A 49,006-nucleotide genomic window follows, 5' to 3' on the forward strand; every position below is an offset into this window, starting at 1 on the left:
CCCCCCCCCCCCCCCCTTCCATATTTGCGGTGCCTACTGGGGTAGGGATTAAAGCAATCTTCGTTACGGCTGGATTTGCGCAGGAGCGCGAATCTATACCCTTCTCATTTTCTGGGGTGATAATTCTTAAAGCTCCGGCTGCTTAAGGAAATTAAAGTCCAGCTACTGCAGTTGTTTTCTGTGACAATCAGCAGTGTTTTTTAAAATACCCTTTGAAACGGCAGATACACGCTTGTATTATAAAAGTGTTAGGAAAGTGTCTGTTCCTTTTTTCTTCTTGCAGGCAGGTTTTCTCCCGAAAGCTCGTGTAGAGGAAAGGCACTAGTAGCAAGGTTTTGATGAGGAATATAAGAAAATGCATTTTAAGAGGATCCCCCAGTGGGTGCGCTCTGTTTTAGCAACTTTGGCAGGATTCGCAGTTGCTATCACTGGGTTGTCTTACGGGGTAAGTGCTTGGGCTGACGATGGTAATAATCCGGCAGGGGGGGGCACTAAAGCTCCAGGCGGTATTGCCACCCGCGAGGCGATTGAGTCTCCAGGTTCGGCCAAGAAAGGTGACTCCATAGTGGGGCTCACCGGTGTTCCCTATGGGGACAACATCGTCGGTATCAGTAAATATAAGCCGCTAAAAGGTATCCGCGTCTATGCGCAATGGTACGAAAAGAACGGCAAAGCCTATGTTGCCTCCCCGGTGTACACCACTACCTCTGGTGATGACGGCAAGTGGGGCATATCCATGCAGCCATTCCTCATGCCTAATGGCAAAGTAGCCAAGTTTGATGCTGACCCGAATCTTCCAGAAGGTGAAAAGTGGCGGGTTTGGTCCGATAACTGTCCCCAGAAAACTGATTTCTTCGGAGACGGTCGCGACAACGCTTGTTACCCAGATTTAGCGGTCGCCTATACTTACGGGAACGCTTCAATTTACCCGCAGTCGGTCACCTATGAAATTCAAGCGGGAACTAATATCGGAATCGGTCCTAACGTAGTAGAAACCGCTAAAATCTGGTATCAGGAAAAACCAAAGAACGATTTCATGCACCTTCAGGAGGGACAGGAAGGCTATAGCTCTTCTGAGGGAGTAAAAATAAAATCCCCCACCCCCAGCGGAACTGTAGATGGGCGGGTAATCTGGAATAACTTCCGAGATACCGGTACTAACTGGGAGGCTCCCGCCGTTGGGGCGTGGCTGGGGTACGATCCAAAGAAGGGCGATAATCCGGCTCCTAATATGGTGGTGAAAGCCACCTACCTATCCGATTATGCGGTTGCCAAGATTCACAGCGATGCTCCGAAGAGCGAAAAAATGAAGGACGCTGGAATGGAAGCCGATGGTAGCGGAAAAGTCCGCGGAGCCGGCTGGGACTGGAAGAAAGAAGCGGCTCTACAAGAATGGATTAAAGAGCAGATACAGGCTGAGGGCGCAGAAAAATGGTATGCCGAGACTGCTTGGGCTAAAACCAATAGCGATGGCGAATATGCGATTCAGTTCCGGGGAACCTGGGGTGAATCTTGGGACAAATGCGGATACGATTCAAAAGTAACTCCTGACAACACCTGTTTTCAGGGTGAAGGGGAAGTAAACCACGATAAAGCCAGCGAATATGGTTGGCATACTCTGGCTCCCACCTATGAAAAAGGCTCCTGGGTTAATACCCATGTCCTTCATATTGGTGACAAGAAGAACCCGAAGCATATTAACCGCGACTGGCTGTATGTCTCTGTACAGGATGTACCCGAGGGCGCGATAGCGGTCGGTCCCTATATGTACAACAACTTCACCGGTTGGGGTCAAGTTGATATGGCTAACCAAGGCGGTGGCTGGGTTCCCAATAGCTCTGGTGGCTGGGATACCCATGGCACTACGCTTTATAGCAACCAGTCGAATACCAATTTTGGTATCAGTGCGAACATGATTACTTTCGACGTTACGCCCTATGACGCTACTTCTAACTGGGCGAAACCTGGGGATACTGCGCACACCAATACCGGCGGACTGCCATACGAGGGGGCTTTAGCTACTTCCGGTAAATATAAGATTGTGTGGACTACGGATTACAATGCCGGTTCGAACTCGGTAGGAACAGTTCTTAAGGAGTGTGAACTTTCGGCAGCCGATGTCAATGGTCAAATCCCGGATTGTCCTTTCACCGTGCCTAGTGATTTAAAGGAAACCACTACCTATATCGCGGTAATGACTAAAGTTAATCCCGATGGAGTCGCGGTTTCGCAACCAATCGGCGTTGACGGGTTTACTGCCTACGTAACCGAACAGCCGACTTTCCCGTGGGGACAGGTTGGAAAACCGTATCCGGATGGTACTGATGTAACCGTTATCGAGGGCGAAAAAGCTACCGGTTCTCTGCCGGTTTTTGATCCAAAGAAGGTCGATGTCCAGTGGAATTTCACCACTGCGGATGGTAAACCGCTACCGGAAGGCTGGAAGGTTGAGAACACCACCAATAAAGATGGAGTGGTTGACGGCTGGAAACTGGTGGGTACTCCCACCAAGGCCGGTAATTATGATGTACGCATTTTAGCTACTGCCACCGGCACGATTAAAGCCGATAACAAGGATGCAAAAGATCAACAGTTCCAGCCATTGACAATCCCATTCGAGGACACTTTGTCGATCCTGGATTTGTCTCTTGCAAAAGATAAGTTCGCGGTGGATGCTAACAGCGATGATCAAACTACCTCTTTGAGCGTGGCCGGAATGCCCGACGGAGCTAAAGCCAAAGACTTTACGCTTAAGCAAGCGGTAGAGGGGATAACTCTCGCGCAAGACGGGACGGTAACTGTCACCAAACAGGCTGCAATTGGTAAACATACTCTGGAAGTTCAATACCAGGTTGAAGAGCAAGTTGACGGTAAAGCGGTTATTCGCATCGTGACCGACACTGTTGAGCTGGAGGTAACCCAGAAAGTCGATACCGATGCCGATGGTGATGGTGTCCCGGATGCTGCTGATAAGTGTGCTGGTACTCCTAAAGGCGCAAAGGTAGACAACGATGGCTGCTCGGCTGCGCCTTCTGTGGGTAAGGTTCCGGATATTACTGGTCAGGTTAATAAGGAAATCACTCCGGTGAATGTTCCGGTTGATAATCCTGGTAAAGCTAAGCTGACTGCTTGTAGCGCTGAGGGTTTGCCGGCTGGTTTGGCTATTGCTTTGAATGAGCAAAAAGACGGTTGCGTGATTACTGGTACCCCTAGTGAGGAAGCCAAGGATAAAGCGGTCACTGTTAAAGTCAGTTATGAGCCTGTTGATAAGACTGAGCAGCATGCGGGTGGAGATGTTACTGGCACTGCTGAAGCAACTATTAGCGCTGAAGCCGATGGCGATAATGATAATGTTCCTGATTCGAAGGATAAGTGTGCTGGTACTCCTAAAGGCGCAATAGTAGACAACGATGGCTGCTCGGCTGCGCCTTCTGTGGGTAAGGTTCCGGATATTACTGGTCAGGTTGGTAAGGAGATTTCTCCGGTGAATGTTCCGGTTGATAATCCTGGTAAAGCTAAGCTGACTGCTTGTAAGGCTGATGGTTTGCCGGCGGGTTTGGCTATTGCTTTGAATGAGCAAAAAGATGGTTGCGTGATTTCTGGTACTCCTAGTGAGGAGGCCAAGGATAAAGTGGTGACTGTTAAAGTCAGTTTCGAGCCGGTTGATAAGACTGACCAGCATGACGGCGGAGATGTTACTGGCACTGCTAAAGCAACTATTAGCGCTGAAGCCGATGGCGATAATGATGGGGTTGCTGATTCTAAGGATAAGTGTGTTGGTACTCCTGCGGGCGCTAAGGTTGATGCTAATGGTTGTGCGGTGAAGCCGACGGTTGGTACTCCGGTTGCTATTAGTGGGCAGAAGGGTAAGGAGATTAGTGAGGTAGTGGTGGTTCCGGTTGATAATCCGGGTATGGCTGCTGTTACTTGTAGTTCTGATTCTTTGCCTGCTGGTTTGAGTGTTAAGTACTCTGCGGAGAAGAAGGCTTGTGTTGTTAGTGGTACTCCTAGTGAGGAAGTTAAGGACAAAGCGGTTACTATTAATGTGAATTATGATCCGAAAGACGGTGATGACACTAGCAATCCTGCTGGTAGTATCCCGGTGAATACGACTGCTACTATTACTGATCCTGCTAAGGATTCTGATGGTGATGGGGTTCCGGATGCTGCTGATAAGTGTGCTGTTACTCCTGCGGGCGTTAAGGTTGATGCTAATGGTTGTGCGGTAGTTCCTGTTGTTGGTGATTTCAAGGTTAAGGGAATGGTTGGTAAGGCTATTTTTCCTGTGAGTGTGAAGGTTACTAATGATGGTAAAGCTACTGATTTGTCTTGTTCTGCTGATGAGCTGACGGCTGTTGGTCTGACCGTTAAGTTCGATGCGGCCTCTTCTGCTTGTGTTATTAGTGGTACTCCCACGAAGAGTATTGATAAGCAGGTGGATTTGACTGTTGGCTTTAAGCGTCCTGATGGGGCTAAAGAAGCTGGCACGGCCCGTAAGAGTGGCAGTGTCTATGTAGCTAAGGATGATGATGGTGACGGGGTTGCTGATCCGAAGGATCCGGCTAACCCGGTTGCTGGCGAGGACAAGTGTCCGGGAACTCCTAAAGGCGCAAAGGTAGACAACGATGGCTGCTCGGTACCGCCTACAGTAGGCAAGATTGATCCGATTGTAGGTGAAAAGGACACCCCGATTACCTCGGTTACTGTCCCGGTAGATAACCCCGGAAAGAGCAAACTTACTGCTTGCAAAGCCGAAGGACTGCCAGCAGGGCTAAGCATTGCCCTTAACAAAGAGGGGACAGCTTGCGTAATCAGTGGCACCCCCACCGAGATAGTTGATCCTGGTAAGGACGTGAACGTCACGGTCAGCTTTGAACCGGTAGATAAATCTGCCGACCACCCTGGTGGCGATATTCAAGGTAAGACCAGCGTAACTATCAAAGACAACCTGTCTGATGCTGATCGCTACAACCCGGCATACCCGGCAGTAACTGGGAAACCAGGCGAAAGCGTTAAAGCCTCGCAAACGGGAGATAAGAACATTCCCGATACCGCGCGGTACGTCCTCGGAGATGATGCTCCTGAAGGGGCAAGCATTGACGCTGAAACTGGGCAGGTTACGTTGAACATTCCTGATACCGCTAAGAACGGTGAGGAAATTACCGTGCCGGTGAAGGTGAACTATGCGGATAAATCGGTAGATAACGCTACCGTGACCGTTAAGGTTCGTACCGATAAAGATGGTGACGGTAAGCCGGATCCGGTTGATCCGGAGAACCCGCAGGCTGGGGATGATTCGTGTCCAGGAACTCCGGCTGCCGATAAAGATAAGGTAGACGAGTTCGGTTGTACTCTGGCTGACCGTTGGAATCCGTCCTATGCTGATGTCAATGGTCAGGTAGGTAAACCGGCGGTTTCTGCGGCTCCGGTCTTTGATGAGGTAACTACCAAAGATAAGGACGAGAAAGCTACGGCTCCCGAGGGAACCGTGTTTGCTTTGGGTAAGGACGCACCGGCGGGAGTCTCCATTGATGCTAAGACCGGGGTTATTACCTGGGATAAACCAGCTCAAGGAAACACCGAGATCCCGGTGGAAGTGACCTATAAGGATGGCACTACCGATAAGGTGACTGCTAAGTTCATGATTGCCCTACCAGGTGATGATGATGGTGACGGTGTTGCCGACGATAAAGACAAATGCGCCGGAACCCCGCAAGATGCCAAGGTAGACGAGAATGGATGCTCAGTGGCTCCCAGCTTGCCGGACGCTCCTAAGATTACCGGGGAAAAAGGTAAAGCCATCGACCCGGTTGATGTGCCGGTAAAGAATCCCGGTAAAACCAAGGTCACCGCTTGCCAAGCAACCGGATTACCTGCCGGTCTAACTATCGAATGGAACGAAGGTAAACAAGCCTGCGTAATCAGTGGTACCCCCACTGAAGAGGTAACCGACGGGAAAGTTACGATTACTGTCGATTACACTCCGCAAGATAAGACCGATCAGCATCCTGGCGGGAAAGCAAGTGGCGAAACCACTGTTACTATTACCGATCCTGCAAAAGACGGTGACGGTGACGGAGTAGCTGACAAACAGGACAAATGCGCTAACACCCCGAAAGGTGCCGCAGTCGATAAGAACGGTTGCGCTCTAGCGCCCAGCGTCCCGGTTATTCCCAACATTGAGGGGCAGAAAGACAAACCGCTAACCCCGGTGATTGTCCCGGTAGATAATCCTGGTAAAGCCACAATTACTAGCTGCAAAGCCGAGGGGCTACCTAAAGGCTTAAGCATTAAGTGGGACGAAAAACGCTCCGCTTGCGTGATTAGTGGTACGCCTACCGAGATAGTAACTGGACAAAAGGTAGCTATTTCGATTGACTACACTGCACCAGATGGAGCCAAGAAGCCCGGTAGCACCAAAGTTAAAACCAAGGTGACTATCCGGTCGGCTGCTCGTGAGCCGCAAGATGTGGTGCCCGGTTCGGGTCTACCAAAGACTGGTGCTCCCATCCTGGGATTGTCCCTGCTGGCATTGGCATTAACCATCGCCGGTATGGGCACTTTGACTGCCAGGCGCCGGCAAAGCTAAAGCGATACCAAACAGTTCTTTTCGGAGCTGTCATGGCAGCTAACAGCTGCGAGCACTGAAAAGAACTAGCGGTTCGCTAAAACTTCAAGGTGGGGTCGGAGATTTTTCTCCGACCCCACCTTTTTACTTACTGCTCTGTCTTTGCCAGCCTCCAGTAGCGGTTTATATCACGGCGCTAATACCGGGCTAATACCCCATCCCGTTCCCAGGAAGTAATTCTTTGAACTTGCGATTAAGCGTTGCAAATGTTGGGCAGTAGCCTACAAATGCAACATGCAAACTTTGCTACTTCGGTGGGAGAAGAAAGCTAGTTAGCCCCGCCCTCGGGCTGGGGAGGAGTAAAACGGTACTTGCCTTTTCCTTTGCCTTTTACTTTGCTGATTAGGGAGGCGGTCAGGAGTTTTCGCAAAAGTTCAGAGGCCGGGGAGGGGGTTATCCCCAATATCGCCGTTACCTGCGAACGCGAGAAAACGCCCTCATTCCCAAAGAAATCGTAGAGTTTTTGAGCGTGCCGAGCCGATACTGGACTAAGTCCTTTCCAGGTAATATCCTGATTTTCTAGTCCAATGTCCTGGTTTTCAGCCCCAATGTCCTGTTTTTAGGTAAAGTCACGTTGTCAGTGGAAGTAATGACCGGATGCTATTCAAACAGAGTTATTACAGCTAGACGCGATATCGTTAGGTCGCAAATCCAGGGTGTGGCTAAAATGGAGACTATGAGTGAACCGCTGATCCTGGGAATCGAGTCTACCTGTGACGAAACCGGTGTGGCGCTGGTGCGCGGGGGAAAACTATTAGCAGATTGTACTGCCACCTCGATGGATGAACATGCTCGTTACGGGGGAATCATTCCCGAAATTGCGTCCCGGGCGCACCTGGAATCTTTCCTGCCCACTTTGCAGGCTGCCTGTGAACAAGCAGGGGTAGCGTTAAGCGAGGTAGACGCGATTGCTTGTGCGGCTGGCCCGGGACTAGTGGGGTCGCTGACCGTAGGTATTTCGGCGGCTAAAGCCTTGGCGCTCGCCTTAGATAAACCGCTGTACGGCGTAAACCACGTAATCGGACACCTGGCGGTAGATGCCCTGGTAGGGGGGGAGTTCCATCCTCCTTTTATCGGGCTGATCTGCTCGGGTGGACACTCGAACCTGGTGCTGGTGCGCGACCTCGCCAGCGATATTACGGAACTAGGGGGCACGCTTGATGATGCCGCCGGGGAAGCTTTCGATAAAGTAGGGCGTCTACTGAATACACCCTATCCAGGAGGTCCGCACGTAGACCGCTTGGCGCAGGCGGGGGACAAGAAAGCTATCCGTTTCCCGCGGGGACTAGCAGCTGGTAAAGACAAAGAGCGTCACCGCTACGACTTCTCTTTCTCAGGTCTAAAAACCGCGGTTGCCCGCTATATCGAGGGGCTAGAGGCTGCCGGGGAAACTATTAAGCGGGAAAACATTTGTGCCGGATTCTCCGAAGCAGTAAATGATTCCCTGACCAAGAAAGCGGTACAAGCGGCTCAAGATTTTGATTGCCGGGAGATTGTAGTAGGAGGCGGTTTTTCCGCTAACTCGCGCCTGCGCGAACTCCTTGCCCAGCGCGCCGAATCGGCGGGGATTACCGTACGGATTCCTCCGATTCGGTTCTGTACCGACAATGGCGCTCAGATCGCTGCCCTAGGTGAGGCGCTAGTGAAAGCGGGAATGGCGCCCTCGCCGACAGATTTTGGCCCTGACTCTCAGATGGCGCTCACCCAGATTTACATGGCTCCGAGCCCCAGCGATGCGGAAAAACCAGCGACTAAAACCAGTATTGCCCAAGAAAAGCAGGTAGAAACGGAAAGCATCTATCGAAAGGTGAAAGAAAACATGGCGAAATCATTTGACCAGATGCGCCCGGAATTTGAAAAAGCTGCTGAAAAAGCCGCCGACCGGATTAAACCTTTAGTAGAACAGGGACGCGAATACGCGGAAGAAACCCTAGAGAAAGCGCGTCCCTACGTAGAGCAAGCGGTAGAAAAGTCTCGCCCCTACGTAGAGCAAGCGGCAGAAAAAAGCCGCGAGTATGCGGAAGAAACCCTAGAGAAAGCGCGTCCCTATATGGAACAGGCGGCGGAAAAAGGGCGTGAATACGCCGAGCAGGCAGTAGAAAAGGGACGCGAATACGCCAAGCAAGCACAGCAACGTCTACACGAGCGTTCGCAGGCGAAAAAGTCAGATCCGGATGAACCGTCCGTGACGGTCGAGCCGCCCGATGATGTGGAACCCCGCCGATAACCCTATAGGGGTTGAGCGGGCAGTCGGCAGAACGAGCCGGGCTATCGTCCTAAGGTTATCCCCGCTTCCTCTAACACTAGGCACCGGTGTGCTCCGCCTACCCGGGTTAGCGCTACGGTTATGGTGAGCGGAGTCCAGTCCCGCTGCTTTTTGGGCATTACTTTTTTGCGCCAGGTAGCAATATCGAGGGCGACTCCCCGCTTCAGGACATCCAAGCGGGTAGCCTGGCGGGAGCGTAAGTACGAGCTAACCATCTTGGTTTTTAAAGGCAGGTTTTCCACTATTTCGTAGCAGCGCAGTGCCGGGGTGTCTTTGCTGGTAGGAAGAGTTGTTCCGGTCAGGTAAGCGATTCCGCTAGATACTGGCGCAGCCTCTAAACGTTCGCAAATGTCAGGCAAGATTCCGGCGCGAATAATGGCAGGATCGGGATCGAAAAGATAGTTTCCCAAGTTTGCTGCCGCTTGAACCTGTACATGACTTTCTCCCGGATTGCGGGCACTAGCGCAGCGGTATTGTGTTACCCGGCCGCGGGAAATGATTAGTGCCGAGCGTCCGGCTCCTTCCGGAGCAAGGCCGGGCGAATAGAGGGCGCACTCCACCAGGTCGCCCGCTACGCTCACCCATTGGGCGTGGTAGCCAGCTGGCAGGTTAGCGAGATCAATACCTGGCGCTATTTTTACTGCTAGATAGGGTGCGCGTTTTCCCCATTCCAACACTGTCCCTAAGGGCGGGGACCAGGCGGCAGGGGAGAGGACGCGTCCGGTAGCGGTGCGGCGTGCCGGATCTACAAACAGGGCGGGCAGATTTTTCTGCGTGACAACCTGTTCGGCATTTGCACATAGAACTTGGGCTGCTGGCTGGTAAGCGAGGTTAATCGCCGCACAGGTGGCAGCCGCCGGGCTCTGGTCGACTGCGCGAAAATCTGGGCAGATGCGTGCCAGTTCCCGCGAGTCGGCACCAATCCCGCACCCCAGATCCATCAGGGTGGTGACGCCAGCGGCGGCAAAACGTTTAGCTCGCTGCATGGCCACATTTTTTCGGGTAGCCTGTTCGAGCCCGTCGCGGGTAAACAGACAGTTCCTGGCCTCCGCGCTCCCCATTTTTTCCTGGGCTTTGTCTCGTAGTTTCCATTGGGTTTGCAGGGAGGACACTAGATTCGCCGGGTGGCGCTTACGCAGGTGCTTTGCGATAGCAGCTGCTTCGGAGGGGTTTGGTGCGGGGTTTTCTTTTAAAAGCTGCCAACCGGTTTGGGTGGTAAGTGCTGCCACCATCGGATCCTCTACTGGTGGAAAATGCGCGATTAGCTGCCGCAGCTGCGGGTAACTTAGTAGCGGCTTGGCAGTAACCATAGTTTTCTCCCCTCTGACATTTTTAGTCTAACCGAGCTTGTATCCTGGTGGTTTCGCAATGTTAAAGGGGGCAAGAATCGGATTCGCCCAGGGCGTAAGCTAATTCTGGCACTCAGCTTGATTGAGTGCCAGAATACACTTAAGCTAAATAGTGCATTTGGAGTTACCAGACTCCAGACTGGCACCGGAAATCTGGCAACCCGCGACGTCAAAGTTCCGGTACTAAAACCGAAAAGTTTTTGGAAAAAGAAAGGGAGGTCTGCAGTGTCAGTCTCCATTAAGCCGTTAGAAGATCGCGTCGTGATTCAGCAGGCAGAAGCGGAACAAAAGACCGCTTCGGGTCTGGTTATCCCCGACGCTGCTAAAGAAAAGCCGCAGGAAGGTAAAGTAATCGCGGTGGGACCAGGTCGCGTTGATGACCAGGGTAACCGGGTTCCGATGGATGTTGCCGAGGGCGACAGCGTGATTTACTCCAAGTATGGCGGTACCGAGGTCAAGTACGGCGGGGAAGAATACTTGATTCTTTCCGCGCGCGACATTTTGGCAAAGGTTGAGCGTTAAGGATTAACGTGGCTGCGTGCTTTTCACGCAATTGAGCCATAAAGCAATTGGTGGGGTCGGAGAATTCCGACCCCACCTTTTGTCTACCCTTGTCGCTGTGTAAGGCAGTGTTGCGGTGGTAAAACGGCCGGGAACGAGAAAACTCGTCCCCGGCCGTTAAGGCTATTTAGCCCTTATTTGACGACGCTGAACTACTTTTCTTTCGGCGCCGGCAAAATCACGTCGCGTACCAGTTCCTGCAGGTCAGTATTGGACTTGAGGAACCCGCGTAGGGTACGCACCGTGGGTCCGAAGGTGTCGAACTCTTCGACGCCCATGCCATCTACTTCGTAGGCGCGGCGGAAATCTTCCACCTTCATCAAGGTTTCCATGATTTCGTCTGCTACCGGTTCTTCGAAGCGGGGCTCGTACTGGTAGTCGGACTCTTGGATCCGCTTGGACCAAGCAAAAGGCGGGGAAATCACGATGTCGCCACCGACTAGCTCGGTGTACTGCATGGTGTTACGGAAGGCCGCAACTAGCATGCGGGAACGCAAGCCCCGTTTTTCGAACTCGGCAGCAGCCTTCTTGACGGCAGCGATTCCGCCCCATTCGAGGTGTCCGGGGTTTAGCACCAGTTTGTCGCGGTTGGCGCAAATCTTCAGCCAGTCATCGAGACGGCCAACCATCAAGGTTACGACTGGACCCATCGTGGAGATGTCTTTGCCTTCAGCTTCGCGCCGTTTTAGACCGCGCTCAATGGCTTCCCCGGAGGCAACTGCCTGGGGAACGGAGAAGGATACGGTTACGTTCATGGATACGCCACGGTAGGTGGCGTCTTCGATAGCTTCAATCCCAGTCTTGGTGGCAGGTACTTTTACCACAATGTTGGGAGCCATTTCGGAGAACTCGACTGCCTGGTCGGCTAGCGCCTTGGCGTTGCGGTAGTTCGCCGGATCAGTCTGCACCGAGAGGCGACCGTTACGGCCATTGGAGGCTTCAAAGGCTGGTTCTAGCAGCTTAGCGGCCTCAATAGACATATCTTTAACAGCCTGCCAACCGATTTCGGATTCGGTGGCGGTGGGCATGCTCTCGGCAATCTTTTTGATGCGGGGAGCCCAGATGTCTAGGTGCTTAGAAATAGTCGTGTAAGCAATGGTTGGGTTGCAGGTCGCACCTACTCCGCCCCAAGAGATTGACTGGCGTAGTTCTTCCAGATCGGAAGAATCGTTCCACAATGCGGTCTTCGAATTCTTGGCTGCATCTAGCAGGGGACCGGGGGTCATCTTAATCTCGGTCATTGAGTCTCCTTAGTTCTTCAATGGACACCGCCTTCGGTGCCGGTTCCCTTCCAGGTTAAGGGGAAAAACCTAGAGCGTCAAGACTTTGACAGGACAATAGAGCAAAGAGGAAGTGAGCTTCGTCACTAAAGGCTGACGGTGAAGTGATATCGAGAGGCGCGATAAACGTGGTCTCCGATTTCAATGGGAACCCCGGACTGGTTGTAAGAGACGCGTCGCATACTCAAAATTGCAGCTCCGCGCGATTCTTGCAGGGTTTCCGCTTCCTCGCTGCTGGCTTTGCGGGCGGAAATGGTTTGCGAGGCGCTAACCACTTCGTGACCATGGCTACGCATTGCGTCATAAAGGCCACCTGAACGTAGTTCTTTTTCAGTGGGGGCTACTTCCGAGGGAAGATAGTTAGTCATAATCGCTAGCGGCTCACCGTTGGCCAGACGCAAGCGGACAACTTTGATAACTGTTTGCCCTTCTTCAAGGCGCAGCTCCTCTGCTATCTCTTTGCTAGGCTCGACCTCCTCATAAGAAATAACTTTGGTGGTGGGCTTTTGTCCCGAGTCTTTTAAATCGTCGTAGAGGGAAGAGAGTTTAACCTGACGGTGTATTTCTTTAGGGGCAACGATAGTGCCTACAGCGCGTTTGCGTACCACCAAGCGTAAATCAACTAGCGATTGCAGGGCGCGGCGGGCAGTAGGGCGCGATACTCCCAGGCGCGAGGCCATCGATAACTCATCTTCAAGTTTTGCTCCCGGCGGGATAGTGCCGTCTAGGATTAACTCCTTGATGGGTTCAGAAATCTGGTGGTACAGGGGAACGGGAGAGGAATGGTCGAGCTCAATATCAGTTACGTAGGTTTTGAGCGTTGCCATGGGGGAACTCCTTCCTAGGTGCGTTGAGGCTACAATAGCGCTTATTGTTATATGGCTATTACATTAATGTAGAATACACCCAAAATTAACGTTTGAGATCCCCTTTGTTAACGGTATGTAATTGATTTTTGTCACCCGCACTGTGATTCTAAGTCTCGAAATTTGAATTTCAGGCTTCCCCTCACTTCAGAACTTTGGTAGAATGTCATTACAAAGTGTTGCAAGTTTGCGATAGCCAGGCAAGCGGCGCTGACGAGGTAGTCGACAACGATGTAAAAAAGGGGATCGCTGGTATGAACAGTTTCAAGATGCCGGCCGTAGACGTGCTCACCATCGGGCGCTCAGGGATAGACATTTATCCGTTGCAGACCGGAGTAGGGCTAGAAAAAGTTGAACAATTTGGAAAATTCTTGGGTGGCAGTCCCATGAACGTCGCGGTAGCAGCCGCAAAGCTGCGCCATTCTTCCGCGATTATCACCGGAGTGGGCAAAGATCCTTTCGGTGAATTTGTGCGTTCCGAGATGCGGTCTTTGGGGGTGTATGACACCTATGTGGTGGATAATCCCAACTTTGCCACTCCGGTAACGTTTTGCGAGATTTTCCCGCCCGACGATTTCCCTCTCTATTTCTACCGGGAGCCCTCGACCCCTGACCTGGAGCTAACGGAAGCAGATATTCCTGAGGATGCCGTGAAAAATGCCAGAATATTTTGGATTTCCGTTACCGGTCTATCCGAAGAACCCTCGCGCAGTGCCCACCATCACGCCCTCGATCTGCGGGATTTGTCAGAGGCAGGCAAATGGACTATCGCCGACCTGGATTACCGGTCTACTTTCTGGAGCGATGAAGAAACCGCTCACCGCGAAGTGGAACGAATGTTAGAGAAAGTTTCGGTAGCGGTTGGCAATAAAGAAGAATGCCGTATCGCAGTCGGAGAAACCGAGCCGGATCGCGCCGCCGACGCCCTCCTGGAGCGGGGAGTAGAGATCGCAGTCGTTAAGCAAGGACCCCTGGGAACCCTATGTAAGACCCGGGAAGAGCGGATTGAAGTCCCCGTAACCCCGGTGAAAGTCACTAACGGCCTGGGCGCGGGTGATTCATTTGGAGGATCGCTCTGTCACGGATTGCTCTCGGGCTGGGAGCTACCACAGATTATTTCGGCGGCCTCCACCGCCGGGGCAATTGTAAGCTCCCGACTAGAATGCTCCACGGCGATGCCTTCGGAACCGGAAATCTTAGACATGATCGCCAAGAACCCGCAGTCCGCTCCGATTGTTACTAAGAGGTAGGACGATGGGACAGCTAATCTCAAAACTGGCAGAAATCCGTACCTTTGAACCGGAACGGATAGCGAAAACTCTGCAAAACCGTCCTCGTCCCAGCCTGAAAGAAGCGTTGCAAGGAAAAGACGGTAAACCGGAAAAACTGATGGTTATCGCCTGCGATCACCCGGCACGCGGGGCGCTGGCAGCCGGAGATGATCCCTCCGCGATGGCCGACCGGGAAGAATTGCTGGCGCGCTGCGTTGAAGCGCTTTCGCGACCGGGAGTAAACGGTTTCTTGGGAACCGCCGATATGATCGAGGACTTGGCGCTGCTGGGCGCCCTCGATAATAAAGTCGTCTTCGGATCCATGAACCGCGCCGGACTAGCGGGGGCTACTTTTGGAATGGATGACCGTTTCAACTGCTATGATGCCCAGGGCGTGAAAGACGCCGGGTTGGCCGGGGGAAAAATGCTGACCCGGATCAACTATGCAGATTCCGGCACCGTCTCTACCTTGCAGGCGAGCGCCCGCGCCATCGATGAACTGGCAGAGCGCAAACTCATGGCGATGGTTGAGCCGTTTATTTCGGAAGGCCCGGCTGAAAAGGTTAGCAACGTCCTCACCCCGGAAGCTGTTATCAAGTCAATGGCGATTGCAGCCGGGCTGGGGCGTACCAGTGCCTATACCTGGCTGAAACTTCCGTGCGTTGCCGAGATGGAACGCGTCATGGAAGCTACTACACTTCCCTCTTTGATCCTAGGGGGAGAAGTATCTAAGGATCCCGATGCCGCTAGGGAGTCATGGGGTAAAGCTTTGCGGCTGCCCAATGTCTTAGGGCTGGTTATCGGTCGTTCACTATTATTCCCGGCCGGCGGCGACGTGGCGCAGGCCGTAGACGAGACGGTAGGTTTGCTATGAGTGATAACGAAAACTATTTATTCCGCGACGGTCAGTTAAAAAATGGCCAGTTCGAATTGGATTTAACCCCGGAAAAAGCCGGTTGGGAGTTCTCGGGACTGAAAGTCTTGAATCTGCCGGCGGGAGCCAGCCAAGAGGTCACCTCCGGTAACTCCGAACTGCTGGTTTTACCGCTCGAGGGCGGCTGCACGGTTGAGGTTGGCAGTGAAACTTTCGAAATCAAAGGCCGCAAAGATATCTGGAGTGAAATCACCGATTACCTGTACGTACCGATTAACACCACCTTTACGGTGAGCAGCGAAAAAGGCGGACGGTTCGCGCTACCCAGCTCGGTAGCCAAGAACGAAAAACCGCTGCGCTACTGTCCCCAGGATGAAGTCATCTCCATGATTCGCGGTAAGGGCGACTGCACCCGGGAAGTCCACAACTACACGATGGGTAATCCGGTAGACGTCGACCACGTGCTAGTCACCGAAGTGATTACCCCCGGTGGCAACTGGTCTTCCTATCCTCCTCATAAACATGATGAACATTCCGAAACTGAACGGATTTTGGAAGAAATCTACTACTACCAGGTAAAACCAGCCGCAAACGGAACTACTGGGATGGCGCTGCAGCGGATCTACCCCTCTAAAGGACACACTATTGATGTGTGCGCCGAGGTACACAGCGGGGACGTAGTAGTAATGCCGCACGGTTGGCACGGCCCTTCCGTAGCCGCGCCCGGATACCACCTGTACTATTTGAATGTAATGGCCGGCCCGGCTGAGGACGCTACCTGGTTGGTAACTATTGATCCCGACTATGTCTGGCTCACCGAAGATTGGGGTGGCGGCGAAGCCGATCCCCGTCTGCCCATGACCAACGCCACCATCAAGGAGGACTAAGGATGGCAAAATTTGAGACCGTTCGCCTAACTACCGCGCAGGCGACAATTCGCTTCTTAATCAACCAATACTCCGAGCGTGACGGCAAAGAATACCGTCTGATCCCGGGTACGTTCGGGATTTTCGGACACGGAAACGTGTGTGGTATCGGTCAGGCGCTGCTACAAAACGAACTAGATTCCACCCCCGATGGGGGAGTAATGGAATACTACATGCCGCGTAACGAGCAGGGCGCAGTCCATGCGGCCGCGGCTTTCGCTAAAGCCAAGAACCGCTTGCAGACGCTCGCGGTTACCACTTCGATTGGTCCGGGCGCCTTGAATATGGTGACTGGCGCCGCGCTGGCAACCACTAACCGGGTGCCGGTATTGCTGCTGCCCTCGGATCAGTTCGCTACCCGCTACCCGGATCCGGTGCTCCAGCAGTTAGAGGATCCGCGTTCTTTGGACGTAACGGTTAATGATGCTTTCCGCTGCGTATCGCGTTTCTTTGACCGGATTAACCGTCCCGAACAGCTAATGCCGTCTTTGATGAACGCCATGCGGGTTCTCACCGACCCGGCAGAAACCGGAGCCGTAGTGCTGGCAATGCCGCAAGACGTACAGGCCGAGGCCTTCGATTGGCCGGTAGAAATGTTTGAAAAGCGGGTTTGGCATGTGCGCCGTCCCGCAGTATCTGAAACCGAGATGGCGCGGGCAGCCGCGATTATTAAGTCGGCGAAGCGACCCTTAATTGTTTCCGGTGGGGGCACGATCTATGCGGAAGCCTCCCAGGAACTGCGCGATTTGGCGAGCGCTACCGGAATCCCGGTCTCTGATACCCAGGCAGGTAAGGGCGCCATTAACTTTGACCATGAATGCGCCGTCGGGGGCGTCGGCTCTACCGGTGCTAATAGCGCGAACCATTTGGCGGATAAAGCAGATGTGGTGATCGGGGTGGGCACTCGCTACTCGGACTTCACTACTGCTTCCCACACCCAGTTCAAGAACCCGGATGTGCGGTTCGTAAACATCAACGTGAAAGCCTTCGATGCGGCTAAACATGCGGGTGAAATGGTGGTGGCTGACGCCAAGTTGGCGCTGGCTGCTTTGAAAGAAGCACTCGGAGATTACCGAGTCTGTGAAGATTACAGCCGCGAGATTGCCAGCGAGCGTGAGGACTGGTTTGAAAAGACCGCCGAATGTTACGGTGCCCATGATCAAGAGTTGCCGGCGCAAACCGAGGTATTCGGGGCGCTTAACGACATGATGGGCGACAACGATGTGGTGATTAACGCCGCCGGGTCGATGCCGGGTGATTTGCAGTGCCTGTGGCAAGCGAAGACCCCGGTACAATACCACGTCGAGTACGCCTTTAGCTGCATGGGATACGAGATTCCCGCGGCTATGGGAGTCAAGATGGCGTTGCCGGATTCGGAAGTGGTGGCAATCGTTGGGGACGGAACCTACCAGATGCTACCGATGGAACTGGCCACCGTGGTGCAAGAAAACATCAAGGTTATCTATGTTTTGTTGCAAAACTACGGGTTCTCGTCGATTGGTTCGCTTTCGGAGTCTCACGGCTCTCAGCGTTTCGGAACTCGCTACCGGATGGGTGATGGCAATCCCCATAACGAGGACGGGGAGCTACTGCCGGTAGATATCGCCAAGAACGCGGAATCTTGGGGAATTAAAGTGCTGAAAGTGCACACTATCGAAGAGTTCCGGGATGCCTATCGCCAGGCGGAGAAATCTGAACAGGCAGTGATGATTCATATCGAGACTAACCTGTTTGGTCCGAACCCGCCGAACTGTTCCTACTGGGACGTGGTAGTGCCGGAGGTTTCTCGCATCGAATCCACGCAGCAGGCTCGGAAAGAATACGAGGAAGCGCTGATGGATCAGCGTCACTACTGGAAGCAGTAGCCAATAGTATCTGGCAAATCTAATAGTGAATGAGTCGGGCTAACGCCCGAAAAAGTTCCGGGGCGGGGAGCCTTTGGGGATAACTCCCGAAACTCCCCGTCCCGGGAGTTTTTTATGAGGAGGGTTTATAGCCCCTATCGGGGCTGGTATCTATTTATCAAGTTCAGTCAGCCTAAAGATGTGCTTTCGCAGCGCTATGGCTCCAGGAACCCTGCGGTTCGCTGGGCAAAGAAATCTTCTAAGGTTTGGGAATAATACTTGGTTAGGTGGTCGTGATCCATATAGACGTAAAGATTTCCTACTAGGGGACTGCACGCGTCGTTGGGACATATCTGGGGCGATAAATCCACGAAATGGAAACCAGGGTTTTCTACAGGCAGGCCGTTAAGAGTCTTCGAATATACCTGTCCATAGGGGACGCCACAGGACTGGGGATTAGGGGCAGAAACTGCGCACTCATAGATATTTTGAGAAAAATTGGGGGTGTCGCGCATCCCGATTACCTCTATCCCCTTTGCCAGGAACTCGGAGACTACATCGATGTGACCAGGTAATACTTGATCGGAGCTACCGGGTTGCGTAAGCGTGGAGACCATAATCACCGCATCGGGCTTTGCCTTATTTAACGCCCAATCTAATCCGGCTTGTACCCATTTTTTGCAGGTATCGTCATGGCCGTTGAAGTCACGTGAGATCTTACAGCCACCCATTAGTAGTGCGGCTAAATTCCAGTTGCGTTTCTCTGCCGTTTTTTGGATAGCGGGCAGATACTGCTCGGCATGGGAATCACCGAATACCAGGACATTAGGGCCACCAGTTGCTTGTTGGTGAAGCTGACGACAAGAGTTGTTATGACCGGCTGCCTCACCAAAATCTGGTGCCCCAGCAAATGCGCTGTCACATTGGTACGGCAGGCTTGCCCACTGTTTATCTAGCTCTCCAGGAGCGGGCAAGGGATCTTCTTTAAAACTGCTGGACGGATTTTTCTGTAGGAGGATTCGCGCGCCGGGGTGACTAGAAATAGTGACGTGCTTCGCGGGAGAGATTCGCTTGTTTATCTGCCAAGAGGCGGTAGCAATGCCACCTGCACCTACCGCCAAAGCCAAGATAATAACGCTGACTTTATGCAGCCAGCTCTTATTGAATAGTTTCAGTGAACGTACCGGGTTATCAACTAGCTCGGTTAGTAGGACTGCTAGCCCTAAGGAAACTAGGAAGAGGAATCCGCCCTCGAAAAGCGAAAGGTTAGCCTGCTGACGCGCTCCCATATAAACCGCGAAGATTGGCCAGTGTACCAGGTAAAGGGCGTAGGAATTATCCCCGATATATACCAAAGGACGGCAAGACAACAGCCGTGCCGAGGTGGACTTCGAATCACTGCGAACAAATAGCATTACTAGGCATGCTGCGACTATGGGCAGGATGCAGATGGGACCGGGGTAGGTGCCCACGGAGAGCAGGCCGAAAACCACGATGATTGCGATGGAGATCCACCCCAGGGCGTCGTGCCATTTGGATCTGGCTTTAACCCTGTTCATAGCGAGAGCCGCTAAAACTCCGATCGCGAACTCCCAAAATCGAATGCGAGTGTCGAAATAGTATTGCGAAGCGGTACCGTCGAAAAACTTTACTAGTAACCAGCCAAAGGAGACGAGGGCGGCGAGAGAAAAAACAGTGAAAATTCCTTCGCGGACGGAGATATTTAATTTGCGACAAAGCAGTGCAGTTACCGCGAAAACTACCGGGAAGATCAAGAAAATTTGTCCTTGGACTGCGATGCACCACATATGCATTAGCGGAGAAGACAGGGAATGGTCGGCAGCAAAATAGTCGACTAACTCTGACTGTAAATACCAGTTTTGGTAGTAAAACAAGGATGGCCAGGACTGGTTGATAATCTCCATCCACCTGGTTTTCGGCAGATATTTAATCGTGAGGGCAATCGCCAACAGGATGGTGATTACCAGGGGCGGTAGCAGGCGGCGGAATGTTTGAATCCAGCGTTTGATTACAGAGTAGCTTTTGCCGGCATCGGATCCGCGAATAAAGGAATCTGCTAAGAGGAAAGCGGAAACCATAATGAATACATCCACCCCGATGGGGGAGCCAACCTGCCAGGCGTGGAACACTATGATTTGCAAGGCGCAGAGGGCGCGCAATCCTTGAATTTCGGGGCGGAAGCGCCGCTTTTTAGAGGCAGTCGGGACTAGTGGGGAGCTCATTGCGGTGTTCTTTCGGTAGGTTAGCTTCCTAAGGATGCTATTGCAGCACGCGAAATATATGCAATCTACTGTCACATAAAAACGGCCTGGGTGAAGTCCATCCTCACCCAAGCCGGTAGTTTATTTATTTTTATATATTTAGGCGAAAGACTGTGACTTTTCGTCTAGGGTAGCAATCGCTGCTGCCGGTAGGCTCAGGTTGGTGGAAGCCACCAGATCCTTTAGCTGCTGGGGATTACGTGCGGAGGCAATCGGGGCAGCTACGCCCTTGGCGCGCAGCCAGGCGAGCGAGACTGCAGTGGGGGTAGATTCGAGTTCCTCAGCCACCTTCACCAGGGCATCTACCAGTGCGAAAGATTCGGGACGATTGTATTCCGATAAGAAATCGCTGCGATCCTTGCCGGCCAGATCTTCTGCTTTACGGTATTTTCCAGTGAGGAAACCGGAAGCCAGCGAGAAGTAAGTGAACTCGGCAACCCCGAACTCACTGCAAATAGGCCGGTAGTTTTCTTCAAACTCTTTACGGTAGAGCAGGTTGTATTGATTTTGGATCGCGACCGGTGCTGACAGGTTCTCCTCTTTAGCGACCTGGAACCATTCGCGCATCCGGGCAGGGGAGAAGTTCGACATGGCCACGTAACGGATCTTGCCCGCTTTTACCAGCGCATCGAACGCCCTCGCCATCTCGATGGAAGGAGTCTTATTATCATCGAAATGCGCGTAATACAGATCGATATAGTCGGTCTGTAGCCGTTTGAGGGAAGCCTCGCAGGCAGCCTGAATATTTGCGGGGGACAGACCGGGAAAATCGGGGTGTTGGCTAACCTTAGTAGCGATAACAACCTGGTCACGTGCTTTGCGCTCGCGCAGCCATTCGCCAATTACGGTCTCGGATTCTCCGCCTTTTAACCCTTCGCCCCAGGCAGAATAAACATCGGCAGTATCAATGAAGTTCCCGCCTGCTTCCCGGTACGCATCTATTACCGCAAAGGAATTATCCTGATTGCTGGTCCAACCGAAAGTGTTACCCCCTAGAGCCAGTTCAAAAACGGAAATTTCCGTGCCCTTAACCTGGTACATTATCTCCTCCAAAGTAATTGTACTGTCAATTGGTATGATACTAGATTCGCAAAGTTCAGGGCGGAGGAAGAAATACACAACTTCTTAGCTACTGCAGCTACCTTTTATATCTGTCTAAGAAATTCACTTTTCAGGCTAGTCTGACTCCAAAACTCCTCGAAACTGGATAGCCTGTTAATAGTGAAATCGCGCCGGTTAACGCAAGGGCGATAAATTTAGTCTAAATAAATTGGCGTCGGTAATGGAATAACTGATGATGTAACGGTCAGCCGAGTGGAAGCCAGACGAGAAACATAGGAGAGAGCTATCAATGAACCCGCTGGTATCAGTATTGATCCCTATCTACAACGTAGAGAAGTACTTGCCGGAATGTCTGGGAAGTTTGGAGGCGCAGGACTTCAAACAAGCTGAGTTTATCTGTGTTAATGATGGATCAACAGATGGTTCGCGTGACATCATCGAGCATTTCTTGAAGAAAGATTCACGTTTTAAAGTCATTGACAAGGAAAACTCTGGATACGGCGCCTCCATGAACCGGGGCTTGGAGGCAGCGCAGGGCGATTATGTAGCGATTTTAGAATCAGACGATTTCATGGAAGCAGATACGCTTAGCAAACTACACCATGCCATTAGCAGTACCGGAGCAGATGTGGTTAAAGCTAACTTTTGGATGTACTGGTCTATTCCCACAAAGCGTAACGACTTTTTTGAGGCGATACCGGGGAGAAAGAGCGAAAAAATAGCTGATCCCGCCAGCGATCCATTCATCTTTTATACCAAGCCTTCGATTTGGTCTGCGATCTATCGAAAGTCTTTCCTCGATAAAGAAAAAATTTCTTTTTTGGAAACTCCAGGTGCTTCTTTCCAAGACACCAGCTTCACTTTTAAGGTTTGGGCTTCCACCCATAAGGTCTATTATTTGCATGATGCATTTGTGCATTACCGGCAAGATAACGAAAATTCTTCAGTGAACTCTCCCGGAAAAGTAGATGCTTTGTTTAATGAGTACCGGGAGATTAGCCGTTGGTTGGCGGACAATCCCGAAAAGCAAAAGACGTTTTCACCCGTAAAAGTAAAGATGCTTTACGATGCGTTGATCTGGAACTATGAAAGAGTCGCCGCGGAGCACAAGGTGGAGGTGTTGCGTAAGGGACGCGCAATGTTCCTGGACGATTTTACGCAGGGAAACGTGGACATCCGGTTATTCGAGCCTTGGAAACTCTTGGACATGAGGACAATCATGCTCTCACCGGAAAAATATCATCACGATCGAAGTCAAGGAGAGTCATTAAACCAGCGCGTTGGTAGAGTAATTCAAGAGCGTGGCTTTAGTGGGTTTGCTCGCGCCGGTGCCGTAAAGGCGGTAAATAAAGGGAAAGGTCTGGTTAAATCGTGCCGACGATATCTGTAATCGTACCCGTTTACAATGTTGAGAAATATTTAGCTCATTGCCTGGAATCGATTCGCAAACAAGATTTTTCAGATCTAGAAATCATCTGCATTAATGATGGTTCTACTGATACTTCCCCCAGATTGCTAACCATTGCCTCTGAACTTGATCCGCGCATTCTAGTGATCAACCAAGATAACCGCGGGGTTTCTGCCGCACGCAACCGGGGTCTGGGCGTTGCTTCCGGAGAAATAATAATGTTTGTCGACGGTGACGACTTCTTAGCTCCGGGAGCATGCAAGACAGTAGCAGAAGCTTTCGCAAAAGATAAACCAGATATTTTTACCTTCGGGGGCAAGGCTATTTCCTATGGGAAGCCGTCACCCTGGTTACTAAATGCTCTTTCTCCCAAGAAAGAGGTTATTCGAGGTCTAGGTGGGGACCTCTTTAAAAAAGCGAAAGAAAGACCCTATATCTGGTTATCGGCTTTTTCTCGTGATTTCCTGGAAACCAACTCTGTGCGTTTTGAAGAGGGGCTCGCAGTTGGTGAAGATCAACTGTTTTACTTAGAGGCCTATGTTAGGGCGAATCTAATAGTAACTTCTCCGAAACCCCTTTATTTCTATCGAGCCAATCGTCTCGGATCCGCAATGTCTAGTCAGCATAAAGATGATGACAAGCGGGTAAAGCAGCACTTGAACTTGGCTGACCGGGTATTTTCACGATGGAAAGCGGCCGGCTTGTTTGAAGAGCATAAGGCGGGGCTGCTGTATTGGTTTCTTGATTTTATTTCTTACGATGCTTTCCATACAGATAGCTCTGAAGAGGCGCTTCAAAGCGTACGAAAATTGATATTCAAGTATTTTGGGAATCCCCATGATGGTGATCTTGACGCTGCCACCGCCTTGGCATTGCGCAATTTGGAGCATCCTGAAAATCCTCTCAGGTACCCCCGTAACCTTGTGGTGATGGTACTGGAAGGTATGCAAAATCCCGTACTTAGTTCCCAGATTGCTCTGGAAAAACTCGGAAAACTAACCCCGCTGCGAATACTTTCAGCCATCTATAGACGGATTTTTCCGGCTAGCAGTTTAATGCAATATTGGTGGATTGCAGGAGTAGGCTACACTACAGCCGCCGCGGTGGAAGATGCGCAGTCCTATAATCGTCTAATTGCCGAATGGACGTTGTTCAGGCAGTGACCGATTCATACAGCTCCAATGCACTTTGCTTACCGGAATGATATATATCTTTCGAGCACACTAGAGGTGAGCAAACTTGGAGGCTGTCTGTAGCATTGAATAGATGTAGAACAGATCGTTAGCACTCATATAGGGAGAGATAAGTGGATGTCGTGGGAGTAGCCTCAAACGCTGATTTCTTTAACTCCTGGCTGCTATTCTCCGTTCCGTTGATTGTATCCTTAGCGGTGCTGTTCCTGCCTGGTCTGGCATCTGGATATGCCTTGGGTTTACGGGGCCGCTGGCTTTGGGGATGGGCGCCTGCCGGTTCAGTGGGGATAGTGTTTCTAGCGGCGGTAATAGCTTCCAAGTTAGGGATTACCTGGGGATTTCCAGTATTGCTAGTTTTCTGCATCTGCGCAACTTTTATTTGCTGGCTGATTTCTGTACTCCTAATCCGTTTCTATAAGTCAAAAAGTGTCGATACGGGAATTAGTGATCTTACAAAGTTAAGTCGGGGCGATAAGAAGTGGGTATATTTACCACCGATATTACTGCTCTCCATGTTTTTATATGAGACGGTTCGTTTCGCGACGGTGGTGAAACGCCCCGGAGCGTTTGCTCAAATATGGGACAATCTTTTTCACTCTAATCTAGCTATGATGTTTCTACAGAGCGGAGAGGCATCACCTTTCAAGGTTGATCTCTGGAATCCGGGAAGAGCTGGGTTCTATCCGGCGGCCTGGCACGAGGTAGTTTCCTTGGTGGCCAGTACCTGTTCAGGAGCTGTAACCACTGCTACCAACGCTGTGGCACTGGTAGTCGCTTTCATTATTTGGCCTTTGGGAATCTTCTGTTTGGCGTCTGCGATTTATACTTCTCGTCTGGTTCAGCTGATCTCCCTGGCGTTTTCCTTGGCGTTGCCCCAGTTTCCTTTCGCTCTCTTCAGCTGGGGTCCGCTCTACCCGAATTTGCTGAGCTCTTCGCTGTTACCGATAGTTATCGCCCTTTTTGTTAAATGGCTTTCGAGCAAACGGCTTGTTGCTGTTCCAGAATTATTTGCCACGGCTTGGGGTCTGGTCAGTGTGGGAGCCAGCCAGCCTAATAATGTATTTACTTTCGTCATTGTGGCCATCATTGTTACTTGGTGTTTTGGAGTAACCCGGATAAGTCATTATTCCGAGAGGTATCGAGGACGCAGAGGGGTAAGAAGTGCAGTGTTGGCGGGCTGGACGGCGTTGTGCCTAGCCGTCTACTGCCTGTGGGAATGGGGAACTTTCCAAATTTCGCTGATCAGAGGATTCCGTACGAAAACCCCCGACTGGTTTCCGCAGGGATCTTACTGGTCAGGAATCAAGGAGATTCTTTTATTGACCGCGGGTAAACCGAACGCTAGTTTTACGGTTTATCAGTGGTTAGATACGTTGCCGCTATCGGTTTTTTTGATCATCGGTTTGGTGGTGCTGACCATCAGCCGAAAAAGAACCTGGTTGGTTTTTTGCTGGCTAATTTTTTCCGGTCTTGCTCTCGTGGGGCACTCGATGCAGGATTTGCAGCTACGTCAGTATTTGGTAGGGGTCTGGTATGCGGATTCGCCCCGACTTTTTGTGCCAGTCGTAATGTTTTCTATTCCTATTGCCGCCGGAGGTTTGGGATGGTTGATTTGCCAACTTAATAAGTGGATTTCTCCAAAGGTATCTCGGAAAACTAAAACTATTATTTTAACTGTCTGTCTGGTAGTACCGGTGGGAGTAGCTGCCGACCCGACTCATTTGAAGAAGTCGTGGGAATGGATTGGCGATGTATTTTCTATTCGCACCCCCGCAGATAAAACCCTCGGTTTAGTGGACGAAGATGAGCTCGAATTACTGCTGGAACTTCCTCGTCTCACGCCCCCTGACAGTGTAGTTTTAGGAAACCCCTGGGAAGGAGCTGCCTTTGCTTGGTCATTGGGACAACGCCGTGCGATTTTCCCAACCTTACAAGCTGCTAGCGACCCTATGCCGGATAGGGCGTTCTTAACTAACCAGCTATACCAAGCTGAGAAGAGAAAACAGGTGTGTTCTTTCCTACATACTAGGAACGTATACGTCTTAAACTTCCGCAACCACTATTCAGGAGCGGAGGGAAAGACGGGCATCCAAAAGAAGTACCCGTCATTCGACTCTACGAATACGCCCCTACTAACTCCGGTGAAATCAGTTGGGCAGGCACGGCTATTAAAGTACCGCGGCTGTCTTGGACAACTCCCTACCGGGAGGCCTGATCCCCAATAACCATGCGGGGGGTACCTTTCCACAGCTGCGGATCGGTTACCCGGCGGCCGTCAAATAACAACTTGATGCCGGGCAGATCTTTCGCGCTAATGGTTTTGTATTCGGCGTGGTCAGCTTGCACGATAGCTGCAGTAACTTCTTCGCCTAGGTGGTAGGCGTCCCAACCGAAGCCCGCTAGTTCCTCGTCGCTAAACATGGGGTCATGAACCAGCACCTTTGCTCCCCGCTTGCGTAAGGAGTCAACGGTAGCGAACACACCGGAGAACGCGGTTTCTTTAACTGCCCCCCGGTAGGAAGCCCCCAGTACCGCCACTTTGACGTCTTTCAAATCGCCCAGCACTTCCTCTACGCGGGAAACTACATATTCGGGCATTCCGGCGTTATAGGTACGCGCAGTCCGAACCACGGAGGCATCGGGGTCGGTAGAAAGGTACAGACGCGGGTAAACCGGAATGCAGTGTCCACCCACCGCAATCCCAGGGCGGTGAATGTGAGAATAGGGTTGAGAGTTACACGCATCGATTACTTTTTGCACGTCAATACCGACTTTGTCCGCGTAGACCGCAAATTGGTTAGCGAGCCCGATATTAACGTCCCGGTAGGTGGTTTCCGCCAACTTGGCCATCTCGGCAGCCTCAGCGTTACCCATGTCCCAAACCCCGTTTTCACGAGGCAGGTCGGGGCGCTCATCAAACTGGAGGACGCTTTCATAGAACTTGATTGCTGCTTGGGTGCCCGCCTCAGATAGCCCGCCGACCAGCTTGGGATAGCGACGCAAATCCTGGAATACCCGTCCGGTTAAGACCCGTTCGGGGGAGAATACTAAATGAAAATCTTCGCCCTCTTTCAATCCCGAGATTTCCTCAATCAGTGGCTTCCAGCGGTTACGCGTAGTACCCACCGGCAAAGTGGTTTCGTAGGAAATTAAGGTTCCGGGGGTTAGGTGCTCGGCAAGGGAACGAGTGGCCTGATCCATCCAGCCGAAATCTGGCTGCCAGGTTTCGTCATTGACAAACAGCGGAACTACCAAAACAATCGCGTCTGCATTAGGAATAGCGTCTGCGTAGTTGGTGGTGGCACGGAGTTTTCCAGCCGGTACTAGCTCAGAAAGTTTTTCTTGCAGGTGAGCCTCCCCCGGGAAAGGCTCTTTCGCCTGGTTAATCAGGTCAACAGTCTTTTCGTTAACATCGACCCCAATCACGTCTTGTCCGCTGGAGGCAAACTGTACTGCCAGAGGCAAACCGATTTTTCCCATTGCCACAACTGCTACGCGCATCAAAGCTCCTTTGATATTACTAACGATTCAATAGATCCTGGATCCAGTCTACTCGGCATTTAGGATTCTGAGTTTATTTTGTATCTCTGGTTAATGACGCCCGGGTCTACGCCGTAATTTTCTGCGGCTTGGACTCAGCTGGGACGGTTAGCCGAGGGTAGCAACAGTGTTTTATGATAATGTTAAATGTTAACTGTTTAATGCAGCTGAACGCTGCAAGATTACGGTATCACCACGAATGGTTTGAGGGTTTAGTTATGGCTGTCCAGAGCAAAGTTATTAGGACGGTAACCTGTTTTACGGCAGCTGCCAGTTTAGTGCTGGCCACGGTACCGGCATACGGAGCTGAAGTCCCAAGTCCGGATTCCCCACAATCTCCTACAGCAGCGGAAAATGCTATTCCGGGTAGTGAAGAGCCCCAGGATTCTTCCTTACCTGCCGCCGACAGCTCAGATGAAGAGGCTGAGAGTAGCTCTAATGATTCCTTGGGAATCCGAGAGTCTGGTCCAGACACCTCCACTCCTCAAACTGCGGGGAATTCTGTTCAAGTTCCCTACACCGGATCAACAGTTTCACCGGGATCATTAGCCCCAAGTAATGGAGCGCCCCTGACTAAGTCCTCATACCCGGGATTTAGCGTGGCTTACTCAAAGCAGATTGGTCACGGGTGGCGTTCAGATGGGGTACTAATGTTGAACCGGTATCTCGGGACAAAGTATCCAGACCTGCTATTTTTTGATAAGCGCGGAAATGACATTTTTATTCGTCTCTACCGGGGAGCCTCAGGTGGCAAAGTCTACACTGTGGGTGACATCGGTCATGGCTGGAATGACTTCGATTTAGTGATGGCTGGAGATATTAACCAGGATGGGAAAACTGATCTTTTAGGCAGGAAAACTAATGGTGATCTAATTTATTACGAAGCTCGCAAGGGTTCATACTATTTTAAACCAGGGGTCAAAGTTGGCCATGGCTGGACCGGTATGCGTTCATTGACCTTTATGCCTCGTACCATTGGGAACAAATGTGGGGTTCTAGCAGTGGATTCTGAGGGACGTATGCATATCTATCCCTTTGCTAACCGCAGAGGAAGCTTTGCGCGCTCGGTCAAGTTAGGATACGGCTGGAGTAAATTCACGAGAGTAATGCGCATTGGCGATGCAGACCGTAACGGGAAGTCAGATTTCTTAGCAACTGATTCGGCAGGCTATTTGTATCTTTATCGTGCCAACTCGGCCGGGAATGCCTTCACACCAGCTCAGGTGGGTCACGGGTGGAATGGAATCTCTCAAATTCTACCTATCGATGTGTCATTAGGTGGGGGGATAATGGCAGTGGACAGTAAGGGAGCACTTCTCTATTACACGGTGAAACTCCCCGCTCCCGCATCTAAACGTGGTTGGCGTGCCCCAGGCCGCTATCTGCAAGCAGTTAGCCGAGTGCGCGCACCTGGAAATACTGTAGTCCCGCGTCGTGGTTGGAATGGCACCAAGGTTAGGGAAGTTCGTGCTCGTTTAGGCGTGGGGGTACCTCTTAATTCCGGCATGACTTTTGATGGACGTACTGAAAATGCGGTTAAGCGTTTTCAGAGTCGAGCTAGGGTTAGAGCTACCGGTGTTGTTGATCGCCGGACTTGGCAAAAACTGACCCGGCGTTCCTGGACTATGGATAATTTCCAAATGCGTCCAGTCAGTCTAAGCGCAAACCGCACTCAGCGGGTTAATGCCATGATTTCTTTTGCTCGCCGTCAAATCGGCACGCCCTACACTTGGGGCGGCGCCGGAGGCTATCGTGATGGATATGATTGCTCCGGGCTGGCTCTGCAGGCTTTGTATGTTGCCGGTATCGATCCGCAACCTATAAACGTCATTGCTCACGCGGCTCCGACTTACCGCAGTTCTAAGCAGCTCTATGCCCATCCGAAATTGCAAAAAGTTAGGTTTGCTTCTCGTCAGCCAGGAGACTTGGTATTCTGGCGAGGACGGGGCGGAATCTACCACGTAGCTATCTATGTGGGTTCCAACCAAATAATCGAGTCTAATTATGGGCATACGCGGCAACGGGGACTGTATAACTGGGGAAGTATTGCTCCCTACGTTGTGCGTCCGTTGGCGCGGTAGATCTGGTCGAATAACTAGTAACACAGAGGTTGCTATTGAAGACAAAAAATAGCAGAGTCCGTTGGATTGGAATCTTGGTAGTAGGGTTACTGGTGGCAGCCATTGGGGCATCATCTTGGTATTACTGGCATCATTCCAGGCAAAATTCCCTTCCTCAGGCGACCGGACCGCAGGTGAAAACATCTGTTGGCCCTAATGCTAACTTGCCGGAGGTGCAGGCTGGTTCCCAAGGGTGTGCTGCTATGGATAAGGTTTTGAGTAACCTCCTCGAGCAAACCCCCCAAGGTAAAGCATTCACGGGGCGCGTAGCGCAGATTCAAGCTCAACAAAATGATCCTGGCTCTGGAACTGAAAACGCCACTCAGGAGTGGTCGAAGTTTTTGCAAGTTCTTCCGAATTACTACCCCGAATTCGAAAACGCTGCCGGGGAAGACGAAACAGCCAACCAGGCAATAAAAAATATGTCCGAGATTGTCGCCTTGGAACCACAGCTGATTTCGGGGAAGATTCCCGAATATACCGATGGGCAGGCCGCGCAACGTGAGCTTGAGGAAGGCAAAACTCCGAAGCAAAACCCGGAATACGTTAAGAAATCAGAGCAACTAGATAAACTGTTAGATCAAGTCAGTTGGTGTATGCCTACTTGGCCAGTTATCTACGGATAGCAAGTTTCGTGGTGGCTTACTGTTGTAGATAAACTACCTGTAAAAAACCAATGAAAGGTACCGGAATGACCCGCATAGTTGATAGCGCAGATGTTTCCCCCGAAGCGCAGATTGGGGAAGGCTCCAGTGTTTGGCATTTAGCGCAGGTGCGCGAACACGCCCAGCTGGGTAAGAACTGTATTATCGGGCGCGGTGCTTATATCGGCGAGGGCGTGCGCATGGGCGATAACTGCAAAGTGCAAAACTATGCTCTGGTTTATGAACCGGCTTCCCTAGAAGACGGGGTGTTTATTGGGCCGGCAGTGGTGCTCACTAACGATCATTTTCCCCGGGCGATTAACGAGGACGGTTCCATTAAGTCTGCCTCCGACTGGGAACAGGTGGGGGTCAGCATTAAGCGAGGAGCGGCGATTGGTGCCCGCTCGGTGTGCGTAGCGCCGGTAACTATCGGCGCCTGGGCACTAGTAGCTGCCGGATCAGTTGTAACCAAAGACGTTCCTGAATACGCCCTGGTGGCCGGGGTTCCGGCGCGTCGTATTGGATGGGTAGGGCCAGCAGGTGAAAAACTGCAACCAATATCGGGTGAAGAGGACATATTTGAGTGCCCAAAGTCCGGTAAACGATTCCGTCAAATCTCTGAGAATAAGTTAGAGCAAATCTAGGCGAGGTATTTACGGTGGGTAAACGGCGTGGTTTCGTTAGGATAGTGTCCCGAATTTATGTTCCAGAGGCTGCAGCGGCCTCGTTCCGTTTGGCGGGTGTGGCCAAGGCGTTACGGAGAAAAGGCATAGAAGTTGAGGTGGTTACCACTACAGCCCCACCGGACGCACAACTCAACGATCAAGATCGCGTACGGCGTTTTCCGGTACTGCGAGATAGAGAAGGATATGTACGCGGGTACCTGCAGTATCTTAGCTTTGATATTCCCGCGTTTTTCCGGGTTTTGTTTTCGCCTCGCGCTGCCGTGACCTTAGTGGAACCGCCCCCTACCACCGGATTTTTCATGCGGATAGCCAATAAACTCCTGGGTGTTCCCTATGTGTATTACCTGCCAGATTTGTGGGGAGCAGCCAGTGCGTCTTTCGCTCCAAAGATAGTTGTGAAAGCAGTAAAAGCCTTAGAGGCGTTCGCGGTTCGGGGTGCTGCCGCAGTAATCGCGGTAAATGAAGAGATCGCTGAGACTGCGCGAGCAATGGGTGCAAAGTCGGTGCACCTGATCCCGAACGGAATAGATACCGATACCTTTACTAACGAAGTTGAGCCACTATCCCGGGGTGAGAGAGAAGATGTTGGCTTGGCAGATGCGCCCTATTTTATTTACACCGGTACTGCTTCCGAATGGCAAGGTGCCAGTATCTTTATCTCTGGTCTGGCTCAGGTAATAGACAAAATTCCTCACCACCTGGTGTTCCTCGGTAAAGGCAGCGACTGGGATTTACTTAAAGAACAGGCAGCGAAACCGGAACTGAAGGGGCGAGTGCACGTCCTGGAAACACTCCCACCAGATGAAACTGCCCGCTGGATAGCGGGCGCGGACGCCGGGCTGGTATCTATAAAAGCCGGAGCAGGATATGACCATGCGTATCCCACAAAAGTACTCTCTACTTTAGCGTGTGGAACACCAGTGATATATGCAGGACCGGGTCCGGCAGGTGAAGATATAGTTGAAAACCGTTTAGGAGTTTGTGCCGAGTACTCTGCGAGTAGTGTTGGCACTTCCTTTACCAGGATCATTGAGGAAAAAACGGGGCTTGTGGATAGTGATACCAGGCGGCAATGGGTGGTTGCCTGTCGTTCCTTGGAAGCCTCTTCGGCGGCAGTGGCTAAGGTTCTCATGTCTAACGTTTGAAAAACAACGATTAGCGGCGGAAAAATAGGATCCATCCGTTAGAAAAAGCTGGGAGAACTAGTCTGTGTTAAAGGTCTATCTGCTGCAAGTAACTTGTTCTTTGCTGTTACTTTTCATCCCCGGTCTAGCTGTCTCTTGGGTTTTACGCATAAAAGGGATTATTGCCTGGGCTTTCGCTCCGTTAATTAGTCTATCTATCAGCGCCTTAGGAGCGGTAATAGCTAATCTAGTAGGAATCCGCTGGGGCATAGGCAGCTTCCTACTAATGGCCGCTGTTTTTCTAACGATGGCTTTCCCCCTGTCAAGAAAATTTCAGCCGCTACAGATATCCTCCCTACCACCATGGCTATTACCTACCGGTATTGCCGCTTGTCTGTTACAAATAATTCCCTTTTTTTTCGCTAGCTCTATCCATAACCCGATTCAACAGGTTGATTCGACCTTTCATATGAATTTGGTGTGGAACATCCTGGATTCTGGAAATGGCTCAACATTTGGTGGGGCAACCAGAATGTATGGTTTAGAGACGACCAGAACCATTTACCCAAGTGGCTGGCATGATTTTTTGTCCCTATTTACTACCAAGGACACCGTAGCTACCGGCGTTAATGCCGTTCACGTAATGATTTGTGTACTTTGGGTTTTGGGGATAACCATACTGGCACATTGCCTGTTCCCCGACAGACCAGAAATAGTATTGTTGGCGCAGGGGTGCTCTGCCCTGGTAAACGAATTCCCCACTTATATGCAAACTGTGTACCCTATTTTTCCCAACAGTTTGGCTGTGGCTTGCTTACCAGTGGCAGGAGCCGCTTTCTTCTGCATACTGTGTCCTCCGAACCAAGTAAATCGGTATCAGCGGGTGTTTTTCCTAGGGATATTAGTCTGCATAGTTTTATCGATTTGCTTAGTCCATCCCTCTTTTATCTTTAACTCCGTCTTATTAGGGATTGGTCCGCTTCTCTATCTACTCTGGTATAAGATCCGACAAATTCCACCTGATGCAAGCAGGCGAATTCTGCTAATCGCTACTTCTATGGTTTTAGCTCTATTAACACTGGTGGTAGTAGTCGCGACTTCTAGCAGCTACGTGCGTACTACCTTTTCTCGAATGGCAAAGGCATACAATACTAGTCCCCGGGTGAGCCTATTATCTTTCGTCAAAATTCTTTCGTTGGCCTCTTGGTATCCTACCGACGTTGCTGCTAGCGCAAGCCGCAGCCAAAATCTGTTAGCGTTCGCCTGTATGATACTCACAATTTTTGGCATTTTTTTCGCCCGAAAATTTGGAAGATCTGCAATAGCCTTAATATGGGCATGCATTCCTTTAGCTTTGGTCGCTTTGGGCACTATGTGGCGTATCTTCCCACTAACGATTATCGCCGGGTTTTGGTATATGAGCCCCCATCGAGTCTTGTCTGCTCTTGCTGTTCCGCAGATAATAGTTATGGCTCTGGGTGCTGCTGCTATTTTTTCAAAGTTGTCGATGATTATAGGCTCTTATTCTAAATGGTCGCCTCATAGAATTAAACGGGTAGTCACTGTGGTGAGTAGCTTAGCTTTCGCGGCAACTATTCCCTTAGGGATAATATCTAAGTCGACCTACTACCGGATAGTTTATGACCCAAACTCCAGCTTTCCTACTATTGTGGCTTCTGCTGCCGAACTGTCAATGCTGGAGCGTTTGCGAGAGTCTGACCTGGACAAGGGGATGATTCTTGGCGATCCGATGAATGGATCCGCTTTAGCACAGGCAGTCAGCGGTAAAGAGGTAGTCCTACCCCAGTTGTATTATCGAGATGAGAATGAGGATGAAAACTATCTCAAAGATAACTTCTCGAGAATAGGTGAGGATTCCCAAGTTTGTAACATTTTACAGAAATATCGTATCGCTTATTTTTACTATGACTCAGATCGGTTCGATGGCACAACGGACGCTAACCAGGAAGCACCTGGGTTTTACCAAGATATTAATTGGTCTTTTTTGCGTAAAATTGATTCCGGGGGAACGGCTTCTCTTTACGAGATTACTGGGTGTCGCTAAATAAGTATCCGGGTATGAGACACTACTTTAAGAGCAACTACTTATATCAGCTGGGAAAACATACAATATACATGCCTAGACTACGAATGGATGAGTAATGAAAAAGAAGCGCTTAATCTTGTTAGATGGATATTATCCTTACGGGCACGGGGAAGAATTCATTGAAAGTGAGATCTCCTATGTTGCTAGCAAGTTTGACGAAATAATTATTCTTCCAACTCATCTAAGTGGAACCGAAAAAATAACGCGCACTGTCCCACAAAACTGTAAGGTATTTCCGGTAGTTCAACGTAAAAAAATCCAGCAAATGTTATATATGATTCCGGCATTTACCACCGGGATGATTAACTACGATGGCTGGAAAGAAACGCTGATTGATTTATGGTTTTCCACTAGTGTTTTGAGTCTGTACTCGCAAGTTAAGCAGATTCTAAAAGAGCACAATATTGTGGCTGATAGCTCGACTAGCACGGTGATTTATAGCTACTGGATGTTCAAGGAAGCAGCCGTGGCTATCATGCTGCGCGATAAGTATTTTTCCGGAAATGCGAAGGCGGTGTCACGCGCGCATCGATTTGATGTGTACCCTCAACATTATATTGCTGGCCATCTTCCCGCGCGTCCTTTCATTGCCTCGAAGATAGACATGCTTTACCCCATATCTGAATCAGCAAATCACGAGATTCATAAGATTAAGACTGCGCAGCCCATCTGCAGTACAGTCTCCCGTCTGGGGGTACAAGCATCTACCCTAAATGCCCCCCGCTCTAGACCCGATATCTGCCATTTCTTAACCTGCTCATCGCTTTTAGCAGTAAAACGTCTGCCTCTAATTGTGTCCGCTATGAAGGAGCTGTATAAACAGCAAGGCAAGAGTTTTCGGTGGACCCATATTGGCGACTCCGGCAAGGGATCGGGAGGAAGACTAGATGAAATGGTACACGATGCCGGCCTATCTGAAGTGTTCACCAACATGGGGCGCTTGGGTAACTCGGAAGTAATCGCTGAAATGGAAGATCAAAAATACTCGTTTCTAGTTAACTATTCGGAGTCCGAGGGTGTTCCAGTGACTATCATGGAAGCCTTTTCGTGCTATCTGCCGGTTATTGCAGGTGACGTGGGAGGAATCGGCGAACTGGTAAAAGATCAAGTTAACGGATTTGTCGACAGTTACGACCCTACAGAAAAATCACTGGTAAAAATGCTGATAAAAGCGGTGAACTGCAGTGAGCCAGAATATTCAGCTCTCTCGCAGAGCAGCTATGAGACGTGGAAGAATATGGCTGATGCAAGAGCCAATTATCAGAAATTTACTCAACAGCTCTTAGATTTGAATTAGTTTTATGCTTTGCGTAGCTGAATTTATCAGCGGAGATGGAATAATCTCGGAGCGGATAATAGCGCTCACCTTACAAGGAGAAGTGGTAGTACAACGGGAGTTCTAGACCTCGGCATCGTATTTTTTCGCGCTCCAAAAGGCTAGGACAATCATTAGCGCTAGGCAAATAGCCATGCATATTGATAATAACCAGGTGGTGGCTACCAAAGACCATCCGAGTAACGTACCTATGTAGACAGCGCCCAGTCCCACGGCCATATAACTAACTGCAAATCCAAAAAGTACCTGCTGACGATCAATGGTTAAGAAAACCGTTGAAATTGGAGAAGTCGCAACATTTAGGTATAACCATGGCACCAGCGCTTGTCCAATAAGTCCAGAATCATTCCATTGCGAGCCCAAAAACCAAGGAAATAGCCAGGGGGCAATTATTGCTATTACTGCGAAGGGGAGAAACCCGGCAATTAAAGATAGTTTTACGGATGTTTTCACTAGAGCGGTCATGTTACCTTTTTCGGTGGACGCAAATTTTTGATAAAAAACCTGCGAGATTGCTCCCGTTATCAGGCTAACTGGAGCCTGCATTAGACGCCATGCTTGCCCGAACTGACCCACGGCATCAGTAGAGAATAGCGCGCCGATCATCATCATGATCCCGTTCAATCTGATCGCATCGACTAACGCATTTGGGCCATTAATTAGTGGCATCTTTTTGTAACGCTTGAGTAGTTGTATGCGAGTCAGCGAGGGCGCGGTTTCGCCTTCAACCTGTTTCCTTCCTTTCCACATTAATGTTCCAGCAGCAAGTGACTGGCCTAAAATATGGCCGATGACGAGACCGGCTACGCCCCCCAGGTGGCAAAGTGAAAAAACAATCTGAGAGATAGCAATTGAACCGGACATTTGCACTCGGTTTATGGAGATAACCCGGTACTGGAGGGTTCGGGTAAACCAGTAATTAAACGAGTTGACCTGAGACAGAGTAAAAACCGCTAGACCTGAATATATTAGCCAAGGTGCGAGCTCGGGATTACCTAACCACTTCGCTAGAGCTCCCGCAAATGGGATCATAAAAAGGGTAACGCATATGCTTACCACGAAAATTATTACAGTGACAGTATTACGTAACAAACGAGCGTTACCATGCGATTTCGGTAGTACTATTCCTAAATCATATCTGAGGCCGGCAACTGCCACGACAGTGGCTACTACCGAGGTAAACAGCGTGTAAACGCCAATTTCTGTAGGTGAATATAATCTAGAAATTAAAGGTGCCGTAACAAGTGCCAGCAGTTGCGCAATTACGGTTCCTGATAGCAGCGTAGATACGTGCTTTGCCGTAGGGCTTTTTCTGATTAAATCCCGTATGCGTCTAAGCATCTCCACCATTTCAATCCATCATGAGGAATAACCGAATCATCCCAACTTTAGTTAGGTTTAGATCGCATTCAGCCTATATGTAATAGGCTTTAGTTTTTCCAATCCTGCAGTGCCTGCGCCACAGCTATAGCGGCATATCCATCTCCATAAGGGGTTTCGTTTGTGGCTTTTGGTTGAGGACGTTGGGCAGCTTTAACCAGGGCATCTCCCGGCTCCACTAGTTGGTTCCATCCCAGTTCTACGGTCTCTACCCACTCGGTCTCCGGACGTACGGTGGTGCATATAGTGTCAAGCAAGAAGGCTTCCTTTTGTAAACCGCCAGAATCAGTTATTACCCCTGCGGAATGCAGGGTAGAGGCGACCAGTTCTGGATAGGCGAGAGGTCGATGCGCTAGCAGGTTCCCGCGTCCAAGCTCAATGCCATGTTCCTTACATTTAGCCACCAGCCGCGGATGAGCCAAAATCACTGTCGGTAAATCCAGGTGGGCAAGAGAATCAAGAATCTGTTCAAGCCGATCTTTATTATCGGTGTTATCTGGGCGGTGAATGGTGGCGAGCCGATACGCGCCCTCGTGAAAACCAAACTCTTCCATAATTGGGGAGGGTTTATTCTTTACCTGCTCTTTTACCTGTAAAACCACGTCGGTCATTACGTCACCGACTACTACGGTTCGCTTCGCTAGTCCTTCGTTACTTAGATGCTTCGCCGCAACCGCAGTAGGAGCCAGCAGTAGGTCGGCAGCATGATCAGTTAAAACTCGGTTGTGTTCCTCGGGCATTCGGCGATTAAAAGATCGTAGTCCGGCCTCTAAATGAGCGAGTGGTAGATGCAGCTTTACCGCTGCTACGGCAGCGGCCAAGGTCGAGTTCGTGTCTCCGTAAACTAAAACCCAATCCGGTTCGCATTTCTGCAAGACCGGTTCAATGGCGATGAGCATACGCCCGGTTTGCTCGCCGTGACTGCCGCTGCCTATCCCCAAATGCTCATCAGGGGCAGGAATTCCTAGGTCGCGGAAAAATACGTCCGAAAGCATCGGGTCATAATGCTGACCAGTGTGGACGATAATATGTTCTATCCCTTGCTTTTCCATCGCTTTTGCAATGGGAGCTAGTTTAACGAACTGGGGGCGTGCCCCTACCACTGAAAGAACTTTCATAGCTTCTATTGTATGTTGTTGCTTGATAAAAGAAATTAACCCTACTATCCCGCTAAAACTGAATCTTTATCCCAGTGGCTTTACTGACTTTAAGACATAAGTACTACACTCGTAGCCTGGTATTACTAAGCCGCTAGTTTAGTGATAATCTATCGGTTCTTGTCAAGTAAATCAGTTAAAATCTTCCGGGCAACAGCTGCGTCTTTCTCAAAGCAAAGATCGGTAGCGGCATAATCCACTGCCTGTTTATAGTTTTCGATGCGTTCGGGGTTTAAGGTATTCAATGAAGCTACAATTTCTTCTACAGAGAACCCTTTTGAAACGATCCCCAGATTGTATTTCTTTACTACATCAACCATCTCCACCGTGGGGCCGACCGCTATAGCTAAACGAGCTTGCACAAAGTCGAATAACTTGTTTGGCAGAGTTAAGCGAGCATTAGTGTTAAAGGGGGGAATCCAAAATACTCCTACGTCGTATTGATTTAGAGTTTTCGGTAGTTCTGCCGGTTTTACCGGATCGTGGAACACGATACGCGGTGATCCCTCAGCCAGGGATTTTAGTTCGCGAAGGTACTTGCCTCCATCATTTGCCGGAACCAAGTACAAGTCGAGGGTGAAGCGCTCTCCCGCAGCTACAACGGCTTTGATGGTGGTTTCTAAAGCCCGGCCAGGAACGGCACCCCCGGAATGAACTAAACGAATCTGTTCGCGGGCAGTTTTGCTCGGTTCTAAATCTTGCAGGGGACAAGAGTTTCGCATTATCTGGGGCTGGACACCAAAAGTTTCCTGATACAAATGCGCAATTCTGCCGGCAACAGTAGTTTGGGCACTGGTGCGAGGAAGATATTTCTTACAGATGTAGCGAATATAGGGGGCAACTAAAATCCGCCAAGAGGCGATATGGGTTCGCTCTTCCGGCGCCCACTCATGTAGATCCGCCCACACCGGGGTGGAGTCACCAGCGGCATAAAAAGCCACCGGCAACGCCCGAGCATCGTTAGAGATTACCAGGTCGAATTGGCGGTCACGCAGTAGCTCACGGGCACGTCTCAAAGCCGGGGCGGCGAACTCGCTAGCTCCGTGTAAATGCAGAGCCAGCTTGAGTACCCCCGGAACGGTTTGCGGTAGCGACGGTAGCTCGCTGGGAACTTGCAGGTGTTCATCGCTGCCTTCCGGCTGAGTGCCGTAACCTAAGGTAGTTACGTGTCCGAAGTCTTTCACCACGCTGAGCTGCCGTAAAAGACGGGCATCACGTCGTATATCAGAAAACGAAATAACCAGTATATTTGGATTCGAACGCATATAGGCATCATACCTGCGCTAACGACTCGATGGATAACCGGAAAGCTAAGAGACGGGGATTTTCTTGGATCAGAAAAAAGCTGACAATCGGGCTTTGTATAAACAGTATCTCCATACCAAGTAGAAAAACAGGAAGGATCCGCACCGCCGAGTCAACCTTCTAGATAAAAAGTATGTATATAAATTGCTTGTTTCTGCCGGTAGTAGCCGGAAATTACATAGGGTAGAATCATATTTCCCCCAGAAGAACATTTGAAATACGCTCCGGCAATATCAGGGAGAACGACAGTGGCCAAGAATAAAACGCTCACAATTCTAGTTGCTATGGTTTTAGGTCTCGGGTTGGTGCTGCCCACTTACTCGTTCGCCTCGGCAAAAGAGACGGAAGAAAAAGATCAGGTTGCAGTGGTCGATCAGATTCCTCAGCAAACCCCGGTAAAGGTATCCGTAAAGGAAGAATCTCCAGCTGCCGGTGAAGGGGAATCTGACAATTTGGTGTCTGCTGAGATCGGTTTCGACTTAGCTATTGTGGGGGTTACCTGGTCAGAAACTGTGTCAGAAACTCCACAGATAAAGTATCGCACCTTGGGGAAAGACCAGGTTTGGAGTCAATGGCAGAATATTGATGTCGAAAAAGGAGAGAGCGAAAAACGCGCTTCCGGAACCGAGCCGATTGTGGTCACTGAGGCTTCTCAGGTTCAGGTAAAGACCCTCCTGCCCGATGGCTCTACTCCGGAGAGGCTAAAAGTGACGGTTATTAATCCGGGAGTGGGCGCCGGAGACAGCCAGGCTAACCCTAATAAGAACTTGGCGAGGCTGAGATCGGCAGAGGACGCGCGCGGGATAGCTATTCATTCCCGCTCAGATTGGGGCGCAGACGAGAAACTAATGACCTGGCCTCCAAAGTCGATTAAACCGCAGGGGGTGGCCATTCATCACACTGCCGGCACTAATAATTATTCCGCCACCCAGGTTCCGGGAATTTTGCGAGGAATTTATTATTTTCATGCGGTGACTCGAAACTGGGGAGATATCGGCTACAACGTCCTGGTAGATAAGTACGGCAGAGCGTGGCAAGGACGCAGAGGAACCTTCCAGAACCCCAGTGAAGGAGCGCACGCCCGCAGCGTGAACGGGGTAACCTTCGGTATTTCGGTATTAGGAACTTATGAGACGCAGGCACCGCCCTGGGCAGCGCAAGACACCGTCACCCGCTTAGCTGCTGCCCAGCTGAAATTGCGCGGTCTCAACCCCTTAGGAACTTTCACCTTCCGGGGACATACTTTCAACCGCATTTCAGGACATCGCGACTTTGTGGTGTTAGGTACCGGTAATAATACTGCTTGCCCGGGAAATGCATTTTATCGGCAGCTCGGTGCAATAAGGCAACGGGCTGCCACCCTGGCAGCCGGATGGGCCTCTGGAAAGTCCTCACGGGTAAACCGTACTTTCAATGGTGAGACATTACTTTTTGATGATTCGGGGAACGCGGTTTCCCTTTCAAAAGCAAAAAAACAAATTTCTATTGGACAACCGAAATCACTAGGAAAAATAGTTGAGCCGGGATCGCGGGTCTTTGCGACTGGCGATTGGGATGGAAATCGGAAACCAGACCTGATTTCCATTAGCAAAGATGGTGACATGTGGTTACATTCGGGAGGTAACAAGAGATATCTTGCTAAACGGAGAATTGGGCATGGTTGGAACACTATTAATTCCGTAGTTACCGGGCTAGATTGGGACGGAGACGGAAATAAGGATGTGATTGGCCGGGTAGCCAGAGATGGAAGGCTAATTCTGTATCCCGGTAATGGCAAAGGCACATTCAAGAGGGCACGACAAATCGGACACGGATGGCATGGATTTACCAGGCTGGTAGGGGTCAGTAAATTTATGCGTGGCCGCCCAGCCATTCTGGCACAAAACAAACAGGGAGGATTGTTCACCTATGCCGGTAACGGCAGAGGAAGATTCGCCGAGATATTTCAGTCGGGTTGGAACTGGGGCTCCATCCACACTCTAATTGGCGCTAAAGATTGGACAGTCGATAGAGTCGGAGATCTACTAGCCGTAAGAAACGATGGAGCACTGATCGTCTACCCAGGAAATGGGCGTGGTCGTTTTGGGCGCACCCAAGATATTGGTACTGGTTGGAGTGCTTTCTCAACTGTTCTAGATGTCAATGATGCTTCTACTTCTGGAACTACGCTTTTCGGGATTTCTAGTAATGGAGAGGTAAAAGCTTATCCCGCCAAGTTTTTTAAAGACCCGGTAACCAAGTCACCGCACCTGGCCTCCACGATGACTATCCCCGCAGGTAACTGGGATGCTGATTCATCAGCCGATGTGATCACCCGCAGCACTGATGGAAACCTGATGCTCCACGCAAATGGCAATGCCACAGCGGTACAAATTGGCAGCGGCTGGTCAAGATTTAACGAAATCGTGGCTGCTCTTTCGTGGAACCTCGACGAACTACCATATCTGCTAACCTACCGGCGCAGCGATGGGGAGCTTCTTTATTACAAAGCGAATCAAAATGGTCGTTTCACCTCTTCAGACGTTATCGGGTACTACCCGGGCATGAAACAGCTGGTTTATCTCGCTGATTTCTTAGGACATCCCGAGCCAACTGTTGGTTTTATTAAGCCTAACGGGGACTTTATGACACTTGACCGGAGTTCAGGTTCCCTACGCCGTATAGGTCATGGCTGGCAGAATTACCGCTCGGTTATTGGAGGTACTGATGTCAATAACGATGGTAGGCCAGACGTGATTGCCCAATCACCTGGTGCGATAAGGGTTTACTACGGTGCCGCTAGGGGTGGCTTTGGGAGAAATGCAGTATTGAAAACCCTGCCTGCAGGACTTGGTCAGTTGCGCTAATACCTGTGATTTCATTTATTGATACGGAGGTATCAGTCCGAAGCGTGTCGCTATGACCGTAGGAGGCCGCCTGGTCATAGTGGATAGGGCTAAATAGAGTTGCCGATAACTATCAATCGCGGTTGATAGTGTCTAATTCCAAAAACCGGTGGGGTAGTAATATTCTTCCTACCCCACCGGCATTACAGAACGCTAGGTGTTACTTAGCAGATTCTAGAATTTCTTCTACCACTTTCAAGGCTTGCAGCGCCTCCGACATAGAAACATGCTCACTGCCTTTGCCTAAAATAGCGTCCCGGAAGTGTTCATGTTCTACCCGCAGCGGCTCCCGTTTGGTCAGCTCGTAGCGGGTTACCTCGCCTTCGGAGACTCCCCGGAAGTTAGCGACCTGGGTCCACTCCACCGGAATTGACCCGTTCCGGTAGAAGGTAAGGTCACCCATCATAGTGTCAGCTACCAGGGCGCCCTTTTCGCCAATCACAATGGTCTTGCGATCTTTGAAAGGACAAAGCCAGTTCACCAGGTTGTTTACCAGCACCCCGTTTTCCAGTTTGCCAACCACATTGACCATGTCCTCATTTTCGCGGCCAGACCGGTAAGCGGTTACCGCCGACACTGACGCATAGTTTGAGCCGGCTACCCAAGCAGTTAAATCCACATCGTGGGTAGCTAAATCTTTGACTACCCCCACGTCCGAAATCCGAGCCGGGAATGGAGACTGGCGGCGGGTAGAAATCTGATAAACCTCACCCAATTGTCCCGCAGAGATCCGTTTCTTCATTTCCAGGAGGGCGGGGTTGCAGCGTTCCACGTACCCCACGGCACCGACCAAAGAGGCCTCCGCGAACGCTTTCACAATCCGTTCCCCGGATTCCGCATCAGTAGAAAGCGGCTTTTCTACCAGGGTATGTACCCCGGCCTCGGCCAGTTTCAACGCGGTTTCTTCGTGGAAAACGGTCGGAACAGCCACTACGCAAGCGTCTAAATCTTGCGCAATCAAGGCGTCGATATCGGGGAGGACTTCCATCCCTTTGGAAACCCCAAACTTGTCTCCAGCGGGATCTGCCATCGCTACCAGGTCAACACCCGGCAGTTCGCGGATATTACGTACGTGGTGCCGACCCATCGAGCCGATACCGATAATTCCGTAACGCAGGTTCGCCATATCTTATGCACCCGCCTTGGCTAGTTTGTTGACCGCTTCCACAATCCGCTCCAAATCGCCTTGCGAGAGGGAGGGGTGAACCGGTAGCGATAGGCATTCTTTCGCAGCCTTTTCGGTGTGGGGCAGTTCCAAACCCTTGGCGTAGGGAGCCAGAGACGGCAGGCGGTGGTTAGGAATCGGGTAGTACACGCCGGAACCAACCTGGTACTCATCTTTAAGAGCAGCCGCAAAACCATCACGGTCTTCGCTAACCCGGATAGTGTACTGGTGATACACGTGCTCAGCCTCTGGGGCTACTGGGGGAACCGTGACTCCCTGTAGATTCTCGTTTAAGAACTTCGCGTTCGCCCGGCGCTTTTCCATCCAGTCGGACACCTGAGACAGCTGTGCCAGGCCGATAGCGGCGTTAATATCGGTCATCCGGTTGTTCAGCCCCACTAGCTCGTTCGCATAGCGCTTTTCCATGCCCTGGTTACGAATCATTCGGGCTTCACGTGCTAGTTCGCCGTCCCCGGTGGTGATTGCCCCGCCCTCTCCGGCGGTCATATTCTTGGTGGGGTAGAAGCTGAAAGCCCCGAAAGCCCCGAAAGTGCCAACCTGCTGGCTATTCCAGGTAGCGCCGTGAGCTTGGCAGGCGTCCTCGAATACTAGCAGGTCGTGCCGCTTAGCAATATCCATAATGGCGGTCATGTTTGCCGGGTGTCCGTAAAGGTGAACCGGCAGGATAGCGCGGGTCTTCGGGGTAATGGAGGCTTCAATCGACTCGGGATCCAGGCAGAAATAATCATCCTCAATATCGGCAAAAACCGGGGTGGCGCCGATAATCGCTACTGAGTTACCGGTGGCCGCGAAAGTAAAGGAGGGAACGATTACTTCGTCGCCAGGTTTAATCCCGGCAGCCAGCTGCCCTACATGCAAAGCGGAAGTGCCCGAGTTAACCATTACTGACTGCTGACCATCGCCGCTAGCCATCTGAGCAGTGAACTTTTCTTCGAATTCTGCAACCCGCGGGCCTTGCGCGACCATGCCGGATTTTAGAACCGCGTCTACCGCGGCGCGTTCTTTATCGCCAATAATGGGTTTTGCGGCGGGAATAAACTCTGCAGTCATTAGTTAAGTAACCTCCTGGGTCTGGTGTGGGATAGCGTTTCAAGTCTGATGATCTTCAATCAGCTTCCCTATTTCATCACTATTATAAGTGCGAGAGTACCTGGCGCCTATAAGAAAAGTCCTGATTGCTTGTTATTCTAGGAAAAGAAAATAATTCGCGCGGAAAAGGTAATAGCAGACTATGGCAGCTAGAGATGACACCTGGGTCATCATACCCGTATATAACGAAGACCAGGTGATTGGGCAAGTAGTTAAAGATCTGCTCCCCACCTTTCCCCATGTGGTCTGCATAGATGATGGCTCCCGGGACAGATCGGCCGCGGTCGCGGCGGCTGCCGGTGCCACGGTTATCCGCCACCCCGTGAATCTGGGGCAAGGTGCGGGACTGCAAACGGGGATCGAATACGTGCGGGGATTCACTCCGGCGAAATACCTGCTCACCTTTGACGCCGATGGGCAACACCGGGTAGAGGACGGCCTGGCTATGGTGGAGCAAGCCGAAAAAGAAAACTTGGCGATAGTTTTCGGGTCGAGGTTTTTATCTTCCCAAACCCAGGTCGGTTGGATGAAGCGCCTGGTGCTAAAAACTGCGGCGTTGGTTACCGCCCGCCGCACCGGAATGAAACTCACCGATGCTCATAACGGTTTGCGGGTACTACGCCGGGATGCTTTTGAACAGGTTTACTTACTGCAAAACCGGATGGCACACGCCTCTGAAATAGTGGCGCAACTAGCCAAAACCGGGCTTCCGTGGGCAGAACACAGCGTATATATCCGCTACACCGAGTACTCCAAAGCTAAGGGACAATCCTTGCTTAACTCCATAAATATCCTCACCGAATTGCTGATCAAATAGGGGCTAATGATGCTGATAAAAATCCTGCTGATTGTTTTGGTGTTAATCCTTTCCCTATATATGTTCAAAGCGAACCTGGGGGCAAAACAGACAGCCTGGCGTCGTCTGGGGATATTGGCTTTCGCGATTTCTGCGGTAGTGGTGGTGATTTTCCCCGGGATCACCACCACGGCTGCGCGCTTCGTGGGAGTTGGGCGCGGTGCTGACCTGCTGCTGTATGTACTGGTGGTAGTGGTTCTCTACAATATGTTGATGCAGGCCAAGCAGCGCAACGCAGCGGAGCGACGCCTTACAAAACTTGCCCGGGAAGTAGCAATCACCCATACTGTCCTCGGTGAGGACGAGAAACGAGTTTCTCCCGAGGAAACCGATACCTCCGCAGAAAACATAACCTTTACTACTAGTACTACTAGCGTTAACCCTGCTAGCGGTGAATCTAATTAACCTAAACATTTAAGAGAAACGGATAACGCCCACATTTAAATCTCAATCGTTGATTTTGGGTAAAGCCCTTTCGAAGAATCCGACGAAGGAATAGATCTGCCCCTCTGAATGTAACTTTCTCCTATATGCAGGTGAGTCACCCCTCTAGAGGCTCTAATTCACCCCCTATTACCTGCGGAAGCTTACAAAGGCGTACTAATGTTAGTTCACCTGCTCAAATAATTGTTGTAACAATTTTCCGAAACCTCTTGACCGAAACGATTTTGTCGGCTATCGTGGCAATACCGAACCGATTCGGTAAGGTTTTTGGTAAATGAGTAGATAGCAGGAAACCGGTAGCATTATCGGCGATCCTGCAACCAAATACGCCGGCGGAGCAGCTGGTAAGGCGGAGGAAAGGACACTGCGATGGCGCAGAGCAAAGCAATAAATACCAACGATCCCAAATATTCCAAATTGTCCATCGGGGTCTGCCCCGACCAGTGGGGCGTATGGTTCCCCGAGGACGAAAAGCAAATGGATCCCCGGCAAGCTTGGGAAGAAATGGCAGAAGCCGGCTTCGAAATTATCGAAACCGGGCCATTCGGCTATTTCCCTACCGATCCCAAAGAACTACAAAAATGGTGCGATGAATTCGGAATGAAGGTAGTCGCCGGCACTGGCTGGGGGATTCTCCACAAGGCCGAAGCCTGGCCGGAAACTTTGAAGACCTTCCGCGCCATCGCCGAAACTCACGCGGCAGTCGGCGCCGAATACATCGTGCACCTGCCTCCGCTGTACCGCGACGACAAGACCTGGGAATGGACAGATGACCGCGTCCTGTCCGATGATGCCTGGAAGCTCTATGTAGAGCACGCCAACGCCCTCGGGCAAATGCTGTTGGATGAATACGGCTTGCAGATGGTGCTGCACCCCCACGGCGATTCCCATATCGAAACCCCCGAGGAAATCGCGCGTATTTTTGACGCTACTGACCCCAAGTACGTAAACCTCTGCCTCGATTCCGGCCACGTGGTTTACGGCGGCGGCGACCCGGTAGAACTGATCAAGAAATACCCGGAGCGGATCACCTACGTACACATCAAAGCTTTCGATGAAGCCATCACCAAAGAGGCACACGAAAAGGACTGGCCCTTCGGCGAGGCCGTGGCTAAGGGCGCATCGGTATGCCCTCCTGCCGGGCTGCCGGAAATGCATGAGTTCGTGGACGCGCTCGCGGAACTAGATCGCGAAATCTACTGTATTTGCGAGCAGGACTGCTACCCGTGCGAGCCCTCATTCCCGAAGCAGAACGCCATCAACATGCGCGAATACCTGGCCAGCTGCGGACTAGGTCTGAAGTAACTATCCACCACTTACCTGATGCCGCGGGAGCGGAGTGAGTATTCCGCTCCCGCCGGCATCTCCATTCAACGGCTGTGAAGCCGCGCCTGGGCGCACTGAAGCCACCAGGCAAATCACTCATAGGGGAGAAAAATGACATTAAATATTGGCTTGATCGGTGCGGGGGGCATGGGACGTGCTCACGTGGAACGGATCGAAAACGAACTGACCGGCGGCAAAATTGTGGCAGTCGCCGATCTAAACCTAGATGCCGCGAAAGAAGTAGCGGAAAAAGTTGGCGGCAAAGCCTACGGCTCCGGCGAAGAACTAATCGCGGATCCCAACGTAGATGCCGTCCTGATCGCCACCTTCGGTCGGGTACACAAGCCCGATGTAATCCGGGCGATTGAGGCCGGAAAATACGTGCTTTGCGAAAAGCCGCTGGCAACCACGGCAGAAGACTGCCGCGAAATTATGGAGGCCGAACAAAAAGCTGGGAAGAAACTGGTAACCGTGGGGTTCATGCGTCGCTTCGACCAGTCTTATGGCATCTTAAAAGCCAAGATGGACTCCAAAGAGCTGGGCGAAACCACCATGGTGCACTGCCGCCACCGCAACCCCACCGTTCCGGAAAACTACCTGTCTTCCATGGCGATTGATGACACCGCCATTCACGAAATCGATACTTGCCGCTGGCTAACCGGTGAAGAAATCGTGAACGTGCGGGTAGATATTCCCCGCTCCACCAGCTACAAGTTTGAGCACCTGACCGACCCGATCGTAGTGGTCATGTACACCGAATCCGGGATCCGGATTGACGACGAAGTAAACGTCAACATCGGCTACGGCTACGACATTCAGTGCGAAGCGGTAATGGAGCAGGGTACCGCCTACCTGGGGGATCAAGAAAAAGTGTATGTGCGCTCTAGCCGAGAACGTGCCAACGCCATCTGCCAGTCCCATATCGATCGTTTTCATGATGCCTTCAACCGCGAGGTGCAGCAGTGGATTAATGCCGCCAGCGAGGATCGCCACACCGGCTCCAGCTCTTGGGACGGATACGCGGCCACTTGCGTAGTGGATGCCGCCCTGGAGTCCTTAGAATCACGCGAGTCCAAGCTGGTCTCCGTGGAGTTAATTGAACAGCCCGAGTTCTACAAATAACCTTGATCGCCGTTAAAGGAGAAAACATAATATGAGCAATGATGCTTATAAGGAGAAGCTGGCAACCCCGCCCTCTCCCGCAAAAGTTAAAGAGATGGTGGCCATGACCCCCATGTCGGGGCCGCATCGCGGCACCATAATTTTGGCTGCTACCGCCACTTTCGGGTCGCTGCTATTTGGGTATGACACCGGAGTAATCGCTGGCGCTTTGCCCTATATGTATATGGACAATGTGGCCGGAGGGCTGGGGCTAGATGCCCTGCACGAGGGTTGGGTCAACGCCATGCTCGCCATCGGCGCAGCCTTCGGTGCCTTAATCGGCGGGTGGCTCACTGACCGGATTGGGCGCCGCACCAACATTATGGTCTTGGCGGTCATCTTCCTGGTTGGTACCTTGGGCTGTACTTTTAGCCCCAACGTATGGGTGATTTACCCCTTCCGCTTCATTCTTGGTTGGGCAGTAGGCGGCGCGTCCTCCTCGGTTCCGCTCTATCTAGCGGAAACTGCTCCGAAACGAATCCGCGGTCCGCTGGTAGCAGTAGACCAGTTCATGATCGTGTTTGGGCAGCTAGTTGCCTATATTTGTAACGCCGCCCTCTCGCAGGCGCATAACGCACCCGAAGCAACCGTGAAAGTTATTAGCGCAGGCGCTGTTTGCCCTGGCGGCTCCCCGGATGCCGGTAAGGCCGTGCAGGCCGGTGGCACCTACACTTGGGATTGTCTGTCCGGACTCTCTGATACCGTCCGCGAGACTATGGTGCTCTCTGGAGGTAACGGTAACGCTTGGCGTTGGATGTTGGTAATCGCTACTATTCCCGCCATCTGCCTATGGATAGGTATGCGGGTCATGCCGGAATCTCCGCGTTCGTATGCCGTCTTCTGCTTGAAA

General features: G+C 51.1%; 32 protein-coding genes and 1 pseudogene. 21 read left to right on the top strand and 12 right to left on the bottom strand.

All coding sequences use genetic code 11. The features are described 5' to 3' along the window. The first annotated feature begins 355 nt into the window (after nucleotides 1-355). The gene (locus RDM26_RS04300; RefSeq protein ID WP_307737788.1) at nucleotides 356-6,589 is read left to right on the top strand and encodes a Rib/alpha-like domain-containing protein; all 6,234 of its coding nucleotides are present in this window, start codon (nucleotides 356-358) and stop codon (nucleotides 6,587-6,589) included. Nucleotides 6,590-6,896: 307 nt separating this feature from the next. Here the strand turns inward: RDM26_RS04300 and RDM26_RS04305 are convergent, their stop codons facing one another. Continuing rightward, nucleotides 6,897-7,031, bottom strand: coding sequence for a hypothetical protein (locus RDM26_RS04305; protein ID WP_307737789.1), 135 nt, complete (start codon nucleotides 7,029-7,031; stop codon nucleotides 6,897-6,899). Between the two features lie 273 nt (nucleotides 7,032-7,304). Between RDM26_RS04305 and tsaD the strand changes: the two are divergent. Continuing rightward, nucleotides 7,305-8,351, top strand: a pseudogene (tsaD, locus tag RDM26_RS04310) (tRNA (adenosine(37)-N6)-threonylcarbamoyltransferase complex transferase subunit TsaD); the annotation flags it as partial. 545 nt (nucleotides 8,352-8,896) lie between these two features. Here the strand turns inward: tsaD and RDM26_RS04315 are convergent. Then, nucleotides 8,897-10,204, bottom strand: coding sequence for a class I SAM-dependent methyltransferase (locus RDM26_RS04315; RefSeq protein ID WP_307737790.1), 1,308 nt, complete (start codon nucleotides 10,202-10,204; stop codon nucleotides 8,897-8,899). A gap of 264 nt (nucleotides 10,205-10,468) precedes the next feature. On the opposite strand from RDM26_RS04315, the gene groES reads away from it, so the two are divergent. Then, nucleotides 10,469-10,765, top strand: coding sequence for a co-chaperone GroES (groES, locus tag RDM26_RS04320; RefSeq protein WP_022864743.1), 297 nt, complete (start codon nucleotides 10,469-10,471; stop codon nucleotides 10,763-10,765). 191 nt (nucleotides 10,766-10,956) lie between these two features. On the opposite strand, the gene RDM26_RS04325 is transcribed toward groES, so the two are convergent. Together RDM26_RS04325 and RDM26_RS04330 are read right to left on the bottom strand one after the other, a co-directional pair. After that, complete coding sequence (locus tag RDM26_RS04325) at nucleotides 10,957-12,045, bottom strand: transaldolase family protein (protein WP_307737791.1); 1,089 nt, start codon at nucleotides 12,043-12,045, stop codon at nucleotides 10,957-10,959. A gap of 125 nt (nucleotides 12,046-12,170) precedes the next feature. Continuing rightward, nucleotides 12,171-12,911 carry a UTRA domain-containing protein gene (locus RDM26_RS04330; protein ID WP_307737792.1) on the bottom strand — a complete coding sequence of 247 codons (741 nt, stop codon included), beginning with the start codon at nucleotides 12,909-12,911 and terminating at the stop codon, nucleotides 12,171-12,173. A gap of 293 nt (nucleotides 12,912-13,204) precedes the next feature. Between RDM26_RS04330 and iolC the strand changes: the two genes are divergently transcribed. Genes iolC through iolD form a run of 4 tightly spaced genes read left to right on the top strand, consistent with a single transcriptional unit; the run spans nucleotide 13,205 to nucleotide 17,886 of the window. Continuing rightward, on the top strand, nucleotides 13,205-14,200 hold the full coding sequence (iolC, locus tag RDM26_RS04335; RefSeq protein WP_307737819.1) for a 5-dehydro-2-deoxygluconokinase: 996 nt from the start codon (nucleotides 13,205-13,207) through the stop codon (nucleotides 14,198-14,200). A 4-nt stretch (nucleotides 14,201-14,204) separates the two neighbouring features. Continuing rightward, complete coding sequence (locus RDM26_RS04340) at nucleotides 14,205-15,095, top strand: deoxyribose-phosphate aldolase (protein WP_307737793.1); 891 nt, start codon at nucleotides 14,205-14,207, stop codon at nucleotides 15,093-15,095. Then, nucleotides 15,092-15,982: a 5-deoxy-glucuronate isomerase gene (gene iolB, locus RDM26_RS04345; protein ID WP_307737794.1), complete on the top strand. Its 891-nt coding sequence runs from the start codon at nucleotides 15,092-15,094 to the stop codon at nucleotides 15,980-15,982. Before RDM26_RS04340 ends, iolB begins: the two co-directional genes overlap by 4 nt. Before the next feature lie 2 nt (nucleotides 15,983-15,984). Beyond that, nucleotides 15,985-17,886, top strand: coding sequence for a 3D-(3,5/4)-trihydroxycyclohexane-1,2-dione acylhydrolase (decyclizing) (gene iolD, locus RDM26_RS04350; RefSeq protein WP_307737795.1), 1,902 nt, complete (start codon nucleotides 15,985-15,987; stop codon nucleotides 17,884-17,886). A gap of 194 nt (nucleotides 17,887-18,080) precedes the next feature. Here the strand turns inward: iolD and RDM26_RS04355 are convergent, their stop codons facing one another. After that, a complete protein-coding gene (locus tag RDM26_RS04355; RefSeq protein WP_307737796.1) occupies nucleotides 18,081-20,108 on the bottom strand; it encodes an SGNH hydrolase domain-containing protein in 2,028 nt (675 codons plus the stop codon). A gap of 138 nt (nucleotides 20,109-20,246) precedes the next feature. Continuing rightward, a complete protein-coding gene (locus RDM26_RS04360; RefSeq protein ID WP_307737797.1) occupies nucleotides 20,247-21,188 on the bottom strand; it encodes an aldo/keto reductase in 942 nt (313 codons plus the stop codon). Between the two features lie 310 nt (nucleotides 21,189-21,498). Between RDM26_RS04360 and RDM26_RS04365 the strand changes: the two genes are divergently transcribed. From RDM26_RS04365 to RDM26_RS04375, 3 genes are all read left to right on the top strand, one after another. Next, nucleotides 21,499-22,599, top strand: a complete 1,101-nt coding sequence (locus tag RDM26_RS04365) for a glycosyltransferase (RefSeq protein WP_307737798.1) — start codon at nucleotides 21,499-21,501, stop codon at nucleotides 22,597-22,599. Continuing rightward, entirely contained in the window at nucleotides 22,581-23,780 is a 1,200-nt protein-coding gene (locus RDM26_RS04370; RefSeq protein ID WP_307737799.1) for a glycosyltransferase, read from the top strand. Before RDM26_RS04365 ends, RDM26_RS04370 begins: the two co-directional genes overlap by 19 nt. A 143-nt stretch (nucleotides 23,781-23,923) precedes the next feature. Further along, nucleotides 23,924-26,035 carry a DUF6541 family protein gene (locus RDM26_RS04375; RefSeq protein ID WP_307737800.1) on the top strand — a complete coding sequence of 704 codons (2,112 nt, stop codon included), beginning with the start codon at nucleotides 23,924-23,926 and terminating at the stop codon, nucleotides 26,033-26,035. On the opposite strand, the gene RDM26_RS04380 is transcribed toward RDM26_RS04375, so the two are convergent. Then, entirely contained in the window at nucleotides 26,010-27,311 is a 1,302-nt protein-coding gene (locus tag RDM26_RS04380; RefSeq protein WP_307737801.1) for a nucleotide sugar dehydrogenase, read from the bottom strand. The two genes, RDM26_RS04375 and RDM26_RS04380, sit on opposite strands and share 26 nt — an antisense overlap. Before the next feature lie 257 nt (nucleotides 27,312-27,568). Between RDM26_RS04380 and RDM26_RS04385 the strand changes: the two genes are divergently transcribed. From RDM26_RS04385 to RDM26_RS04410, 6 genes are all read left to right on the top strand, one after another. Then, complete coding sequence (locus tag RDM26_RS04385; RefSeq protein WP_307737802.1) at nucleotides 27,569-29,431, top strand: NlpC/P60 family protein; 1,863 nt, start codon at nucleotides 27,569-27,571, stop codon at nucleotides 29,429-29,431. Nucleotides 29,432-29,466: 35 nt separating this feature from the next. After that, nucleotides 29,467-30,096, top strand: coding sequence for a hypothetical protein (locus tag RDM26_RS04390; protein ID WP_307737803.1), 630 nt, complete (start codon nucleotides 29,467-29,469; stop codon nucleotides 30,094-30,096). A 65-nt stretch (nucleotides 30,097-30,161) separates the two neighbouring features. After that, nucleotides 30,162-30,758 (top strand): DapH/DapD/GlmU-related protein, encoded by a 597-nt coding sequence (locus RDM26_RS04395; RefSeq protein WP_307737804.1) that lies wholly within the window; start codon nucleotides 30,162-30,164, stop codon nucleotides 30,756-30,758. Between the two features lie 14 nt (nucleotides 30,759-30,772). Beyond that, a complete protein-coding gene (locus tag RDM26_RS04400; RefSeq protein WP_307737805.1) occupies nucleotides 30,773-31,945 on the top strand; it encodes a glycosyltransferase in 1,173 nt (390 codons plus the stop codon). Between the two features lie 64 nt (nucleotides 31,946-32,009). After that, a complete protein-coding gene (locus RDM26_RS04405; RefSeq protein ID WP_307737806.1) occupies nucleotides 32,010-33,989 on the top strand; it encodes a DUF6541 family protein in 1,980 nt (659 codons plus the stop codon). A gap of 97 nt (nucleotides 33,990-34,086) precedes the next feature. Next, on the top strand, nucleotides 34,087-35,328 hold the full coding sequence (locus RDM26_RS04410) for a glycosyltransferase (protein ID WP_307737807.1): 1,242 nt from the start codon (nucleotides 34,087-34,089) through the stop codon (nucleotides 35,326-35,328). A gap of 102 nt (nucleotides 35,329-35,430) precedes the next feature. Here RDM26_RS04410 and RDM26_RS04415 read toward each other — a convergent pair whose 3' ends face one another. The 3 genes from RDM26_RS04415 to RDM26_RS04425 form a co-directional block, all read right to left on the bottom strand. Further along, a complete protein-coding gene (locus RDM26_RS04415; protein WP_307737808.1) occupies nucleotides 35,431-36,717 on the bottom strand; it encodes an oligosaccharide flippase family protein in 1,287 nt (428 codons plus the stop codon). Between the two features lie 80 nt (nucleotides 36,718-36,797). Further along, the gene (gene wecB, locus RDM26_RS04420) at nucleotides 36,798-37,865 is read right to left on the bottom strand and encodes a non-hydrolyzing UDP-N-acetylglucosamine 2-epimerase (RefSeq protein WP_307737809.1); all 1,068 of its coding nucleotides are present in this window, start codon (nucleotides 37,863-37,865) and stop codon (nucleotides 36,798-36,800) included. Between the two features lie 149 nt (nucleotides 37,866-38,014). Next, nucleotides 38,015-39,169 carry a glycosyltransferase gene (locus RDM26_RS04425; RefSeq protein ID WP_307737810.1) on the bottom strand — a complete coding sequence of 385 codons (1,155 nt, stop codon included), beginning with the start codon at nucleotides 39,167-39,169 and terminating at the stop codon, nucleotides 38,015-38,017. A 288-nt stretch (nucleotides 39,170-39,457) separates the two neighbouring features. On the opposite strand from RDM26_RS04425, the gene RDM26_RS04430 reads away from it, so the two are divergent. After that, nucleotides 39,458-42,055, top strand: a complete 2,598-nt coding sequence (locus tag RDM26_RS04430) for an N-acetylmuramoyl-L-alanine amidase (RefSeq protein ID WP_307737811.1) — start codon at nucleotides 39,458-39,460, stop codon at nucleotides 42,053-42,055. A gap of 199 nt (nucleotides 42,056-42,254) precedes the next feature. Here the strand turns inward: RDM26_RS04430 and RDM26_RS04435 are convergent, their stop codons facing one another. Then, complete coding sequence (locus tag RDM26_RS04435; protein ID WP_307737812.1) at nucleotides 42,255-43,220, bottom strand: Gfo/Idh/MocA family oxidoreductase; 966 nt, start codon at nucleotides 43,218-43,220, stop codon at nucleotides 42,255-42,257. Nucleotides 43,221-43,223: 3 nt separating this feature from the next. Next, nucleotides 43,224-44,330 (bottom strand): aminotransferase class I/II-fold pyridoxal phosphate-dependent enzyme, encoded by a 1,107-nt coding sequence (locus RDM26_RS04440; protein ID WP_307737813.1) that lies wholly within the window; start codon nucleotides 44,328-44,330, stop codon nucleotides 43,224-43,226. 181 nt (nucleotides 44,331-44,511) lie between these two features. Here RDM26_RS04440 and RDM26_RS04445 point away from each other — a divergent pair, with 181 nt between their 5' ends. The 4 genes from RDM26_RS04445 to RDM26_RS04460 all read left to right on the top strand — a co-directional run bounded on the left by RDM26_RS04445 (nucleotide 44,512) and on the right by RDM26_RS04460 (nucleotide 48,117). Then, on the top strand, nucleotides 44,512-45,186 hold the full coding sequence (locus RDM26_RS04445) for a glycosyltransferase (protein WP_307737814.1): 675 nt from the start codon (nucleotides 44,512-44,514) through the stop codon (nucleotides 45,184-45,186). 6 nt (nucleotides 45,187-45,192) lie between these two features. Continuing rightward, the gene (locus tag RDM26_RS04450; protein ID WP_307737815.1) at nucleotides 45,193-45,630 is read left to right on the top strand and encodes a DUF2304 family protein; all 438 of its coding nucleotides are present in this window, start codon (nucleotides 45,193-45,195) and stop codon (nucleotides 45,628-45,630) included. 408 nt (nucleotides 45,631-46,038) lie between these two features. After that, entirely contained in the window at nucleotides 46,039-46,974 is a 936-nt protein-coding gene (locus tag RDM26_RS04455) for a TIM barrel protein (protein WP_307737816.1), read from the top strand. A 132-nt stretch (nucleotides 46,975-47,106) separates the two neighbouring features. Then, nucleotides 47,107-48,117 carry a Gfo/Idh/MocA family oxidoreductase gene (locus RDM26_RS04460; RefSeq protein WP_307737817.1) on the top strand — a complete coding sequence of 337 codons (1,011 nt, stop codon included), beginning with the start codon at nucleotides 47,107-47,109 and terminating at the stop codon, nucleotides 48,115-48,117. Nucleotides 48,118-49,006: the final 889 nt, after the last annotated feature.

Origin of the sequence: uncultured Varibaculum sp., from assembly GCF_902489465.1 — a bacterium.
In the GTDB taxonomy this organism is placed as follows: Bacteria; Actinomycetota; Actinomycetes; order Actinomycetales; family Actinomycetaceae; genus Varibaculum.

What these genes read in the sequence shown, in the direction of transcription:
- RDM26_RS04355 (WP_307737796.1), bottom strand. Translation starts at nt 20,108, where the DNA reads ATGAGCTCCCCACTAGTCCCGACTGCCTCTAAAAAGCGGCGCTTCCGC.
- RDM26_RS04365 (WP_307737798.1), top strand. Translation starts at nt 21,499, where the DNA reads ATGAACCCGCTGGTATCAGTATTGATCCCTATCTACAACGTAGAGAAG.
- RDM26_RS04440 (WP_307737813.1), bottom strand. Translation starts at nt 44,330, where the DNA reads ATGACTGCAGAGTTTATTCCCGCCGCAAAACCCATTATTGGCGATAAA.
- wecB (WP_307737809.1), bottom strand. Translation starts at nt 37,865, where the DNA reads ATGAAAGTTCTTTCAGTGGTAGGGGCACGCCCCCAGTTCGTTAAACTA.
- RDM26_RS04385 (WP_307737802.1), top strand. Translation starts at nt 27,569, where the DNA reads ATGGCTGTCCAGAGCAAAGTTATTAGGACGGTAACCTGTTTTACGGCA.
- RDM26_RS04455 (WP_307737816.1), top strand. Translation starts at nt 46,039, where the DNA reads ATGGCGCAGAGCAAAGCAATAAATACCAACGATCCCAAATATTCCAAA.
- RDM26_RS04435 (WP_307737812.1), bottom strand. Translation starts at nt 43,220, where the DNA reads ATGGCGAACCTGCGTTACGGAATTATCGGTATCGGCTCGATGGGTCGG.
- RDM26_RS04300 (WP_307737788.1), top strand. Translation starts at nt 356, where the DNA reads ATGCATTTTAAGAGGATCCCCCAGTGGGTGCGCTCTGTTTTAGCAACT.
- RDM26_RS04415 (WP_307737808.1), bottom strand. Translation starts at nt 36,717, where the DNA reads ATGGTGGAGATGCTTAGACGCATACGGGATTTAATCAGAAAAAGCCCT.
- RDM26_RS04315 (WP_307737790.1), bottom strand. Translation starts at nt 10,204, where the DNA reads ATGGTTACTGCCAAGCCGCTACTAAGTTACCCGCAGCTGCGGCAGCTA.
- iolC (WP_307737819.1), top strand. Translation starts at nt 13,205, where the DNA reads ATGAACAGTTTCAAGATGCCGGCCGTAGACGTGCTCACCATCGGGCGC.
- RDM26_RS04325 (WP_307737791.1), bottom strand. Translation starts at nt 12,045, where the DNA reads ATGACCGAGATTAAGATGACCCCCGGTCCCCTGCTAGATGCAGCCAAG.
- RDM26_RS04330 (WP_307737792.1), bottom strand. Translation starts at nt 12,911, where the DNA reads ATGGCAACGCTCAAAACCTACGTAACTGATATTGAGCTCGACCATTCC.
- RDM26_RS04450 (WP_307737815.1), top strand. Translation starts at nt 45,193, where the DNA reads ATGATGCTGATAAAAATCCTGCTGATTGTTTTGGTGTTAATCCTTTCC.
- RDM26_RS04410 (WP_307737807.1), top strand. Translation starts at nt 34,087, where the DNA reads ATGAAAAAGAAGCGCTTAATCTTGTTAGATGGATATTATCCTTACGGG.
- iolB (WP_307737794.1), top strand. Translation starts at nt 15,092, where the DNA reads ATGAGTGATAACGAAAACTATTTATTCCGCGACGGTCAGTTAAAAAAT.
- RDM26_RS04425 (WP_307737810.1), bottom strand. Translation starts at nt 39,169, where the DNA reads ATGCGTTCGAATCCAAATATACTGGTTATTTCGTTTTCTGATATACGA.
- RDM26_RS04395 (WP_307737804.1), top strand. Translation starts at nt 30,162, where the DNA reads ATGACCCGCATAGTTGATAGCGCAGATGTTTCCCCCGAAGCGCAGATT.
- RDM26_RS04380 (WP_307737801.1), bottom strand. Translation starts at nt 27,311, where the DNA reads ATGCGCGTAGCAGTTGTGGCAATGGGAAAAATCGGTTTGCCTCTGGCA.
- iolD (WP_307737795.1), top strand. Translation starts at nt 15,985, where the DNA reads ATGGCAAAATTTGAGACCGTTCGCCTAACTACCGCGCAGGCGACAATT.
- RDM26_RS04340 (WP_307737793.1), top strand. Translation starts at nt 14,205, where the DNA reads ATGGGACAGCTAATCTCAAAACTGGCAGAAATCCGTACCTTTGAACCG.
- RDM26_RS04360 (WP_307737797.1), bottom strand. Translation starts at nt 21,188, where the DNA reads ATGTACCAGGTTAAGGGCACGGAAATTTCCGTTTTTGAACTGGCTCTA.
- RDM26_RS04445 (WP_307737814.1), top strand. Translation starts at nt 44,512, where the DNA reads ATGGCAGCTAGAGATGACACCTGGGTCATCATACCCGTATATAACGAA.
- RDM26_RS04460 (WP_307737817.1), top strand. Translation starts at nt 47,107, where the DNA reads ATGACATTAAATATTGGCTTGATCGGTGCGGGGGGCATGGGACGTGCT.